General features: G+C 71.5%; 48 protein-coding genes and 4 pseudogenes (1 of these 52 only partly in view). 27 read left to right on the forward strand and 25 right to left on the reverse strand.

Annotated features, from left to right (window positions below):
* From manD to ACWC09_RS10015, 4 genes and pseudogenes are all read left to right on the forward strand, one after another.
* Window positions 1–720, forward strand: a pseudogene (gene manD, locus ACWC09_RS10000) (D-mannonate dehydratase ManD) (it extends 485 nt beyond the left edge of the window).
* Window positions 717–2,087, forward strand: a complete 1,371-nt coding sequence (locus ACWC09_RS10005; RefSeq protein WP_450850050.1) for a mannitol dehydrogenase family protein — start codon at window positions 717–719, stop codon at window positions 2,085–2,087. The pseudogene manD and the gene ACWC09_RS10005 overlap by 4 nt, the downstream one beginning before the upstream one ends.
* A gap of 441 nt (window positions 2,088–2,528) precedes the next feature.
* Window positions 2,529–3,794: a glycosyltransferase family 4 protein gene (locus ACWC09_RS10010; RefSeq protein ID WP_450850051.1), complete on the forward strand. Its 1,266-nt coding sequence runs from the start codon at window positions 2,529–2,531 to the stop codon at window positions 3,792–3,794.
* Window positions 3,791–4,597, forward strand: coding sequence for a hypothetical protein (locus ACWC09_RS10015; RefSeq protein WP_450850052.1), 807 nt, complete (start codon window positions 3,791–3,793; stop codon window positions 4,595–4,597). The genes ACWC09_RS10010 and ACWC09_RS10015 overlap by 4 nt, the downstream gene beginning before the upstream one ends.
* On the opposite strand, the gene ACWC09_RS10020 is transcribed toward ACWC09_RS10015, so the two are convergent.
* The gene (locus tag ACWC09_RS10020; protein ID WP_450850053.1) at window positions 4,585–7,773 is read right to left on the reverse strand and encodes an amidohydrolase family protein; all 3,189 of its coding nucleotides are present in this window, start codon (window positions 7,771–7,773) and stop codon (window positions 4,585–4,587) included. The genes ACWC09_RS10015 and ACWC09_RS10020 overlap by 13 nt on opposite strands.
* 196 nt (window positions 7,774–7,969) lie before the next feature.
* Here ACWC09_RS10020 and ACWC09_RS10025 point away from each other — a divergent pair, with 196 nt between their 5' ends.
* From ACWC09_RS10025 to ACWC09_RS10060, 8 genes are read left to right on the forward strand one after another with little or no spacing between them, the layout of a single operon-like run.
* Window positions 7,970–9,268: an extracellular solute-binding protein gene (locus tag ACWC09_RS10025; RefSeq protein WP_450850054.1), complete on the forward strand. Its 1,299-nt coding sequence runs from the start codon at window positions 7,970–7,972 to the stop codon at window positions 9,266–9,268.
* Window positions 9,265–10,137: a carbohydrate ABC transporter permease gene (locus ACWC09_RS10030; RefSeq protein ID WP_450850055.1), complete on the forward strand. Its 873-nt coding sequence runs from the start codon at window positions 9,265–9,267 to the stop codon at window positions 10,135–10,137. The genes ACWC09_RS10025 and ACWC09_RS10030 overlap by 4 nt, the downstream gene beginning before the upstream one ends.
* Entirely contained in the window at window positions 10,134–11,015 is an 882-nt protein-coding gene (locus ACWC09_RS10035; RefSeq protein WP_450850056.1) for a carbohydrate ABC transporter permease, read from the forward strand. The genes ACWC09_RS10030 and ACWC09_RS10035 overlap by 4 nt, the downstream gene beginning before the upstream one ends.
* Window positions 11,012–12,340 (forward strand): carboxylesterase family protein, encoded by a 1,329-nt coding sequence (locus ACWC09_RS10040; RefSeq protein WP_450850057.1) that lies wholly within the window; start codon window positions 11,012–11,014, stop codon window positions 12,338–12,340. The genes ACWC09_RS10035 and ACWC09_RS10040 overlap by 4 nt, the downstream gene beginning before the upstream one ends.
* An 8-nt stretch (window positions 12,341–12,348) precedes the next feature.
* Entirely contained in the window at window positions 12,349–13,500 is a 1,152-nt protein-coding gene (locus tag ACWC09_RS10045) for an ROK family transcriptional regulator (RefSeq protein WP_450850120.1), read from the forward strand.
* The gene (locus ACWC09_RS10050) at window positions 13,497–15,044 is read left to right on the forward strand and encodes a GMC oxidoreductase (RefSeq protein ID WP_450850058.1); all 1,548 of its coding nucleotides are present in this window, start codon (window positions 13,497–13,499) and stop codon (window positions 15,042–15,044) included. The genes ACWC09_RS10045 and ACWC09_RS10050 overlap by 4 nt, the downstream gene beginning before the upstream one ends.
* The gene (locus tag ACWC09_RS10055; RefSeq protein WP_450850059.1) at window positions 15,041–15,649 is read left to right on the forward strand and encodes a nucleoside deaminase; all 609 of its coding nucleotides are present in this window, start codon (window positions 15,041–15,043) and stop codon (window positions 15,647–15,649) included. The genes ACWC09_RS10050 and ACWC09_RS10055 overlap by 4 nt, the downstream gene beginning before the upstream one ends.
* Window positions 15,646–16,572, forward strand: a complete 927-nt coding sequence (locus ACWC09_RS10060) for a sugar phosphate isomerase/epimerase family protein (RefSeq protein WP_450850060.1) — start codon at window positions 15,646–15,648, stop codon at window positions 16,570–16,572. The genes ACWC09_RS10055 and ACWC09_RS10060 overlap by 4 nt, the downstream gene beginning before the upstream one ends.
* A gap of 38 nt (window positions 16,573–16,610) precedes the next feature.
* On the opposite strand, the gene ACWC09_RS10065 is transcribed toward ACWC09_RS10060, so the two are convergent.
* The 8 genes from ACWC09_RS10065 to ACWC09_RS10100 all read right to left on the reverse strand — a co-directional run bounded on the left by ACWC09_RS10065 (window position 16,611) and on the right by ACWC09_RS10100 (window position 25,986).
* Entirely contained in the window at window positions 16,611–17,816 is a 1,206-nt protein-coding gene (locus tag ACWC09_RS10065) for a cysteine desulfurase-like protein (RefSeq protein WP_450850061.1), read from the reverse strand.
* A gap of 82 nt (window positions 17,817–17,898) precedes the next feature.
* Window positions 17,899–19,059, reverse strand: coding sequence for a cytochrome P450 (locus ACWC09_RS10070; protein ID WP_450850062.1), 1,161 nt, complete (start codon window positions 19,057–19,059; stop codon window positions 17,899–17,901).
* A 176-nt stretch (window positions 19,060–19,235) separates the two neighbouring features.
* On the reverse strand, window positions 19,236–20,498 hold the full coding sequence (locus ACWC09_RS10075; RefSeq protein ID WP_450850063.1) for an MFS transporter: 1,263 nt from the start codon (window positions 20,496–20,498) through the stop codon (window positions 19,236–19,238).
* 204 nt (window positions 20,499–20,702) lie between these two features.
* Window positions 20,703–21,866, reverse strand: a complete 1,164-nt coding sequence (locus tag ACWC09_RS10080) for an MFS transporter (RefSeq protein ID WP_450850064.1) — start codon at window positions 21,864–21,866, stop codon at window positions 20,703–20,705.
* On the reverse strand, window positions 21,844–22,362 hold the full coding sequence (locus tag ACWC09_RS10085) for a GNAT family N-acetyltransferase (protein ID WP_450850121.1): 519 nt from the start codon (window positions 22,360–22,362) through the stop codon (window positions 21,844–21,846). The genes ACWC09_RS10080 and ACWC09_RS10085 overlap by 23 nt, the downstream gene beginning before the upstream one ends.
* Before the next feature lie 62 nt (window positions 22,363–22,424).
* A complete protein-coding gene (locus tag ACWC09_RS10090; protein ID WP_450850065.1) occupies window positions 22,425–23,603 on the reverse strand; it encodes a type III PLP-dependent enzyme in 1,179 nt (392 codons plus the stop codon).
* An 8-nt stretch (window positions 23,604–23,611) separates the two neighbouring features.
* A complete protein-coding gene (locus ACWC09_RS10095; protein WP_450850066.1) occupies window positions 23,612–24,931 on the reverse strand; it encodes a DUF6271 family protein in 1,320 nt (439 codons plus the stop codon).
* Window positions 24,913–25,986, reverse strand: coding sequence for a phytanoyl-CoA dioxygenase family protein (locus ACWC09_RS10100; RefSeq protein WP_450850067.1), 1,074 nt, complete (start codon window positions 25,984–25,986; stop codon window positions 24,913–24,915). Before ACWC09_RS10100 ends, ACWC09_RS10095 begins: the two co-directional genes overlap by 19 nt.
* A gap of 281 nt (window positions 25,987–26,267) precedes the next feature.
* Between ACWC09_RS10100 and ACWC09_RS10105 the strand changes: the two genes are divergently transcribed.
* Entirely contained in the window at window positions 26,268–27,779 is a 1,512-nt protein-coding gene (locus ACWC09_RS10105) for a glycoside hydrolase family 3 protein (RefSeq protein ID WP_450850068.1), read from the forward strand.
* A 10-nt stretch (window positions 27,780–27,789) separates the two neighbouring features.
* Here ACWC09_RS10105 and ACWC09_RS10110 read toward each other — a convergent pair whose 3' ends face one another.
* Window positions 27,790–28,218: a YjbQ family protein gene (locus tag ACWC09_RS10110; RefSeq protein ID WP_450850069.1), complete on the reverse strand. Its 429-nt coding sequence runs from the start codon at window positions 28,216–28,218 to the stop codon at window positions 27,790–27,792.
* Between the two features lie 227 nt (window positions 28,219–28,445).
* Here ACWC09_RS10110 and ACWC09_RS10115 point away from each other — a divergent pair.
* The 3 genes and pseudogenes from ACWC09_RS10115 to ACWC09_RS10125 form a co-directional block, all read left to right on the forward strand.
* Window positions 28,446–28,757: pseudogene (locus ACWC09_RS10115) on the forward strand (ABC transporter substrate-binding protein); the annotation flags it as partial.
* 4 nt (window positions 28,758–28,761) lie between these two features.
* Window positions 28,762–29,043: pseudogene (locus tag ACWC09_RS10120) on the forward strand (LLM class flavin-dependent oxidoreductase); the annotation flags it as partial.
* A 146-nt stretch (window positions 29,044–29,189) separates the two neighbouring features.
* The gene (locus tag ACWC09_RS10125; RefSeq protein ID WP_450850070.1) at window positions 29,190–30,266 is read left to right on the forward strand and encodes an NAD(P)-binding domain-containing protein; all 1,077 of its coding nucleotides are present in this window, start codon (window positions 29,190–29,192) and stop codon (window positions 30,264–30,266) included.
* Window positions 30,267–30,279: 13 nt separating this feature from the next.
* On the opposite strand, the gene mltG is transcribed toward ACWC09_RS10125, so the two are convergent.
* Both mltG and ACWC09_RS10135 read right to left on the reverse strand, forming a co-directional pair.
* On the reverse strand, window positions 30,280–31,128 hold the full coding sequence (gene mltG / locus ACWC09_RS10130; RefSeq protein WP_450850071.1) for an endolytic transglycosylase MltG: 849 nt from the start codon (window positions 31,126–31,128) through the stop codon (window positions 30,280–30,282).
* Between the two features lie 43 nt (window positions 31,129–31,171).
* Complete coding sequence (locus ACWC09_RS10135) at window positions 31,172–32,983, reverse strand: ABC transporter ATP-binding protein (RefSeq protein WP_450850072.1); 1,812 nt, start codon at window positions 32,981–32,983, stop codon at window positions 31,172–31,174.
* A 94-nt stretch (window positions 32,984–33,077) separates the two neighbouring features.
* Here ACWC09_RS10135 and ACWC09_RS10140 point away from each other — a divergent pair, with 94 nt between their 5' ends.
* The gene (locus tag ACWC09_RS10140; RefSeq protein ID WP_450850073.1) at window positions 33,078–33,530 is read left to right on the forward strand and encodes a MarR family winged helix-turn-helix transcriptional regulator; all 453 of its coding nucleotides are present in this window, start codon (window positions 33,078–33,080) and stop codon (window positions 33,528–33,530) included.
* Between the two features lie 81 nt (window positions 33,531–33,611).
* Here the strand turns inward: ACWC09_RS10140 and ACWC09_RS10145 are convergent, their stop codons facing one another.
* The gene (locus ACWC09_RS10145) at window positions 33,612–34,955 is read right to left on the reverse strand and encodes a cation:dicarboxylate symporter family transporter (protein WP_450850074.1); all 1,344 of its coding nucleotides are present in this window, start codon (window positions 34,953–34,955) and stop codon (window positions 33,612–33,614) included.
* Between the two features lie 133 nt (window positions 34,956–35,088).
* Window positions 35,089–35,546: pseudogene (locus ACWC09_RS10150) on the reverse strand (L,D-transpeptidase family protein); the annotation flags it as partial.
* A 146-nt stretch (window positions 35,547–35,692) separates the two neighbouring features.
* On the opposite strand from ACWC09_RS10150, the gene ACWC09_RS10155 reads away from it, so the two are divergent.
* From ACWC09_RS10155 to ACWC09_RS10170, 4 genes are all read left to right on the forward strand, one after another.
* Complete coding sequence (locus ACWC09_RS10155; protein WP_450850075.1) at window positions 35,693–37,483, forward strand: ABC transporter transmembrane domain-containing protein; 1,791 nt, start codon at window positions 35,693–35,695, stop codon at window positions 37,481–37,483.
* Window positions 37,480–39,261: an ABC transporter ATP-binding protein gene (locus ACWC09_RS10160; protein WP_450850076.1), complete on the forward strand. Its 1,782-nt coding sequence runs from the start codon at window positions 37,480–37,482 to the stop codon at window positions 39,259–39,261. The genes ACWC09_RS10155 and ACWC09_RS10160 overlap by 4 nt, the downstream gene beginning before the upstream one ends.
* Window positions 39,262–40,074: 813 nt before the next feature.
* Window positions 40,075–40,545: a DUF5709 domain-containing protein gene (locus ACWC09_RS10165; RefSeq protein ID WP_450850077.1), complete on the forward strand. Its 471-nt coding sequence runs from the start codon at window positions 40,075–40,077 to the stop codon at window positions 40,543–40,545.
* 33 nt (window positions 40,546–40,578) lie between these two features.
* Window positions 40,579–40,842 (forward strand): type B 50S ribosomal protein L31, encoded by a 264-nt coding sequence (locus tag ACWC09_RS10170; protein WP_450850078.1) that lies wholly within the window; start codon window positions 40,579–40,581, stop codon window positions 40,840–40,842.
* 39 nt (window positions 40,843–40,881) lie between these two features.
* On the opposite strand, the gene ACWC09_RS10175 is transcribed toward ACWC09_RS10170, so the two are convergent.
* Complete coding sequence (locus tag ACWC09_RS10175; protein WP_450850079.1) at window positions 40,882–41,676, reverse strand: metal-dependent hydrolase; 795 nt, start codon at window positions 41,674–41,676, stop codon at window positions 40,882–40,884.
* 145 nt (window positions 41,677–41,821) lie between these two features.
* Here ACWC09_RS10175 and ACWC09_RS10180 point away from each other — a divergent pair, with 145 nt between their 5' ends.
* Window positions 41,822–44,335, forward strand: coding sequence for a DEAD/DEAH box helicase (locus ACWC09_RS10180; RefSeq protein WP_450850080.1), 2,514 nt, complete (start codon window positions 41,822–41,824; stop codon window positions 44,333–44,335).
* 19 nt (window positions 44,336–44,354) lie between these two features.
* Window positions 44,355–45,221, forward strand: a complete 867-nt coding sequence (locus ACWC09_RS10185) for an acyl-CoA thioesterase (RefSeq protein ID WP_450850081.1) — start codon at window positions 44,355–44,357, stop codon at window positions 45,219–45,221.
* A gap of 1 nt (window position 45,222) precedes the next feature.
* Here ACWC09_RS10185 and ACWC09_RS10190 read toward each other — a convergent pair whose 3' ends face one another.
* Together ACWC09_RS10190 and ACWC09_RS10195 are read right to left on the reverse strand one after the other, a co-directional pair.
* Window positions 45,223–46,080, reverse strand: coding sequence for a DUF6397 family protein (locus ACWC09_RS10190; protein WP_450850082.1), 858 nt, complete (start codon window positions 46,078–46,080; stop codon window positions 45,223–45,225).
* A 125-nt stretch (window positions 46,081–46,205) separates the two neighbouring features.
* On the reverse strand, window positions 46,206–46,619 hold the full coding sequence (locus ACWC09_RS10195; protein ID WP_450850083.1) for a roadblock/LC7 domain-containing protein: 414 nt from the start codon (window positions 46,617–46,619) through the stop codon (window positions 46,206–46,208).
* Window positions 46,620–46,711: 92 nt separating this feature from the next.
* Here ACWC09_RS10195 and ACWC09_RS10200 point away from each other — a divergent pair, with 92 nt between their 5' ends.
* The gene (locus ACWC09_RS10200) at window positions 46,712–47,140 is read left to right on the forward strand and encodes a PPOX class F420-dependent oxidoreductase (RefSeq protein WP_450850084.1); all 429 of its coding nucleotides are present in this window, start codon (window positions 46,712–46,714) and stop codon (window positions 47,138–47,140) included.
* Window positions 47,141–47,149: 9 nt separating this feature from the next.
* Here the strand turns inward: ACWC09_RS10200 and ACWC09_RS10205 are convergent, their stop codons facing one another.
* From ACWC09_RS10205 to ACWC09_RS10225, 5 genes are all read right to left on the reverse strand, one after another.
* Window positions 47,150–47,755: a GTP-binding protein gene (locus ACWC09_RS10205; RefSeq protein WP_450850085.1), complete on the reverse strand. Its 606-nt coding sequence runs from the start codon at window positions 47,753–47,755 to the stop codon at window positions 47,150–47,152.
* A gap of 179 nt (window positions 47,756–47,934) precedes the next feature.
* The gene (locus tag ACWC09_RS10210) at window positions 47,935–48,348 is read right to left on the reverse strand and encodes a DUF742 domain-containing protein (protein ID WP_450850086.1); all 414 of its coding nucleotides are present in this window, start codon (window positions 48,346–48,348) and stop codon (window positions 47,935–47,937) included.
* Between the two features lie 22 nt (window positions 48,349–48,370).
* Window positions 48,371–48,808 carry a roadblock/LC7 domain-containing protein gene (locus tag ACWC09_RS10215; protein ID WP_450850087.1) on the reverse strand — a complete coding sequence of 146 codons (438 nt, stop codon included), beginning with the start codon at window positions 48,806–48,808 and terminating at the stop codon, window positions 48,371–48,373.
* Entirely contained in the window at window positions 48,805–51,327 is a 2,523-nt protein-coding gene (locus tag ACWC09_RS10220) for a sensor histidine kinase (protein WP_450850088.1), read from the reverse strand. The genes ACWC09_RS10215 and ACWC09_RS10220 overlap by 4 nt, the downstream gene beginning before the upstream one ends.
* Before the next feature lie 55 nt (window positions 51,328–51,382).
* Entirely contained in the window at window positions 51,383–52,156 is a 774-nt protein-coding gene (locus tag ACWC09_RS10225) for an MHYT domain-containing protein (RefSeq protein WP_450850089.1), read from the reverse strand.
* Between the two features lie 152 nt (window positions 52,157–52,308).
* Here ACWC09_RS10225 and ACWC09_RS10230 point away from each other — a divergent pair, with 152 nt between their 5' ends.
* Window positions 52,309–52,908: a class I SAM-dependent methyltransferase gene (locus tag ACWC09_RS10230; protein WP_450850090.1), complete on the forward strand. Its 600-nt coding sequence runs from the start codon at window positions 52,309–52,311 to the stop codon at window positions 52,906–52,908.
* 139 nt (window positions 52,909–53,047) lie between these two features.
* Here ACWC09_RS10230 and ACWC09_RS10235 read toward each other — a convergent pair whose 3' ends face one another.
* Window positions 53,048–53,944: an oxygenase MpaB family protein gene (locus tag ACWC09_RS10235; protein ID WP_450850091.1), complete on the reverse strand. Its 897-nt coding sequence runs from the start codon at window positions 53,942–53,944 to the stop codon at window positions 53,048–53,050.
* Between the two features lie 99 nt (window positions 53,945–54,043).
* Between ACWC09_RS10235 and ACWC09_RS10240 the strand changes: the two genes are divergently transcribed.
* Together ACWC09_RS10240 and ACWC09_RS10245 are read left to right on the forward strand one after the other, a co-directional pair.
* On the forward strand, window positions 54,044–54,340 hold the full coding sequence (locus ACWC09_RS10240; protein WP_450850092.1) for a hypothetical protein: 297 nt from the start codon (window positions 54,044–54,046) through the stop codon (window positions 54,338–54,340).
* A 136-nt stretch (window positions 54,341–54,476) separates the two neighbouring features.
* On the forward strand, window positions 54,477–55,355 hold the full coding sequence (locus ACWC09_RS10245; protein WP_450850093.1) for a hypothetical protein: 879 nt from the start codon (window positions 54,477–54,479) through the stop codon (window positions 55,353–55,355).
* A gap of 168 nt (window positions 55,356–55,523) precedes the next feature.
* Here the strand turns inward: ACWC09_RS10245 and ACWC09_RS10250 are convergent, their stop codons facing one another.
* Together ACWC09_RS10250 and ACWC09_RS10255 are read right to left on the reverse strand one after the other, a co-directional pair.
* Window positions 55,524–55,706 carry a hypothetical protein gene (locus ACWC09_RS10250; protein WP_450850094.1) on the reverse strand — a complete coding sequence of 61 codons (183 nt, stop codon included), beginning with the start codon at window positions 55,704–55,706 and terminating at the stop codon, window positions 55,524–55,526.
* Between the two features lie 134 nt (window positions 55,707–55,840).
* Window positions 55,841–56,893 carry a fatty acid desaturase family protein gene (locus ACWC09_RS10255; RefSeq protein ID WP_450850095.1) on the reverse strand — a complete coding sequence of 351 codons (1,053 nt, stop codon included), beginning with the start codon at window positions 56,891–56,893 and terminating at the stop codon, window positions 55,841–55,843.

Raw genomic sequence — 56,893 nt, forward strand, 5'->3', positions numbered from 1 at the left:
GGCCCAGGCCGCCGTGCCCGGGGTCGGGGGCACCTACGGAGTGCGCAAGGGCAAGGTCTACGAGCCCGCCGCGACCGACCTGCCGGACGAGCAGCCCTGGGACACGGAGGCCTACCTCGGCTTCGCGCCGACCTATCTGGAAGCGGTCCGCGAACGTTTCGGCTTCGGCTTCCACCTCCTCCACGACGTGCACAGAGCTGCCGGCTGTTCTGGATGGAGGACCCGACCCCGGCCGAGAACCAGGAGGCGTTCCTTCTCATCCGCGAGCACACGACCACGCCGATCGCGGTCGGCGAGGTCATGAACTCCATCTGGGACGTCCAGCACCTGATCACGCGGCAGCTCATCGACTACGTCCGGACGACCGTCGTGCACGCCGGCGGCATCACCCACCTGCGCCGGATCTTCGGCCTCGCCGCCCTCTACCAGGTCCGCACCGGCTCCCACGGGGCGACCGACCTCTCCCCCGTCAGCATGGCCGCCGCCGTCCACCTGGACCTCGCCGTGCCGAACTTCGGCATCCAGGAGTACATGGGCCACCCCGACGAGACCGCCGAGGTCTTCCACACGGGCGTCACCTTCGCCGACGGCATGCTGCATCCCTCGGACGAGCCCGGCCTGGGCGTCGAGTACGACGACACGGCGGCCGACCGCTTCCCCTACCAGCGGCGTTACCTCCCGGTCGCACGTCGCCTCGACGGCTCGGTGCACGACTGGTGAGCGCGCCGCTGAACCGTTTGACGGTCTCCCGACTCCCCGCCGAGCAGCGGCCGTTGGCCGATCCGGCCGACCTGCGCCCGCGCATCGTCCACTTCGGCCTCGGCGCCTTCCACCGGGCGCACCAGGCGGTCTACACCGAGCGCGCCGCCGCGCTCTCCGGCGAGGACTGGGGCATCACGGCGGTCGCGCCCCGGTCGACGGAGACCGTGCGGGCCCTGCGCGCGCAGGACGGTCTGTACTCGCTGACCGAGCGCCGACCGGAGGGCGACCGGACCCGTGTCGTGGGCTCGGTCGTGGACGCGCTGGCCATGGGGCCGGACGCCAAGGCCGTGGACGCCCTGCTCACCGACCCCGAGGTGACGGTCGTGACGCTGACCGTGACCGAGAAGGGGTATCAACGGTCGCCGCTGACGGGCGGGTTGGATACCGCCGCCGTCGCCGCCGACCTCACGGCGGACCCCGCCGGGCCCCTCACCACCGTCGTCGGCCGGCTGGCCGCCGGGCTGGCGGCCCGGATGCGTGCGGGGGCACCGCCGATCGCCGTGGTGTCCTGCGACAACATGGCGGACAACGGGGCCGTACTGGCCGGGGTGGTGCACGACTTCGTGCGGGCCTCCGCGTGGCCGGACCGCGACCGGATCCTGGAGCGGATGGCGGAGGCCGTCGCCTTCCCCGCGACGGTCGTGGACCGGATCGTGCCCGCGGCCGGCGAGGAGGACCGGGCCGCGGCTCTTGCGGCGCTCGGGACGCGTGACGCCCTGCCCGTGACGGCCGAGCCGTACCGGCAGTGGGTGCTGCAGGACTCCTTCGCCGCCGCACGGCCGCCATGGGAGCGCGACGGCGCCCTGTTCGTCCGGGATGTGACGCCCTATCAGCTCACCAAGCTGCGGCTGCTGAACGGCTCCCACTCGGCCCTCGCGTACCTCGGCATGGCGGCCGGGCTCACCACGATCGCCGAGACCCTGGCGGCCGACTGGGGCGAGCGGCTCGTGCGGGGGTGGTGCGCCGAGCTGGCACCCACGCTGCCCACAGGCGGCCCCGACCCGCTGTCGTACGCCGACGATCTCGTCGTACGGTTCCGCAACCCCGCCATGCGACACCTGCTCCGGCAGATCGGCACCGACGGACCGCTGAAGATCCCGGAGCGCTGGCTGCCGGCCCTGCGCGAGCTGCGAGCCCTGGGTGCCACGAGTACGCCGTTCCTCGAACTCGCCCTCGCCGCCTGGGTGTTGAGCACCGGGCCGGCCGACACGGTGCAGTCGCTGCTGCGTGGCCTCGGCGCCGCGGACCTGGCGAACGACGACGCGCTCACCACCGTGGTCGCGGACCGGCTGCCCGCCCTGCGCGCCGGTCGCGTCGAGATCTGACCCCCGTCCCCTGCACCTCTCGGGAGATCACCTGGATCGGCTCGTACCGTTTCGTCGAGGAGATCGACGAGGCGCTGTCGGCCCTTCGGGACGGTCTCGACGTACGTCCGCTGATCACCCATCGCTTTCCGCTGGAGCGGGCCGAGGAGGCCCTCGCGGTCGCCGCGGACCCGTCGAGCGGAAGCAGCAAGGTCATGCTGCGGCTGGCCGCAGAGGTACAGGAGTCCTGAGTGTCCGTTCCCTCGCGGCCTTCGCGTGCCGCCGACCTCGTCTTCGAACCGGTCGGTGCGGGCGATGCGTTCGCGGCGGTTACCTGGCCGGTGTGCTGGAGGGCCGCGACGAGATCGATCGCCTCCTCGCTCAGTCCGTGTACGGCCTCATGAACACTACGAACTGGTAACGCACAACAACTGCACAGGGGTCGGCATGGTCTGGGCCACCATGAAGATCTCTTTCCTGCTGCACAACGCCTACGGCATCGGAGGCACCATCACCACCACCTTCAACCTGGCCCACGCACTGGCCGAACGGCACGAGGTGGAGATCGTCTCCGTGCTGCGGCACCGGGAGCACCCGAATCTCGCGCTGGGCCCGAGGGTGTCCTTACGTCCGCTGGTGGACCTCAGGGAGGAGAGGGAGCACCCACTTCATCTGCGGCCGGCCAGGGTGTTCCCGAGCGCCGAGTACCGCTACCGGCAGTACAGCGAGTTGACCGACCGACGGATAGCCGAGTGCCTCGCCGCCACCGACGCCGACGTGGTGATCGGCACCCGGCCCGGGCTCAATGTGCATCTCGCGCTGCAGACCCCGCGGCACGTCGTGCGCATCGGACAGGAACACCTCACCCTGGACAACCATCCGCCGCGGCTGCGGCACACGCTGCGCCGGGCCTACCGCGGACTGCACGTACTGACCACCGTGACCGAGGCGGACGCCACCGCGTACCGCCGCAAGATGCGGCTTCCCGGCGTACGGGTGAAGGCCCTGCCGAACAGCGTTCCCGACCCCGTGCTCCCGGCCGCGGACGGCACCGCGAAGGTGGTCGTCGCGGCCGGCCGGCTGGTCCCGGTGAAACGCTACGACCTGCTCATCGAGGCGTTCGCGCTGGTGGCCGCCGAACACCCCGACTGGCAGCTGCGCATCTACGGCAAGGGCGAGCAGCACGACCGGCTGCGGCAGCTCGTCATGGACCTCGGCCTGTGGAACAACGTCTTCCTGATGGGCGCGGCCACCCCCATGGAGGCCGAGTGGGTCAAGGGCTCCATCGCCGTGGCCGCCTCCAACTTCGAACCGTTCGGCATGACCATCGTCGAGGCGATGCGCTGCGGCCTGCCGGTGGTCAGCACCGACTGCCCGCACGGCCCCGGCGAGATCATCGAGGACGGGGTGGACGGCCGACTGGTCCCGGTCGGGGACCGTGACGCGCTGGGCGCGGCCCTGCTCGAACTGGTCCGTGACGACGAGGGGCGCCGCCGCACGGGCCGGGCGGCCCTGGACAACGCCCGACGGTTCGCTCCCGGGCCGGTACTGGAACAGGCCGAGCGCCTGATCGAGGAGGCGCTCGCGGCGAGGAGCGCGGGACACTCCGTCGTACGGGAACGCCCGCCGGTGTTCCGGTCCCTGGCGAGCCGCGGTTTCGCCGTCCGCGACGCGGCGTTCACCGCGGCCGGCACCGCGCGCCGTGCGCTGCGCAGGGGGCAGCGATGACCGCGGGGCAGGGGGCGGAGCCGCGCCTCGACTGTGTGGTCGACGCCGACGGCGGGACGACCTTCGAGCTGCCGCCGGGACCGGACGAGGAGCAGCGGTTGCTGCTGCGCCTGCGCCCGAAGAAGGGGCAGCCCGAGAAGGTCCGCCACGTCCTCGACCTGCTGCCCGCCGACGAGGGGCGCCGACGGGCCGTCCTGAGTGAGGACCTCTTTCTCGCGGAGGGCCGCTGGGACGTGTACCTGCTGCGGGCGCCGGACTCCGGGCGACAGCGGCTGCGCCCCGGCCTGCGCGACCTGCGGGCCCTGGTCGAGGGCCACCTGCGTGACCGGCCGTCACCGCTGGCGGTCCGGATCCCCTACGTCACCAAGGACGGCTACCTCACGATCCGCACCTGGCTGCGCGCCGCCCACGCGGAGGTCGAGGCCGTCGACGTCACGGACCGGGCGGCGACGGTGACGGCCCGGCTGCACGGAGCGGGGCTCCTGCCGGGAGCGACCGTCCGTCTGCGCCTGCGGGGCCACCGCGAGACCGTACACACCGTCTCCCTGCGGGCCGGGGACGACGGCCGCGCCTTCTCGTTCGCCCTCGACTACGAGGAGTTGGCCACCAGGGCCGGTGTCTGGGACGCCTTCGTCCAGCCGTCGCCGGACGCCCCGCCCATCCGGATCGCCCGTCTCCTTGACGACGTGGCGAACCGCAAGGGGGTGTTCGTCTATCCGCCCGCCACGGTCGGCGACGCGGTCCTGCGCCCCTACTACACGGTCGACAACGACCTGTCCGTGGAAGTGGCTCAGGACGGCTGATGCACCGCGCAGCACCCGTCCCTCCGCATCAGCCGCCCCAGCTCCAGCCAGTCGTCCTCGGCCGCGACCGTTCGCCGGGCGGTCGGCTCGAAGGCCTTCACCAGTTCCTCGGTGGTGTACGGCACTCCACCCCGCAGCACGGCGACCGTACGGACGAGCGAGGCGAAGTCCGTGAAGGGATCGCCGTCGACCACGGTCAGGTCCGCCAGCTTGCCCTCCGCGACCGTGCCGAGGTCGCGGTCGAGGCCGAAGAGACGGGCCGGCAGAACGGTTGCCGTGCGCAGGGCCTGGGCCGGGGAGAGGCCCCCGCGGTGCAGGGCGCGCAGACCGAGGTGGAGGGAGAGGCCGACGGGGACGAGGGGCTGGTCCGTGCCGAGGGCGACGGTCCCGCCGGCGGCCAGGATGCGCCGGTAGATGTCGGTCTCCGTGCGGAGGGTGGCGAGTTGGGCCGGGGTGGGCGGGACGCCGGCCGACTGTGTGACGGCGGCGCTGTCCCACGGCGGCATCACCACCGTGACCCGGGGGTCGTCGGCGAGGGCGGGGTCCGCGCCGAGGAGGGGCGCGGCGGTGAAGGGCGTGGCGATCATCGAGAAGTTCACGCCGTACGCGGTGTAGATCTCCACGACGTCCTGGTAGGCGCGGCCTGTTGCCGTGACGGCGTGCCCGAACTCGGCCCGCTGGGTGGCCTGCAGATGGGTCGTCAGGTCCTGGCCGAGCTGGACGCCGGGCGAGAGCAGATGCCCTCCGCTGCGCACGCCGAGCCGCTCGTGTGCGAAACGTGCGGCCTCCTCCATCACCCAACCGGGCGCCCGCACATACGTCTTGACGAAATCCCAGTCCAGGGCCGCACCCCGCTCCAGCGAGCGGCGCAGCCCCGCCCGGGTCCGGTGGGCGCGGCCCATGCTGTAGGCGACACGGGCCCCGTCGAGGAGTTCGCCGGTGCTCAGCAGCCGGGGCCCGGCGAGCTGTCCGGCGGCCACCGCCTCGCGGATACGGGCCTGTTCATAGGCGAACCCACCGAGGGAGACGGCCGTGGTGATGCCGTAGGTGAGCTGGCCGACGGTCTGGCGGCCGCCGTAGGTGCTCTGCCAGGGGTGGGTGTGGGTGTCCCACAGGCCCGGCACCACGGTGCGCTCCGAGGCGTCGACCCGGCGGAGCGTCGCCCGGCGCCCGGACCGGTGCGGCTCGACTGCCGTGATACGTCCGCCGCTTGCGACGACGTCGACGTCGTCGCGGGTGGTCTCACCGGTGCCGTCCCACAGCCGTCCGGCGTGCACGACCACGTCGGCGGGGGTGGGTCTGTGCGCGTCGAGGGGAACACGGACGGTACGGGCGTTGCCGCCGTCCACGTCGATGAGCCGCAGTCGGCCGGCGGAGAGGTACAGCAGGGTCGTGGAGTCGGCGGACCAGGAGGGGTGGTCGGCCGGTTCGGCGACGAGGGTGCGCAGGGCGCCGCGCGGGGTGCCGTCGGGGTCGACGGGCAGCAGGCACAGGGCCGACTCGACGATCACGGCCATCCAGCGGCCGTCGGGCGACCAGACGGGCCCGGAGTCGTACCGGTCGGCGATCGAGGTGTGGGGTGCCACGGGGTGGAGGCGGTCGGTGCCGGTCGTCGTGTCGACGATCCGGACGAGGTTGTAGCCCTCCCGGAAGCGGGAGTTGAGGCGGTTGCGGTCGCAGAGGGCGACGTGGCGGCCGTCCGGTGACCAGCTGGGGCGGCCGGGCAGGCCGCCGCCACCGAGGGGCGCGGCCAGGACGCGTTCCTCGCCGGACACCAGGTCGCGGACGAGGAGCTTGCCGGTCAGGTCGAGACAGGCGAGCCGTCGCCCGTCGGGCGAGAGCGCCGGGTGCACCCGGCCGCCGGTCGCGAGCGCGGTCTCCTCGCCGGTCGCGAGGTCGTGCCGGTACACGCCGAGGAGTCCGTCGCGGTCGTCGGCGTGGACGAGCGACCGCCCGTCGGGTGCCCAGGCGGGGCCGAGCAGATAGCGGGTGGCGGGCGCCCTGTGCAGTCGCCGCGGCGGACGCCCGCCCGAACTCCCGGCCAGCCACAGCGAGTTGAGGGCCGCGAACGCGATCTGCCGACCGTCGGGCGAGAGCGTGGGCAGGTGGATGCCGCGCACCGGACGGGTGCGGGCCTCCCCGAGGTCGTACGCCTTGGTCCGATATCGCGGGCGTCGCACGGGGAGCGCTCCCTCGAAGGGGATGGTCTCCCGCTGCTCCGGCTCGTCCGGTCGTACGAGGGTGAAGGCGCCGTCGAGCGTCAGGAGCAGCTCGCCCTCGGGCGTCCAGCGCGGGGGCACCGGGGCGATGTCGCCGGTGATCGCGACGGGATGGCCGTCGACGACGAGGGTGCCGGCGGCGTTCGGCGCGGCCGTGGTGCGCAGGTGGGCCAGGCGGCCGTCGGGGGCGAGGGCGGGGGTCATGACCTGCGCGGCCTCGGTCTCGGTGTACCGGACGGTGACCGGGCCGCCGCCGTCGGCGGGGACGGCGGCGATCGTGCGGGCCTCCACGGTCAGTCCCAGGGCGGTGGTCACGGTCTTTGCGCGGACGAACAGGACGTGCCTGCCGTCCGGCGACCAGGTGGGGTCGTAGTCCTCCCACGGGTTGTCCTGCAGGGGGCCGTCCTGGCCGGTCAGGCCGGTGACGCGGATGATGCGGCCCGTGGCCAGGTCGAGGACGTGGATGCGGTACGGGCTGCCGGTGACGGGGTCGCCTCCGCGTTCGGAGGAGAAGGCGAGCCGGGTGCCGTCGGGCGACCAGGACGGGCCGCGGTCGTCCCAGCGGCCGTCGGTGCGTCTGCGCAGGTCGGAGCCGTCGGGGCGGACGGTCCAGAGGTGGAAGCCGCCGTCGCGGTACGCGCAGAAGGCGACGAGGTCGCCGTCCGGGGAGTGGGTGGGGCGGCCCGGTTCGAGGTCCGGCGGGGTCAGGGAGCGGGCGGAGCCGCCGGCCCGGGGCAGGGACCAGAGGGTGCCCTGCACCTCGGCGATCAGGCGGTCTCCGGTGGGGGCGAGGCTGGCCGAGCCGTTGGTGGCCCGGGTGAACGTCAGGGTCGACGCGCCGGTGCGTGGTCGTGCCACCGCCGCGGGAACGGCCGTACCCAGGAGGGGCACGGTGCCTGCGGCGGCGAGGAGTTGACGGCGGGTCGGACGGAAGGTGGGGCTCCAGTCACGGTCCATGGCAGTACACCCTGGTGCACCGACAGCCCCGGACGCAACAAGCCGTGCAGTTTCGAACACGCAGGGTGACCAGGGGATTTCGCTACAAGTTCCGAAATTATTCGTGACGGGCGGGCCACGCCCCCGCAACACGGCCTTCGTAGCTTCGCTGTCAGCAATATCGCTGCTTTCCCGCGAAATCCCCCAGGAGCCCCCGATGTCCCACCCCTCCAGACGCGGTGCCCTGAAGCTGACCGCCGGCCTGGCGCTCCTCGGCGCCTCGGCCCTGACCGGCTGCGGCCGTGGCACGGAGACCGCGTCCGCCAAGACCTCCGCCACGCCCATCGGCACCGCCCCGGCCACCGGCACCCTCGACGTCTGGGCCGCCCAGGGCGACGCCGACGTGCTGAACAAGGTGATCAAGCCCTTCCAGGCCGCGAACCCGAAACTGACCGTGAAGTTCACGCTGATCCCGAACGCCGAGTACTACACCAAGCTCCAGTCGGCGATCGCGGCGGGCAAGGGACCGGACGTCGCGCAGTTCTTCCCGGAGTCGCAGGCGCAGTTCCTGGACCCGTCGATCCTGCGGGCCGTGCCGGACGGGCTCGTCGACTCGGGGAGCTTCTTCAAGAGCCTGTGGGACGCCGGTGTGGTCGGCGACGTGGCCTACACCGTGCCCTGGTACGCGTACACGTACGCGCTCGTCTACCGCTCCGACCTCGCCAAGAAGGCGGGCGTGAAGGCGCCGACCACGTGGGACCAGATGGTGCCGTTCCTCAAGGCGCTCCAGGGCGCGGGCGCCGGGCACGGGCTCGGGGCCGACATCGGCTGGGACATCTTCAACGGCCAGGACGTCGCGATGTACGCCTGGCAGGCGGGCGGCTCGCTGCTGTCCGGCGGCAAGTGGACCCTGGACACTCCGGCGATGGCCGACGCGCTGAAGTACAACGCGTCGTTCTTCACCGCCAGGACGGCCGACACCAGCGGGCCGACCTTCCTCGACGCCCAGCCGTACTTCGTCTCCGGCAAGACGGCTTCGATGATCACCGGACCCTGGGTGATCGGTCAGCTCGACACCGCCGCGAAGAAGGACGGCTGGACGGCGTCCCATGTCGCCACCGCGCCGCTGCCGGCCGGCCCGTCGGGCAGCGTCTCCTTCTCCGCGGGCGGTACCTGGGGCGTGCTCGCCGACGGCGGGAACGCGGACGCGGCCTGGAAGTTCGTCCGGTACCTGGCCAAGCCGAGCACGCAGGTCGCGCAGTACAAGGCGTACAGCTCGCTGCCGGCCGTCGTGTCCGCCTGGGACGACCCGGCCATCAAGGGTCAGCCGCTGCTCGACGCGTTCCTCACCCAGCTCAAGAACACACGCGCCTTCCCTCAGGTGACCACCTGGCAGCAGGTCGCCACCCGGCTGGGCAAGGAGACGGAGGCCGTCGCCAAGGGCACGGAGAGTGCGGCGAAGGCGGCCGCGAACGTGCAGGCATACGCCGAGAGTCTCGGCACGGGAGCGAAGTGAGGACCCGCCGGACGGCCGTCGCCTGGCTGTTCCTCGCGCCCTTCACGGTGCTGTTCCTCCTCTTCACGGCGATCCCCACCGTCTCGGCGCTCGGCTTCAGCCTCACCGACCTGCGGGGCACGGACCTGCGCCATCCGTTCGCGGTGAACTTCACCGGCGTGGAGAACTACGTCCGCCTCTTCCAGGACGACGGCTTCCTGCGGGACATCCTCAACACGGCGGTGTTCGTGGCCGTGGGTGTACCGCTGACCATGGGCGTCGGCTTCGCGCTCGCCCTGGTGCTCGACTCCGGCATCCGGCGGCTGCGCGGCGCCTTCCGCACGGTGTTCTTCGCGCCGGTCGTCACCAACGTCGTGGCGGTGGCGCTGATCTGGCGGTACGCCTTCAACGAGAACGGCACCGTCAACAAGGTCCTCGGCGCCGTCGGCCTCGCCGGGCCGAACTGGCTGGACGACCAGCACCTGGCCATGCCCGTGGTCATCGCCCTCGGCGTCTGGCGCAACTTCGGCACCGCGATGGTGCTGTTCCTCGCCGGGCTGCAGGCGATCCCGCGGGACGTCCACGAGGCGGCATCCCTCGACGGGGCCGGCCCATGGCGGCAGTTGAGGCACATCACGCTGCCGATGCTGATGCCGACCACCCTGATGGTCTCCGTGCTGCTGACCGTCTTCTACCTCCAGGTGTTCGACGAGCCGTATCTGCTCACCAACGGCGGCCCGCTCGGCTCCACCGAGTCGGTCGCGCTGTACACCTACCACCAGTTCGGGGTGGGCGAGTTGGGCGTCTCCTCGGCCGCGTCCTTCGTGATGCTCGTCCTCGTCGCCCTGGTGAGTGTCGTCCAGTTCCGACTGCTGAGGCCCCGCTCATGACCGCCGTAGCCGCGTTGCAGAACGCCGAACCGACCACCGCGCGCAGGGCGCTACGCCGCCGCTCGCTCTCCCAACCCCTGCTGTACGGCGCACTGTTGCTGTGTGCGCTGCTCTCCCTGGTGCCGTTCGTCTGGGTGCTCAGCGGCTCGCTGCGCAGCCTGGACGAGATCCGCTCCGACCCCGGCGCGTGGCTGCCGCACCACATCACGTTCGACAACTTCACCCGACTGTTCCGGACGCAGGGTTTCGGCCGGTTCCTGGTCAACAGCGTCGTTGTCGCGGTGCTGGTGGTCGTGGGCAACGTGGTGGCCGCCTCGGCCGCCGGATACGCCCTGGCCAAGCTGGAGTTCGCGGGCAAGCGGCTCGCGTTCGCGGCGGTCATGGCGGCGATGATGGTGCCGGTCACCTCGGTGTTCATCACGCAGTTCGTGATCACCGTCGACCTGGGACTCGCGGACACCCTCACCGGTATCGCGCTGCCGTCCATGGCGCTGCCGCTCTCGGTCTTCATCATGCGGCAGTACGCGCAGTCGATCCCCGACGAGCTGCTGGAGGCGGCCCGGATCGACGGCGCGGGTGAGTTCCGGATCTTCTTCCGGATCTTCCTGCCGCTGGCCGGTCCCGCGGTCGCGACGATCACGATCATGTCGTTCCTGTACTCGTGGAACAACTTCATCTGGCCGCTCATCGTGGCCCAGAGCATGTCGAGTTACACGCTCCCGGTCGGCCTCGCCGCCACCAGTCAGGCGGCGGCCCATGTCACCGACTACGGCCTGATGCTGGCCGGTGCGATCGTCGTGATGCTGCCGGTGCTGGTGCTCTTCCTGTTCCTGCAGCGGTACTTCGTGCAGGGCGTCGCGGGGACGGGGATGCGGTGACGGGCACGGACGTGGTGCGGGCGCCCGCGGGCACGGTCGTCGGCCGTCGGTCCGGACGGGTGCGGCGCTTCCTCGGCATCCCCTACGCCCAACCGCCCACCGGGGCACGGCGGTTCGCGGCCCCGGTCCGGCGAGGCCGGTTCCCGGAGCCGTACGACGCGACACACCACGGCGCGACGTCGCAGGTCGTGCCGCTGTTCGAGACGACGACGATCCCGGAACCGTCCATGCCGGGCGAGGACGTGCTGAACCTGGGCGTCGTCGCCCCGGTCGGCCGGGAGGCCTGCCCGGTCCTGGTGTGGGTCCACGGCGGCGGCTTCCTCGGGGGAAGCCCGGCGAGCCCCTGGTACGACGGGCGCTCCTTCGCCCGTGACGGGGTCGTCACCGTGACGGTCGGATACCGACTGGGCGTGGACGGGTTCGCCCCGCTGGACGGCGTACCCACGAATCTGGGGCTGCGCGATCTGCTGCTCGCGCTCGACTGGGTGCGGGACAACATCGCCGCGTTCGGCGGTGATCCGGACCGGGTCACCCTCGCCGGACAGTCGGCCGGGGGCGCAGCGGTCCTGGCACTGCTCTCGTCACCGGCCGCCGAGGGGCGCTTCCGACGGGCGGTCAGCCTGTCCGGCGGGTTCTTCGAGGTGGCGCCGGCCACCGCCCGTGGTTTCCTCGAACGGCTCGGCGACAGACTCGCCGTGCCGCCGACGCGCGACGGGTTCGCGCGCCTCGGCGTGGAGCAACTGCAGTGGGGGGTCAGGGAGTCGCGCGACGACGAGGCCCTCGTGCTCGGGCCCTGCGTAGGCGACGACGTCCTGCCGGTGCCGATCGCCGACGGGCTCGCCGCGCACGGGCACGACATCCCCCTCCTCCTCGGCGCGACCGGCGACGAGTTCGACGGCCCCACCCCATCGCCCGCCGCCCGCGCCACCGGCACCCGCCTCACCGACACCCTCTTCCGCGCCGCCTGCCCCCGAGCGGCGGCAGCCCGCCGCTGCGCCCCCGCCGGCACCTGGCTGTACTCCTTCGAATGGCCCTCCCCCACCACCGGAGGCGCCACGCACTGCCTCGACATCCCGTTCTTCTACGACGTCCTCGACGCACCCGGCGTCCCCCCAGCCCTCGGCACCGCCCCACCCTCGGAGCTGGCCACGCTGATGCACGCCGATCTCGTCGGCTTCGTCCACGGCGAGGACCCGTCCTGGGCACGCGCGACCGGCGGCCTCGGGGACCCGGCCCGCGAGTACGGCCGCCCCGGTGCGCCGCCGGTGACCGACACCACCGGCGTGTTCGATCCCGTCGTACGGACGGCGGCGGAGGCGTGCTGATGTCCGGGATGAACCAGAGTGCGGTACGACGGGTCAACACCTCAGTGATATTGCGGGCGTTGGCGGTCTCCGCCGGACCGCTGAAGCTCACCGCGCTGGCCGAGCGGACGGGTCTCTCGCGCCGCACCATCGAGCTGATCCTCGACTCCCTCGTCGAGGCCGGCTGGGTGGCCGAGCTCGACCGCGTCCCCACCAGCGGCAGCGCGGGCCGCCCCGCCCGCCGCTATGAACTGCGCGCCGAGCACGCCCTGTTGGCAGCCGCGCAGATCAACACCGAGTACGCGTCGGCGGTCGTCGCCGACGTGCGCGGCCGGATCGTCGGCCGGGCCCAACGGCCCTTGCGGACCTACCAGGATCCGCAGGTCACGCTCGACGACGTGGCGGAACTCGTGGGCGAGGCGTTGAAGGAGGCGGGCGGGTCGCCGGAGCGGCTGCGTGCCGGTGCGGTCGCGAGCGGTGGTGCGATCGACGACGACGGGATGGTACGGCGCCTGGTGCACACCACGCGCTGGGAAGGCGTCCGGCTGCCGGAGGAGCTGGCCCGGCGGGTCCGGGTGCCGTGGTTCGCGGACAACGACTCCAACCTCGGTGCGCTGGCCGAACGCTGGCGGGGCGTGGCCGCAGACCACGACAACGTCGTATGGGCGGTCCTCGGCAACCGGACCGGCCTCGGCATCCTCATCCGGGGTGCCGTGCACCGAGGGCTCGACGGGGCCGCCGGTGAGATCGTCGAAGCGGTGTCGATGCCGACCGGTTCGGTGGAGCACCGCCCCGTGGCCTGGCTGACCTCGCCGGAGCCGGAGCGCCGCAGTGTCGCGCTCGGCCGTTTCGAGGCAGCGCGGGCCGGTGACGCGGTCGCGCTCGCGGAGGTCGACGAGTTCGTGGAGAACATCGCGTCCATCCTGACCACTCTGTCGTGGACCGTCGCACCCTCGCTCATCGTGCTCGGCGGCGGACTGGAAGCCGCGGCCGACGTCCTGCTGCCCCGCGTCCACGCCGCACTGCGCGCCGCCCGCACCCCCGCCGTCGAGCTGCGGGCCAGCGCTCTGGGCGCCGACGCCCCGCTCGTCGGCGCCGTCAAACTGGCCCTGGACCGCATGGACACCGAGCTGTTCGGCCCCCTGGGCCCGAGCCACCCCCACCTACGGAGTCTCACGTGACCCACACCTCCCACACCGACGTCCTCATCGTGGGCAGCGGCATCATGGGAGCCGCCGTGGCCCGGCTGCTGCGGGAGACCGATCCGGCGCTCACCCTCACCATGGTCGACGCCGGCGCCCCGATCGGCGCGGTCCCCGGACGGCATCTGCACGACCTCGACGACCCTGCCCTGTGGGCGCGCTACAACGAACAGGTCGCCACCGGCGTCCAGGGCATGTACACGGGCGCGGAGGTGGTGCGCGAGGTCCCCGACACACTCACCGGCCTGCCGCCCGGCATGTATCACGCGCTCGCCTTCGGCGAGGACGCCGAGTCGATGCCTCGGGCGGCGCTCGCGTGGAACACGGGAGGCATGGGAGTGCACTGGACGGCCGCGGCGCCCTGGCCGGCCGGGGACGAGGTGTTCGACTTCGGCGACCCGGAGCGCTGGGCGGCGGACCTGCACACGGCGCGCCGGCTGCTCGGGGTCACCCCCGCCGCGATCGGCCCAACCGCGGTCGGGCAGCGGGTACTTGACGTCCTACGGCGGCGCTACCACGGTGTCGGGCCGGACGACCGCCGGCCGCAGCCGATGCCCATGGCCGTCACCGCGACCGCGTCCGGCAGCATGCCGCGCACGGCGCCGGGGACGATCTTCCCGCCGATCGCCACGGGCGGGGACCCGGCGTTCACGCTCGTCACCGGCACCCTCACCACCTCGCTGCTCGTCTCCGAGAGCGGCCGGATCCATGGCGCCCGTCTGCGCCGGGTGGCCGACGGCGTCGAGTCGGAACTGCTCGCGGACACCGTCGTGGTGTGCGCGGACGCGCTGCGCACCCCGCAGCTGCTGTTCGCCTCGGGCATCCGCCCGCCCGCGCTGGGCAGGTACCTCAACGAGCACGCCTTCATCAGCGCCCGCGTCCTGCTCGACCTGGACCGGTTCGGCCTCGACCTGGAGGCGCTGCCGCTGCCGCGCCCCGGCGAGTTCAGCACCGACTCCCTCTGGCTGCCGCCCAACGGGACCGCGCAGCCGTTCCACGGCCAGATCATGAACCGGACGTACGTCGACGAGGACGGCCGCCCTCTCGCCCACTCCGTGGGCCTCTCGCTGTACGCGCCGGTCGAGTCCCGCCCCGAGAACCGGCTGGTCTTCTCGGAGTCGCGGACCGACCTGGCCGGGATGCCCCGCATCGGCGTGGAGTTCGGCCACTCCGACGCCGACCGTGCGCTGATCGGACGAGCGCTCGCCGAAGTCCGGTCGCTGGCCGAGGAGTTCGGCCCCTTCGACCCGGAGACGGAGAGCGCCCTGCTCCCGCCCGGCTCCTCGCTGCACCTGACCGGCACGGTCCGCACGGGTGCGGACGACGACGGCACCAGCGTCTGCGACCCCGACGGACGGGTGTGGGGCTACGACAATCTGTACCTCGCGGGCAACGGAGTGATCCCCACGGCGATGGCCGCCAATGTCACTCTGACCGGTACGGTGACGGCCGTCCGGGCCGCTCGTGCCGTCACCGCACGCAGGACGGCAACCGCCGTGCACCGACAGGAAGTTGGCACATGATCGACATAGCGAAGGAATACCGCGTCTCGCTGCCGGCGTGGATCGACGACGAGTTGGCCGACGTACCGGCCGTCATCGCCGACCGCGAGGACCGGATGCGCCTGGTCCACCGGCTGGCCGACCGCAACTGGCGCGAGGGCAACGGCGGTCCGTTCGCGGCGCTCGTCGCCGAGCAGGAGAGCGGGCGGATCGTCTCGGTCGGCGTGAACGTCGTGCTCGCCTCCGGCGTGTCCAGCGCGCACGCCGAGGTCCTCGCGCTCGGCCTGGCCCAGACGGCGACCGGCAGCTGGGACCTGGGGGGCGAGGGGATGCCGGGGCACGAGCTGGTCGTCAACTGGCGTCCGTGCGTGCAGTGTTACGGCGCGACCATGTGGTCCGGGGTGCGCGGTCTGGTGGTGGCCGGCGAGGGGCCGGAGCTGGAGGAGATCACCACGTTCGACGAGGGGCCGGTCCGCGAGGACTGGGCGGAGCAGTTCGAGGTACGCGGCATCCACGTCGTGGGGGATGTGCTGCGGGACGAGGCCCTCGCGGTGTTCCGCAACTACCGGGAGGCTGTCGACGCGGGCAAGGTCGACGTCTACAACGCCCGTGGAGGCTCCGAGTGACCCCGCGTTTCGCCACGGATGTCATCACCTTCTACCACCCGGAGTTCTGGGGGCTCGACTCCGCCGCCGCCCTGCGCTCGTGGGCCCGCGACCACCCCGGGACCTTCTGGGACCGGGTGATGGACGCGCTCGCCGAATCCGGTGTCACCGGGCTGGAGTTGACCTTCCCGCCGGGCGACATCGACTCGGTGCTGCGGGCGTTCGGCAGCGCGGACGCGTTCCGCCGGGAACTCGCGGGCCGTGGCCTGTCCTTGGTGAGCGCCTTCATCGCGGACAGCGACGCCCCCGACTGGCGACAGGGCGACAACGTGCCGGCGATCGTCGCCGACGCCGAGCGGCGCGCCGCGTTCCTCGCCGAGGCCGGGGCGGAACTCCTGGTCGCCGGACTCCCTATGCGGCAGACGTTCGGGACACGCCCGCCCTTCTTCGTCGACGCCGCCTACATGACCCGTATGGCCGACATCGCACACGTCGTCGGCGAGGCCGTGGCGCACCACGGGGTGAGGCTCACGCTCCACACCGAGTCCAACAGCACGCTCTGGTACGAGCGGGACATCGATCTGTTCATGGCGCTCACCGACCCGCGCTACGTCTGGTTCTGCCCCGACTCCTGCCACATCGCGCTCGGCGGCGGCGACCCCGTGGCCGTGGCCCGTCGCCACGCGCCGCGCATCGCCCTGGCGCACTGGAAGGACGCGGTCGGACCGATCGACGTGGAACTCACTGTCGACGAGACGGTCTTCGCTCAACAGCAACCCTACATGGCCGAGTTGGGCAAGGGCATCGTCGACTGGCAGGGCTGGGCGGACGCGATGTCGCGCACGCCCGGCACCGGCACCGTCCTCGTCGAACTGGACGAGGCGGTCGATCCCGTCGCCGCGCTGCGAGCCGGGACGGCGGTGGCGAGGGCAGCGCTGGGTTGACCGGGGCCCCGCTGCGAGCCGGCGGGAGGCCGGAAGGACTAGGAATCGAGAAACTCGCCCAGTCCGGTCAGGAACCGGTCGACGTCCTCCGCGTTGTTGTACGGCGCGAGACCGATCCGCAGGCCGCCGGTGTCGCCGAGACCGAGCCGGCGGGACGCCTCGATCGCGTAGAAGGACCCGGAGGGCGCGTGGACGCCGCGCCCGGCGAGGAAGCCGTAGGCGTCGACCGTGCTGTGCTCCCGGAAGGTCAGCAGCAGGGTGGGCGTGCGGTCGGCGGCCCTCGAGTGGACGGTGATGCCGTCGAGCGAGGACAGGCCCTTGTCGAGCTGTGTGCGCAGGGTCTGCTCATGCGCTTCGAGCGCCTCGAAGGAGGCGGCGAGCCGCCGGCGTCGGGTGCCCGTGGCGCTCGTGTCGAGGCCGGCGAGGAAGTCGACGGCGGCGCGGGTGCCGGCCAGGAACTCGTAGGGCAGTGTGCCGAGTTCGAAACGCTCCGGGACCACGTCGGTGGAGGGCAGCAGCTTGTCCGGCCACAGCGTCTCCAGCAACTCCGGCCGGGCGGCGAGGACTCCGTGGTGCGGGCCGAGGAACTTGTACGCCGAGCAGACGAAGAAGTCCGCCCCGAGCCGCTCCAGGTCGACCAGCGCGTGGGCGGCATGGTGGACACCGTCGACGTACACCAACGCGCCGACCTCGTGGGCGAGTCGGCAGATCCCGGGGATCGCGGGGCGCGTGCCGATCAGGTTGGAGGCGGCCGTGACGGCGACCAGCCGGGTGCGCTCGGAGAGCACGGAGCGGATGTCGTCGAGGGTCAACTCCCCCGTGGCCGGGTCGAAGTCGGCCCAGCGCACGGTGGCACCGGCCCGCTCGGCGGCCTGCACCCAGGGCCGGATGTTGGCGTCGTGGTCCAGCCGGGTCACGACCACCTCGTCGCCCGGCGACCAGGACGTGGCGAGGGTGCGGGAGAAGTCGTACGTGAGCTGGGTGGCACTGCGCCCGAAGACGATCCCGGACGGGTCGGCTCCGAGGAGGTCGGCCAGGGCCAGCCGGGTCCCGGTGACGATGGCCTCGGCGTTCCGCTCCCCCGGCGCGTTGTGCCCCCTGTTCGACAGCGGGTTCGCCAGTGCGTCGGCGATCGCCTCGATGACCGGTCGGGGCGTCTGGGTGCCACCGGGGCCGTCGAAGTGGGCGACTCCCGCGTCGAGGGCGGGGAACTGGGAGCGGAGAGCGTTGATGTCATACGTCACGAGCTGCTCCTCGGGGCCGTCCTTGTGGGTTCTCCAACGGGTCCAAGCCTGTCACGGGGCTGCGCGGACGCCTGCCCCGGACTCACCGGTCCCACAGCACGTGCAGCGTGGGCGGCTTGCGGAAGACCAGGCCCTGCGGCGTCGCGGGGTGCTCGGGGTCGAGCCGCAGGGCGGGGAGCCGGCCGAGGAGGCCGCGGAGGGCGACGCGGGTCTCCAGACGGGCCAGGTGGGCGGCGATGCAGTGGTGCGGGCCGTGGGCGAAGGCGAGTTGGAGGCGCGCGTTCGCGCGGCGGACGTCGAAGCGGTCCGGATCCGGGAAGACGGCGGGGTCGCGGTTGGCGCCCGCGAGGGAGACGGTGACCAGGTCGCCCCGGCGGATGGTGGCCGGGCCGAGATCGGTGTCGCGGGTGGCGTACCGGTCCACGACCATCGCGCCGGGTTCGAGGCGCAGCGACTCCTCGATCGCGCCGTCGAGCAGGTCGACGTCGGCCTGCACCAGGGCGAGTTGGTCGGGGTTCCGGAGCAGGTGGAGCAGGGCGTTGGTGATCATCGCCTCGGTGGTCTCGATACCGCCGAACATCATCACCGCGGCGTTGGAGGCCACCTCGGACGGCGTCAGCCGCTCGGCTGCCGAGACCAGGAGCGAGCGGGCACCCCGGTCGGCGAGGGTGGCCTCCACGGCGGCCCGCAGCTGCGCGTAGGCCGCGGCGCCCGCAGGGCCCGCCTCCTGTCCTGCGGTGATGTCCGAGACGGCCCGCACGATGGACTCGTACCAGTCGAGCACGGTGTCCGCGTCGGTGCCGACCAGCCCGAGCGCCTCCGTCACGACGGCGACCGCGAGCGGGGCGGCGAGGGTACGGCGCAGTTCGGCGGCGCCGGCCGGTTCCAGCGCGGTGACGAGCCGGTCGGTCTCCCGCTCGACGAAGGCCGCGAAGCCGTCGTGCACCGCGCGGGGCCGGAAGGGCGCGGCGAAGGGGTCGCGGTGACGGGCGTGCGCGTCGCCGTCCAGGGAGAGCATGCTCGGTCCGACGACCTGGGCGGTGGAGAAGCGGGGGTCGTCGACGGTGAAGGCCACGGCGTCCCGCATCACGCTCAGCGCCAGGTCGCGGCGGGTGACCAGCCAGCCGTCCAGCTCCGGCAGCCAGGACACGGGTTCGCGCGCCCGCAGCAGTGCCAGTCGCGGGTGCGGGTCACGGGCGAGTTCGTCGAGCGTGGTGGCGGCGCCGAGCGGGAATGCGTGCACGCCACAGGCTAACGCTCCCGGCCGGAGCCGCCCGCTGAGGGGCGCGCTCGCCCTCGGCCGAGGCGTACAGGTCGACCCGGGCGAACCCACGCTCCTGGAACCAGTCCAGCGAGCACTGAGCGCCGACCGGCGTACTTCACGGCAGCCGCTCGACGGTACGGGTCGCGCATCCCCCGTCAGGCCGTGTCCGCCGCCGCGGTGGTCGGCGCCTGTGCGCCCGTCGTGCCGAAGCGGATGCCCTTGGCCTCCTTGCCGACCGCGCTCAGGACGATCACCGCGACCATGGCGGGTACCACGGTCCAGGCGATCGCCGATGGGTAGCCGTGGCGTTCGGCGATGGCCTCCTGGATCGGGAGGTTGAGGGCGGCGATGAGGTTGCCGAGCTGGTAGGTGACGCCGGGATAGAAGCCGCGGATCGCGTCCGGGCTCATCTCGGTGAGGTGCGCGGGGATGACGCCCCAGGCGCCCTGGACGCACATCTGCATCAGGAAGGACGAGAGCATCAGCCAGCCCACCTGCGTGGACAGGACGAAGAAGGGCACCACGACCAGGCCCGCGGCCGCCGCGATCATGATCGTACGGCGGCGGCCCAGCCGTTCGGAGTAGGCGCCCAGCACCATGCCGCCGATGATGGCGCCGACGTTGTAGACCACGGCGATGGCGATCGAGGTGTCCGGGGAGAGGCCCAGGCCCTTCTTGACGAAGGTCGGGTAGACGTCCTGGGTGCCGTGGGACAACCAGTTGAAGGCGGTCATCAGCGCGACCAGGTACACGAAGCGCTTCAGCACCACCGGGTTCTTGAACACCTGGTAGGCAGGGGTGCGGTTGAGCCGGACGCTCTTCTCCCACACCTCGCTCTCCTCCACCCGGGTCCGCACCCAGAGGGCTACCAGAGCGGGCACCAGACTGAAGGCGAACAACCCGCGCCAGCCGAAGGCGGGTTCGACGCCGAAGAACGCCACGGCGGCGAGCAGGTACCCGAGCGAGTAGCCGCTCTGCAGCAGCCCGGACCAGAAGCCGCGCCGCTCGGCCGGGATCTTCTCCATGGCGAGCGCCGCGCCCAGGCCCCACTCGCCGCCCATGCCGATGCCGTACAGCAGGCGCAGTACCAGCAGCACGGCGTAGTTCGGGGCGAACGCACAGGCGAAGCCGACGATCGAGTAGAAGACGACGTCGACCATGAGCGGAACCCGGCGGCCTTTGCGGTCGGCCCACATCCCGAAGAGCAGAGCGCCGACCGGCCGCATCACCAGCGTGGCGGTGGTGAGGAAGGCCATGTCGGTGAGCGAGACGTCGAAGTCGTCGGCGATCTCGCTGTAGACGAGAACGACCAGGAAGTAGTCGAAGGCGTCCATCGCCCAGCCCAAGTAGGCGGCGACGAAGGCGTTGCGCTGGTCCTTGGTGAGTCCTGCTGCCTGTTCCCGGACGGTTTTCAGCATCCCAGCCCTCCCACGGTTCCGCGGGTGAGGCTAGGTGCGGTGGAAGGGCGGGGACAACGTGTGCACCGGCAAAGATCACACCAAAGCCGCCCGGGAACATCGAAGGCGGTACCGATCCAGGTCGGCACGGACATCCCGTCCTCACTCCACAAGCCTTCCGGGCCGGATCCCGCACCGCTGGAGGTCGGTCATGCGCAACGCGGTTCAGCCGGTCAACGGCGTCCACCGGATCCGCGTACTGCACAGGGAGACCACGGCCGCCGCTGCCGCGACCACCGCCAGGCCCCACACCAGGCTGCTCGCGTTGGCCACGAACCCGATGAGGGGTGGCCCGGCCAGCAGGCCCGTCGTGCCCATCGCGGCGACCAGGGCCAGCGCCTGCGAGCCCTGTTTCGCCGCGGCCACGTAGACACAGGGGGTCACGGCCGCACAACCGAGTCCGACACAGGCGAACCCGATGAGGGCCGCCACCACTCCCCCACTCACCAGGGCGAAGGCCAACCCGGCGGCGGCCAGTGCGCTGCCGAGCAGGACGACGCGTCCGTCGCCCCAGCGGCTGCGCCAGCCGTCCGCGAAGAGCCGGGCCACCACCATCATGCCGGACACCACGGCGATGCCCGTCGGCGCCAACTCCGCCGAGGCCTTGGCGACTTCGCGCAGATAGAGGGCGGACCAGTCGTTCATGGCTCCCTCGGTCACCGTGCCGAACGCCATCGCACAGCACATCCAGAGTGTGATCCGGGACGGGAGGCTCCATCCGGTGCGGCTCTTGTTCTGTCGCGCCTCCGCGGGAGCCTCGTCCTCGAGCAGACCGGTGCGTGCCACAGCGGCCAGCAGGACGAGGACCACGGCAGCCACGCCGAAATGGGCCGCGACGGAGGAGGTCGCCGCGGTCATGCCGGAGGCGAGCAGCGCCGCGAGCAGGGAACCGGCGCTGAAGGTGGCGTGCAGCCGGGCCATGGCGTTGCGTTCGTGCCGGGTCTCCAGCGCCGTTCCCTGCGCGTTCATGGCCACGTTCAGGCATCCCACGCACACCCCGTCGGCCACCATGACCAGCAGGGCGACCGGATAGTCCGGTGCCGCGGCGAGTGCCAGAAGCAGCAGGGTCAGGCAGAGGGCCGACAGCAGCGCCAGCCGCGCCGAGCCCAGCCGCTTCACGAGCACCGGCACCAGGGGGAAAGACGCCACCGCGCCGATGCCGGCCGCCATCAGCAGCACCCCCACCTCGGCCGCGGTCAGCCCGAGGTCCGCCTTGATGGCGGGGATGCGCGCGGCCCAGGTGGCGTACTGGAAGCCGAGGGAACAGAACAGCGCGGCGATGGCCAACTGGCCGCGGTGGAAGGGGTCATGGACAGGGAACACGTACATCAACTCGCTTCGTCGACTCGGCCATCGCCTTGGACATGTAGACGGCGTTCGCGCCGTAACCGTCCGGGGAGATCCCCGGATACGCGTGGAAACCGCGCGCCGACCAGAACGGCTCGGTGCGCCCGACCGCGATCAGCGAGATCCGCTCGAACCCGCGCGAACCGGCGGTCAGGGTCAGGTGGTTGAGGAGCCGCAGTCCCCATCCCCGGCCGCGCAGGCGCTCCTCGACGACGATGTCGTGCAGATGCAGATTCCGCGGAGTGCGGGCGGGGCGCGAGGGCATCGTCGGCTGCCCCGCCCGCGTAGGCACGGCCGGCTCCTCCGCCCGTTCGAGGTGCGGGTATCCGAAGGGCGGATACGGCAGTGCCAGCAGGTACCCGGCCGGCTGTGCGCCGACGTCCAGGACGAAACAGGTGTCCGGCGAGGCGTCCGCCCTGGACCGCAGGGCCGCGCGCCCCTCCGAGAGGCCGAGTTCCGCGTAGGTCCGGGATTCCATCGCCACGATGGCGTCCCAGTCGGTGTCGGTGATGTGGCGTATGTGTACGCCGTCGCCGCCGCTCACGGGCGTCCTCCGCCGACGCAGGTGTACGGGAGCGGGGCGAAGCCGTTGAAGCCCTGGGTCGTGTAGCTGATCGCGTAGGCGCCGCTGGCGAGCACCCAGACGGGATCGCCGGAGGCCAGGTTCCGGGGGACGTGCACGAGGCCGTGTCCCCGCGGGTAGGCGTCGTCGCTGTCGCAGGTGGGACCCGCGAGGACGGCGGGGACGTACTCGGCGTCGGGGTGGGTGGGGAAGACGAGCGGGTACTGCAGGGCGTCCATCTCGTAGAGGCCGTTGAACTTGCCGCAGCTCAGATAGAGCCAGTACTGGCGCTCGCCGTCGGGGCCACGCCGCTCGGCGAGCCGGGCCACATGGGCCCGGACGGCCCCGTGGTCGGCGACCAGGTGGCGCCCGGGTTCCATGACGAACCGGAGGTGTTCGCCGTGGACTTGCCTGAGGTGGCGCATGCCCTCGCGGATGACGGCGAAGATCTTGTCGAGGGGAGGGTCCAGCGGCATGCCGTGCCGGTCGAGGTATCCGAGGGCCGGCAGTCCGCCGCCGAGGTTGACGTGGTCCAGGACGATCCCGTGCCGCCCCAGGGCGGTCAGGACGTCCGCCAGGCACTCGACGGCGCTGTGCCAGGCGTCGGCCGTCATCTGCTGGGAGCCGACGTGCACGGACAGACCGGAGGGTGTGAGGCCCATGTCCGGCGCCGCCCGCAGGATGCGCACGGCGTCCTCGGGTGTGCAGCCGAACTTGTCGCTGAGGCCCCACAGTGCCCCTTCACCGCTGGTCGCCAGTCTGCAGAACACGCGGGCCCCCGGGGCGTGGGCCGCGATCGCCGCCAGGTCCTCCCTGCTGTCGGTCGCGAAGTCCCGCACGCCGAGGCGGTGGGCGTCGGCGATGTCCCGGTCCGACTTCACGGTGTTGCCGTAGTGCGTCCGGCCGACCGGCACGCCCGCGCGCAGCGCCTGCTCCAGTTCGCGGGGGCTCGCCCCGTCGACTCCGCCGCCCCTCCCGGCGAGGCAGGCGAGCACCTCGTCCACCGGGCACGCCTTCATGGCGAACCGCACGGCGACGCCCGGCAGTTCACGCTTCAGTGTGTCGTAGCGGTCTTCGATCCCGGTCAGATCGAGGACGATCCGGTCCGCGGTCGCGCCCTCCAGTGCGGCGAGCAGTGGCGCGGACCCGTGCGTCATGGGCGCCGTCACGGTCGCTGCCCGGACGTCGGGGCTACGGCGGTCAGCGCCGCCGACCGCACCAGCGGCTCCCAGGCCTCCACCAGCAGGGCGAAGTCCTCGATGTCGCCGCGCGCTTCGTCGAGGAGCCGTGCGCGACGCTGCCGCAGGAGGTCGGCGAACTCGGCGTATCTGCCGCCCAGTCGGCGGTACGCGGCGTCGAGGACGTCCAGCCGATGGACGTTCTCGCTCCGGTCGAGCCCCGCGCTCTCCCTCGCGAGCAGGGCCACGACCGACGCGCGCACCTGCCCCCGTTCGTCGAGCAACGAGCCACCGGATCCGGCCATTTGCTCGTAGACGAAGTTGAAGTAGAGCATCGACAGCAGGAACTTGACGAAGCGCAGCTGGTACGCCGTGAAGCCGGCCTCGGTGCGGCGTTCACCGGTGTAGAAGTTGACGATGTTCCGGTTGTGCAGGACGCCCGGCAGTGCGGCGTCGTGGACCAGGTGGATCAGGAAGTAGTCGCTGCCGATCGTGTCGGTGGCGGGCGGCAGGGGCACCTGTTCGTGCACGCCGTGGAAGGCGATGTTGCACATGTCCACGCGCATGGGGTCGACGACGGTGAGTGTGGAGTGGTCCCCGGTGAAGGGGTCCGTGCCCGCGCCCCGGAAGGACTCGTCGACGAGTTGCCTCTTCCGCTCGTCGGACCAGTGGACGGGCGCCCAGAGACCGACCATGTCGTGGTAGACCTCGGGGTCGATCCGGAGTATCTCGCCGATGTCCACGGACAGTTCACCGACGAAGGAGCTGCCGACCATCGCGACCCTCCGGCTCATGTGCTCGGCGGCCAGTGCGGTCTCGGTGACGTGGTGTGCGGCGTCGGCCGCGGGCCTGCCGAGCGACAGCAGCTCGTGGTGGACGGGGAAGACTGTCTCGCCGTTCACGACCTGGTAGCGGCTGTCGGAGTCCCGGCGGTGGACGGACTCGCAGCCGAGCGCGGCGGCGAGGAGGAAGGCGCGGTTGGTGCAGGCGCCGTAGGACACACCGGCCGGGAGCATCAGCTCCAGCAGGAGGTCGGGCTTCACCGCCCCGGCCCGGTCGATCACCCGCCGGAGGAAGTCCGACTGCCGTACCTCGTCGAGATGGTGGACGACGATGCGTGGATCGCGGGGTATGCGGCGCACGGCCTCGGCGTGCTCCGCGAACGCGGGCGCGGCGCAGGAGTCCAGGATCAGGAGGTGCACCTCGGTGTCGAAGTGCCCGGCGGCGTAGGCGGCTTCCTCCGCGACGGCCGCGATGGTCGCCGTGCAGGGCCTGTTGGTCGGCAGGGTCAGACAGATTCGGCGCATGTCTCTTCTCCCGCCGGCTCCTCAGTCTCGTCGAGGTCTGCCCCGCTCCAGGACGTGAGGCCCAGCAGCTTGGCGCCGAGTTCGTCGAGAGCGGCCCTGCCGTAGCGCAGGGACTCGTGTCGTACGGCGTCACCGAGCAGGGTCCCGTTCCAGTCCGGTGTGCTGAGCGTGCGCCATGAGTCGACGCGGGAACGCCGCAGGGTGTGGTGTGACTCCAGCGCCGGCATCATCGACAGGTACTGGACCGCGCGCACTTCGCCGTCCGAGGTGTTCGGCGCCACGCCGTGGGCGAGCAGGCCGTTGAAGATCAGCAGGTCGCCGGCCTCGAGTTGCGGTCGCACCACGGGGAACTCCGAGCGGTCGATCCTGGGCCGGATCGGGTCACGGTCGTCGGGCTGGAACGCCTTCCACTGGTCGAACCGCTTGAACAGTTCGGGGCAGCACTGGAAACCGCCGAGTTCGGGCCTGGTGTCGGTCAGGGCGATGATCCCCTGAACGCGCTGGGGCGGTATGCCGAGGGTGGTGTCGACGTCCCAGTGGAGCTCGATGTCGAAGCCCTCTTCCGTGCGCGGGATCAGGGCCCGGTCACGGTTCTTGATGTTGGGCGGGTTCAGGTTGAGCCGGTCGAGCGTCACCCACAGCTCTTCGCAGTCCCAGACGTCGACGAACGCGTCGTAGACCCGCCGCGTCTGGCGGCTGTCCCAGATGAGCTGGTGGTGGTAGGCCTCGACGAAGCCGTAGATGTGCAGTTCCCGGTCCAGGTCGGAGCGGTACTCGCGGTCCTCGTACCAGGTCTCCGGGCGCTCGGGGTCGAGCCCCTGGAACTCCCAGGCGAAGTCCAGCAGTTGTCGTGCGCGGGCGGCGGGGATCGCCTGCTTCACGACGACGTAGCCGTACGTCTGCCATAAGGCGAGGTCCTCCTCGGAGAGGACTCGCAGCGGGCGGGTCTTCTGCAGGTCCCGCAGGGGTGTCTGGGCGAGATAGGTCTCGCCGTCCGAGCTGAAGTAGGGGATGGCCGAAGGGGCTCGATGGAGATAACGGTCAGTCGTGGGCATAACGGTGCTCCACACCTCGTTCTCAGGTACCGGCGACCCGACCGGGTCACCAACTGCGCGGAGTGAGGGGCGGCGGCCGTTTCGGCAGGATCACTGCACCACGGGCCACACCAGCCCCTTCGAACTCGCGTGCCACCAACTTGGACTAGACCAACTCGATGTGTCAAACACCCCAGTTGAGGGCGTGTTTTCGCCAAGTGGGCGCGATTCGGCCCCACTTGACACGAGCAGTTAGCCTGAGCGGAGACACATTGGTCTGTACCAACAGAAGGGCGCATGGGATGGTCTCCAGCAAGCACGGCGCGGAGTTGCGACGGCTGGCGCGCTCCGTGCTGCAGCCGGGGTTCGTGGGTACCGAAGCGCCCGACTGGGTCCTGCGCGAGATCGCCGACGGGCTGGCGTCGGTGGTGCTCTTCTCCCGCAACATCGTCACGCCCGAGCAGGTCGCCCGACTGACCGGCCAACTGCGTGCGGAGAACCCCGAATTGATCATCGCGATCGACGAGGAGGCCGGCGACGTCACCCGGATCGAGTCCGCGACCGGCTCCACCCGGCCGGGCAACTTCGCTCTCGGCACGGTCGACGACGCCGAGCTGACCGAGGCCGTCGCCGCCGACCTGGGCCGCCAGCTGCGCGCGATCGGCGTGAGCCTCGACTACGCGCCCAGCGCGGACGTCAACTCCAACCCCGACAACCCGATCATCGGGGTCAGGTCCTTCGGCGTCGACGCCCAGGTGGTGTCACGGCACACCGGCGCCTGGATCCGGGGACTCCAGTCGGCCGGTGTCGCCGCCTGCGCCAAGCACTTCCCCGGCCACGGCGACGTGGCCGTCGACTCCCACCACGGCCTGCCCGTCTACGACGCCGACCGCGAGCGGATCGCCGAACAGGCGCTGCCGCCGTTCCGCGCCGCCCTCGACGCGGGCGTCCGTGCGGTGATGAGCGGCCATCTGCTGGTTCCCGCCTACGACCCCGACCTGCCCGCCACCCTGAGCCGGCGCATCCTGCACGAACTGCTGCGTCAGGAGCTCGGGTTCGATGGCGTCGTCGTCACCGACGCCATCGAGATGGGCGCCGTGGCCGACCTCTACGGGATCGGCGGCGCCGCGGTCCGAGCGGTCGCGGCCGGTGCCGACGCCGTCTGCGTCGGTGGTGAGAACGCGGAGGAGGCCACCGCCCGGCAGCTCGTGGACGCCCTGGCGAACGCCGTGGCGTCAGATGACCTTCCCGAGGAACGGCTCGCGGAAGCGGCCCGCCGGGTGCGGGAGTTCGCGTCCTGGTCGACCGGCCTGCGCCCGGCCCATGCCGGCGGCTGGGACGCCGGCCGCATCGGCTTCGCGGCCGCCCGCCGTGCCATCCGTCTGCACGGAGCCGTACAGCACGTCCTGCCCCTGGTCAACGCGCCGCACGTGGTGGAACTCGTGCCCACCACCAACCTGGCCATCGGCAAGGAGACCCCCTGGGGCGTGGCCACCCCCCTGGGCGAACGCCTGCCCGGAACGACCTCCGTCCGGGTCCGCCGCGAGGACCTGCGGTCACCGGCCACCGCCCTGGAAACCCACGCCCTGGAGCCGGCCGCGGGACGCCCCCTGGTCGTGGTCGTCCGCGACGCCTCCCGCCACACATGGATGGCCCGCACCCTCGCCCACCTCCTCGCGGCTCGCCCCGACACGATCGTCGTGGAGATGGGCCTGCCGGGCACCCCGCTCCCGGCGGCGGCCCAGATCTTCACCCACGGCGCGACCGCCGCCTCCGGGGTGGCCGCCGCGGAGGTCCTGGCAGGTGCCCTTTAGGGCAGACCGGTCAGGAACCCGCGAGGAAGCTGACTCGCACCTTCCGGTTCGGGTTGTCCCGGTTCGTATCCACCAGACACACGGACTGCCAGGTCCCCAACTCCAGTCCCCCACCCACCACCGGCAACGTCGCATGAGGCGGAACGAACGCCGGCAGCACATGGTCGCGCCCATGCCCCGGGCTGCCGTGCCGGTGCTGCCAGCGGTCGTCGGCCGGGAGGAGGGTGTGCAGGGCGGCCAGGAGGTCGCCGTCGCTGCCCGCGCCCGTCTCGATGATCGCGATGCCGGCCGTCGCGTGGGGGACGAAGATGTTCAACAGCCCGTCGCGGCCGGCGGCCACCTCGCGCAGGAAGGCCTCGCAGTCGCGGGTGAGGTCGAAGACCCGCTCCATGGAGCCGGTGGTGACGTTCAGTACTCGGGTGGTGAAGGCATCTGACATGCCCCCATCCTGACCCATACGTCGGGTTCCGCATGTCATCGGGTGCTCGCCGGCTGATACGAGGGGTCCAGTCCGCGAGACACCATTGACCGTGCACCGACGACCTGGCTACTGACGCGTGTCGTCCAGTGCGGCGGCAACGGGGCGTACTCCTCACGGCCGCTCTCCCCCCGGAGCATCATGAGCATCAGCCATGCCCCACCCGGCTTCCACGAACCCGATATTTCAAGGACTACCTGGAGCGGCTGCGCCGGGCCACGGCCTGGGTCTACAACCATCAGGAGGAGTGGGCCAAGGTGTGGGCCAAGGACACGGGGCTGCCCTACGAAGTCGCCCTGGCCTCGGTCAAGCGCACCAACGCCACCCGCGTCTCGGTCGCCGTCGACAAGCCGCTCATCGCCTCCGAGCAGCAGATAGCCGACGCCTTCACGGAGTTGAAGCTGATCCCGGGGAAGGTGGACTTCGGCGACTTCGTGGACACGCGCTACAACGGCGACCTGCCGGCCTCGACCACGCCGCCCCGCGCCTCCCAGGGCTGACGCCATGACCGTACGGCTCCAACCACTCGGGCCCCGTCCGTGGGTACGCCCGCCGGACATCGAGCACCTCGCCCAAATCCCGAAGTCGGCCGAGCAGTTGGGCTACGAGGCGGTGCTCACGCCGACCGGCACCTGGTGCGCGCACGGCTGGCTGACGACCGTCGCCCTCGCCCAGCACACCGAGCGGCTGAGGTTCCCGGTCGCGTTCCGGCCGGGGCTGATCTCGCCCACACTCGCGGCGCAGACGGCGGCGACCTGTCAGCGGGTGACGCGCGGCCGGCTGCTGGACGACCTCGACGCCGACACGATCGCGGCAGCACAGGCGGCGCTCGGGCACCGCGCTGGTCGGCAGCCATGCCGAGGTCGCCGGGAGCGGCCGCTGACCGCTGACCGCTCGGGAAGATCCATGACCTCGCCACGGTTGGTAGAAAGGTGAACAACACGCGCGAGGTCGAGGTAGTCGTCATAGGCGCCGGTCAGGCAGGTCTGTCCAGCGCCTATCACCTGCGCCGCACCGGTTTCGAGCCGGAGCGGGACTTCGTGGTCCTCGACCACTCCGCCGGCCCGGGCGGCGCCTGGCAGTTCCGGTGGCCGTCACTGACGTACGGCAAGGTCCACGGCATGCACGCACTGCCCGGCATGGAGCTGACGGACGCGGACCCGACGCGGCCGTCGTCCGAGGTGATCACCGAGTACTTCGCCGCGTACGAGCGCGCCTTCGATCTTCGCGTACGGCGCCCCGTCGACGTCCGTGCGGTGCGCGAGGGCCAGGGCGGGCGGCTGCTCGTGGAGACCACGGACGGCACCTGGTCGACGCGTGCGCTGATCAACGCCACCGGTACCTGGGACCGGCCGTTCTGGCCCCGCTATCCGGGCCAGGAGACCTTCCGGGGGCGGCAGTTGCACACCGCCCAGTACCCGGGACCCGAGGCGTTCGCCGGACAGCGGGTCGTCGTGGTGGGCGGCGGCGCGTCCGGCACCCAGCACCTGCTGGAGATCGCCGAGTACGCGGCGGCCACCACCTGGGTCACCCGGCGTCCGCCCGTCTTCCGCGAGGGCCCCTTCACGGAGGAGTTCGGCCGGGCGGCCGTCGCGCTCGTGGAGGAGCGGGTGCGACAGGGGCTGCCGCCGAAGAGCGTGGTGTCCGTGACCGGGCTGCCGCTCAACGACGCGATCCGGCAGGGCGTCGCGGACGGGGTGCTGGACCGGCAGCCCATGTTCGACCGGGTCACACCGGACGGCGTGGAGTGGAACGACGGACGGCACGTCGACGCGGACGTCATCCTGTGGGCCACCGGCTTCCGGGCGGCCATCGACCACCTCACCCCGCTGCGGCTGCGCGAGGCGGGCGGCGGCATCCGCGTCGACGGCACGCGCGCGGTCGCCGACCCGCGGATCCATCTCGTCGGCTACGGTCCCTCGGCGAGCACCATCGGCGCCAACCGGGCCGGGCGCGCGGCCGTACGGGACATCAGGCGACTGCCGGCCGTGGAGCCGGTCGCCGCCTGACGTCCCGCCGGCTTCACCTGGCCGGACTCGCGCTCTTCCGCCGGGCGTTGAACTCGGCCACGTTGCGCTGGTGTTCGGCGAAGTCGGCGGTGAAACGGGTGTCGCCCGGCTTGACGGTGACGAAGTACAGCCAGTCGCCCGGGGTGGGACTGATCGCGGCGCGCATCGCGTCCTCACCCGGGCTGTCGATCGGCGTGGGCGGCAGACCCATGCGCGTGTACGTGTTGTAGGGGCTGTCGATCCGGGTGTCGGCGGCGTTCGTCTTCAGTGTGGAGCGGTTCAGCGCGTAGTTGATGGTGGAGTCCATCTGCAGCGGCATCCCGCGCTCCAGCCGGTTGAAGACGACCCGCGCCACCTTGCCCATGTCCGCCTTCGATGCGGCCTCGGCCTGGACGATGCTCGCGATGGTGACGGCCTGGTAGACGTTCATCGCGTTGCGCTGGGCGCCGGCCGCGATCGGGGCGCCGTTGAACTTCTTGTTGGCGGTGTCGACCATGTACGCCAGCAGCGACTCGGGCGTCGCCTTCTTGCCGCCCTGTTCGAGGGGGTACGTCGCCGGGAAGAGGTAGCCCTCCGGGTTGCCCTCGGCGTCGTTCGGCAGCTTCAGACCGGCCTTGGCCATGGACTTCTTGGCGCTTCCCGCGGGCAGGGAGAGGGCCTTGTCGACGGCCTCGTAGACCTGCCCCGCGCGCCAGCCCTCGGGGATCACCAGGGACGTGGGCTTGACGTCCCCGTCGCTCTCCAGGCTCAGTAGCGGCACCGCCACGGCGGTGCCGGCCACGACGGCACCGGTCGCGATGAGCGCGAGCCGGCCTCTGCGCGTCAGTCGAATCGTTCTCCGTGGCGGAGTGTTCAGGTACATGCGGGCACGGTAACTCTCATACCGTCACAAACCCGGCATATCTTCAGCTTGTCGGTTCCAGTTGGGCATCCCGGCGTACGAGCGCCGCGTACCGCCCGTCCTGGTCGAGCAGTTCCTCGTGCGTGCCCCGCTCGGCCACCCGCCCGGAGTCGAGGACCACGATCTGGTCCGCGCTGCGGATGGTGGAGAGACGGTGGGCGATGGTGAGCGTGGTGCGGTTGGCCGACAGGGCGTCGATGGCGTCCTGGACGGCCGCTTCGGTGCGGTTGTCGAGGGCGCTGGTCGCCTCGTCGAGGATGAGCACCGGCGGATCGCGCAGGATGGTGCGGGCGATGGCCAGGCGCTGCTTCTCACCACCGGAGAAGCGGTGGCCGCGCTCGCCGACGACCGTGTCGTAGCCGTCGGGCAGGGACGCGATGTGCTCGTGGATCTGTGCCGCCTTCGCCGCCGCGTGGAGTTCCTCGTCGGTGGCGTCCGGCTTCGCGAAGCGCAGGTTCTCGGCGACCGAGGCGTGGAAGAGGTACGTCTCCTGGGAGACGACGCCGACCGCGCGGGCCAGGGTGTCGAAGTCGAGGTCCCGGACGTCGACGCCGTCGAGGGTGACCCGGCCGCCCGTCACGTCGTAGAGCCGCGGGACGAGATAGCCGAGGGTCGACTTTCCGGCGCCGGTCGGACCGACGACGGCGAGGCTGCTGCCGGCGGGGACCTTGACGTCGATGCCGTCGAGGATGGGGCCCGTCTTGTCGTCCTTGCTGTCGTAGCGGAACTCGACGTCCTCGAAGCGGACCTCGCCCTTGATCTGGTCGAGGTGGACCGGGTTCTCCCGCTCGGTGATGTCGATGGGCAGGTCGAGGTACTCGAAGATGCGCTGGAAGAGCGCGAGCGAGCTCTGGATCTGGACGCCGGTCGACAGCAGGCTGACGGCGGGGCGGAAAAGGCCCTGCTGGAGCGAGACGAAGGCGACGATCGTGCCGATGGAGATGTCGGGGCCACCCGCTTGGAGCGCGATGCCCGCGGTCCAGTAGATGACGGCCGGCATGGCGGCCATGACGATCGTGATGACGGCCATGCGCCAGCGACCCGCCATGTTGGACCTCACTTCGAGGTCGACGAGCCCCTCGGACTCCTCCGCGAAGGACCTGGTCAGCGAGTCGGAGCGGCCCATGGTGCGGCCGAGCAGGATGCCGCTGACGGAGAGCGACTCGGTGACCGTGGCGGCCATCGCGGCCATCTGCTTCTGGCGCTGGGTGGTGATCTTCTTGCGTTCGCTGCCGACACGGCGGCTGATCCAGACGAAGACCGGGAGCAGCAGGAGCGAGACCAGGGTCAGCCGCCAGTCGAGGGCGATCATCGCGACGATCGTGGCGACGACGCTGGTCACGTTGGAGACCAGGGAGGTGGCGGTGGAGGTGACGGTCGCCTGCATGCCGCCGATGTCGTTGGCGATCCGGGACTGGACCTCGCCGGTGCGCGTGCGGGTGAAGAACGCGAGGGACATGCGCTGCAGCCGGCCGTAGACCGCGGTGCGCAGATCGTGCATGACGCGCTGGCCGACCGTCGTGGAGATCAGGGTCTGCAGGACGCCGAAGATGCTGGTCAGCACGGCACTGACGATCATGCCGAGCGCGAGCAGACTGAGCAGCCCGGTGCGGCCCTGCGGAATCGCCACGTCGAGGGTCGCCTTCAACAGGAAGGGCGTGGCCACCGAGACCAGCGACGAGGCGCCGACCAGTAGGCCGACGACCGCGAGACGGCCGCGGTAGGGACGGAAGAGCTTCAGGATGCGGCGCACCTGCCGGGGCTGCTCGCCGGCGTCGGCCGGCGGCGTCCAGCGGGGTTCTCGATCGGGGTGCAATGGGCTCCTACGGAGATGAGGGAACGAAGACTGACGGAGCTTAGCTCACTGTTACCTATGCTCACAATGAATTAACTCCTGATATTGTTCCCGCATGACCACGCCCGATCCCGACGGCCTGCTCGCAGAGCAACTGCTGCGTTTCACCCGCCGGGTCCATCGCATCCAGAAGCGCCACATCGAGCAGTGCGGCCTGGGGGTCACCCCGGCCCAGTCCCGGCTGCTGCGCACCCTGGCGCACTACGGCTCGCCCCCGCGCATGGCCGATCTCGCCGAGCGGCTGGAGGTGGTACCGCGGGCGGTCACGTCACTGGTCGACGGACTGGAGGCGAGCGGCAAGGTGCGCCGGGTGCCCGATCCGACGAATCGCCGGGTGATCCGGATCGAGCTCACGGATGACGGGCGGAAGGCGTTGCAGGAGCTGCGGGGGGCACGGCGGTCGGCGGCCGAGGAGATGCTGGCGCCGCTGAGCGAGGAGCAGCGCGAGGTGTTGGGGGGGTTGTTGGACACCTTGGTGGATGGGGCGCCGGAGAGACGCTGCGGGTAGGGGGCGGAACGGTTCGCGGGCGGCCGCGGGTGCGTGGGCCACGAACCACCCGCAGCCGCCCGCGAAACATGACGCTCCGAGCTACGGGGCGACGGGCACCTTCTCCTCCGTCACCGATGTCTCCTCGTCGGCGACAGCCTCCCCGCCCAGCACCTTCTTCGCCCGGTCCAGATCCAGCGCCCCCTCCCAGCGGGACACCGCGAACACGGCGACGCAGTTGCCGAGCAGGTTCGTCACGACCCGCATCGAGTCCATGATGCGGTCCACGCCCAGCAGCAGCGCCACCGCTCCGGCCGGAATCGCGCCCAGCGAGGACGCGGTCGCGGACAGGGCGAGGAAGGCGGAACCGGGAATGCCCGCCATGCCCTTACTGGTCAGCATCAGCACGAGGACCACGGTGATCTGCTGGCTCAGGCTGAGGTCGACGCCCACGGCCTGGGCGATGAACAGGGTGCCGATGGAGAGGTACAGCGAGGCGCCGTCGAGGTTGAAGGAGTAGCCGGTCGGCAACACCAGACCGACCGCGTCGTCGCGTGCGCCGGCCTTGCGCAGCTTCTGCATCACGCGCGGCATGACGGACTCGGTGGACGCGGTGCCGAGCGCGAGCAGCATCTCCTCGCGGATGTAGCGCAGGAACTTCCAGAGGCTGAGCCCGGTGACGACGCGCAGGGCGACGGCCAGCAGCGCGACGAACAGCGCGGCGGCGACGTAGCAGAGGATGATCAGCTTGGCGTAGGTCTCGATGACACCGAGCCCGTACTGGCCGATCAGGACGGCCATCGCGCCGAACACCGCGATCGGGGCGAGGCGCATCACGAAGCCGACGATCGCGAAGATGATCTCCTGGGCCTGCTCGATGGCGGGCAGCACCTTCGGCACCTTGGTCTGGCCGAGGTGGAGCAGGGCGGCACCGACCAGGCAGGCCAGGATGAGCACCTGGAGGAGCTCGTTCTCGGCGAAGGCGCCCATGAAACTGGTCGGCAGGGCGTTCAGGATGAACTCGGTCGTCGAGGGCAGCGAGCCGCCGCCCGTCTTGGCGTCGACCGCCTTGGTGCTCAGCGTGGACGGGTCGACGTGCATCCCCGAGCCGGGCTGGACGACGTTGGCGGCGAGCAGCCCGATCAGCAGGGCGACCGTGCTCGCGACCTCGAACCAGATCAGGGCCTTGAGCCCGATCCGCCCGAACGCCTTGAGGTCACCGGCCTTGGCGATGCCGACGACGACCACACAGAACACGAGCGGCGAGATGATCGTCTTGATCAGCCGGGTGAACCCGTCGCCGAGCGGCTGGAGATCCGCGGCGAAGCCGGGCCACAACTTTCCGACGACGATTCCGAGCACAAGCGCGCAGAGGACCTGCGCGAACAGAGAGGTACGCAGTATGCGTGCGACGCGTCGCGGGACGGACGGGACGGACGGCGGCACGGGCACTCCTAGGGGGGACGTCGACACGACAGAAGCCGTGGGGACTTCTGCGATACGGAAAGCGGTTTCCGTGTCGATCACTTTCGAGGTGCCGTTGATCGCGCCCGCAACCTCCGTGTTGCTGATGTGTAAATCACGCGGCATGTGACAGACCGCACAGGTCGGCCGAGGAGACCAGGTCGTATTCGATCGGAGGCATCCTCCGTGAGTGCTGGGCCCTGAGGTCGGCCCTGTCCCCCATCACCACCACGGGATGCCGGTTCGGGTCGAGCGTGCGCAGCAGGTACTCCATCGCCGCCCTGGACAGACCGACGCAGGCGGACGTACCGCTGCCGTGGTCCATGTGCAGCCAGATGCCGCCCTTGTCGTCACCCTCCGGTCGGGACGGGTCGTTGGGCGGGGTGCCCTTGACGCGGTTGTAGTCGATGGCGATGACGTAGTCGAAGTCGTGCCCGTGCGACTGGGCCCACCAGCGCGGGGCAGCGAAGGACGCGTCGCGGGTGTACGGGAGCCTGGCGCCGGGTCGGCGAGCACACCGCCGGCGTCGGTGAGCGTGAACACGCCGACGGGGCTGTGTCGGTCGCCCTCGTGATCTTTCACACCGGGCCATTCTCTACGGCGCCGCGGAAAACCGTTTGCTTCCGACCACGCTGCGAAGCGAACCTGTCACGGTTTGCTGCCGCCGAACGCGGCTTCCCGCCACCCCCCTGACACAAGCCACTGGGACGTCAGTCGTCATGCAGATTCAAGATCTTCCGTATCCCGACCCGGGTGTGCCGGACGCGCGTTCGGGTCCCCGGTTCCTGTGGTGGCTGGGCCGCAATCAGCTGGGCGGGCAGTTCACGTCGCTGGCCTGGGGGCTGCTGCACTTCGTGGCGGTCTCCGCGCTGCCGTTCTGCGTGGGCTTCGCGGTGCAGGCCGTGGTGGACCGCTCCGGCACCCGGCTGGCGCTGACCGGCGGACTGCTGTTGCTGGTCGGTGTGTGCGTCGCGCTCGGCGACACCTTCCTGCACCGTGCCGCCGTCACCAACTGGATCACCGCCGCCGCCCGCGTCCAGCAACTCCTCGCCCGCAAGGCCGCGGTGCTGGGCTCGGCGCTGACGCGGCGGGTGGCGGCCGGTGAGGTCGTGGCCGTCTCCACCGGTGACGTCGAGAAGATCGGCTGGTTCGTGGAGGCCGTCTCCCGGTTCACCGCGGCGGCCCTGACCGTGGTCGTGGTCTGCGTCGCGCTGGTCGTCTACCAGCCGGCGCTCGGCATGGTCGTCGCCGTCGGTCTGCCGGTGGTGGCACTGGCCGCGCTGCCGCTGCTGCCCCGGGCCACCCGGCGGGCCGACGTCCAGCGCGAGAAGGCCGGGCGGGCCACCGAACTCGCCTCGGACACCGTCGCCGGCCTGCGCGTGCTGCGCGGCATCGGCGGCGAGGAACTCTTCCTCGACCGCTACCGCCGCGCCTCCCAGGAGGTCCGCCACGCGGCCGTGCGCAGCGCCCGCATGTGGTCCCTGATCTCCGCGATCCAGGTGCTGCTGCCGGGTCTGCTGATGATCGTGGTGGTCTGGTACGGCGTCCATCTGGCCCGGCAGGGCCGCATCACCATCGGCGAACTGGTCACCGTCTACAGCTCGGTGATGGTCCTGTCGTATCCGCTGCGGCACTTCGAGGAGATCGCGATGGCGTACTCGTTCTCGCGGCCCTCGGCCAAGCGGGCGGCGCGGGTGCTGTCGCTGGAGCGGGCCACGGACGTCGGAGACGCGCGATCGGGCGTCATCGTACCGACCGGCGATCTGTACGACCCCGCGACCGGTCTGCTGGCCCCCGCCGGCCGGCTCACCGCGGTGGTGTGCGGCGACCCGGACGCGGCGGGCCTGCTCGCCGAACGGCTGGGCGGGCACCCGGCCGAGCCGGGCTCGGCCGTCCTGCTGGGCGGTGTCCCGCTCGACGAACTGCCGTTGGACACAGCGCGCACGGCGGTGCTGGTCCAGGACAAGGACCCGGTACTGCTGTCCGGTTCGCTGCGCGAGCTGCTGGACGTGCCCGCGTCGGGTGCGGTGAGGGCACAGGACGCGCTGGCGGCGGCGCAGTGCGGGGACGTGCTGGAGGCCCTTGCCCAGGGGTCGTTGGACGCCGACGACCCGATGGACACGCGGATCACCGAGCGCGGGCGGTCGCTCTCCGGCGGGCAACGCCAGCGGCTCGCGCTGGCCCGGTCGCTGATCACCGACCCGGAGGTGCTGGTCCTGGACGAGCCGACCTCGGCCGTCGACTCGCACACCGAGGCGCGGATCGCCGAGGGCGTGCGTGGGCTGCGGGAGGGGCGGACGACGGTGGTCCTCACCTCCTCGCCGCTGCTGCTGGATCGCGCGGACCGGGTCGTGCTCGTGCACGAGGGCGAGGTCACGGCGGTCGGCGTGCACCGCGAACTGGTGCGTGCCGAGCCCCGGTACCGGGCGGTCGTGACCCGCGAGACCGAGGAAGAGGCCGCCCTGGACGGCGTGCTGAAAGAGTTCGAGGAAATCGAGGAGACAGCATGATCGGCGTGGCGCCACCGGCGTACGACCCGGCGGCCCCGACGACGGCGAACACCCTGCCCGTCGGCGCCCCGGCGACCGTACGCGCCTATGTGGCCGAACTGTTCCGCCGGCACCGCCGTGCCTTCCTGGCCCTGATGACCGTCAACACGGTGTCCGTCGTCGCCTCGCTGGTGGGCCCGTGGCTGCTGGGCGACCTCGTCGAGCGCGTCTCGGACCGCACGCGGGAACTCCATCTGTCGCTCACCGTCTCGCTGTTCGTCCTCGCGCTGGTCGTGCAGGCCGTGTTCGTACGGCAGGTGCGGCTGCGCGGGGCGATGCTCGGCGAGCGGATGCTGGCCGACCTGCGCGAGGACTTCCTCGTACGGTCGGTCGGGCTGCCGCCGGGCGTGTTGGAGCGGGCGGGCACGGGCGACCTGCTGTCCCGCATCACCACGGACATCGACCGGCTCGCCAACGCGATGCGCGAGGCCGTGCCGCAGCTGGCGATCGGTGTGGTGTGGGCGGTGCTGCTGCTCGGCGGACTGGTCGTCACGGTGCCGCCGCTGGCGCCCGCGGTGCTGGTCGCCGTGCCGCTGCTGGTGATCGGCTGCCGCTGGTACTACAAGCGGGCGCCCTCCGGCTACCGCTCGGAGGCGGCCGGGTACGCGGCCGTGGCCGCCGCACTCGCCGAGACGGTCGACGCCGGGCGCACCGTCGAGGCCCACCGGCTGGGCGACCGCCGTGTCGAGCTGTCGGAACGCCGTGTCCGGGAGTGGACGGCATGGGAGCGCTACACGCTCTATCTGCGGTCGGTGCTCTTCCCGGTCATCAACCTCACCCATGTGACGGTGCTCGCCTCGGTCCTGATGATCGGTGGTGTCTACGTCCTTCAGGGGTGGATCGGGGTGGGCCAGCTGACGACGGGCGCACTGATCGCACAGATGCTCGTCGACCCGGTGAACCTGATCCTGCGCTGGTACGACGAACTGCAGGTCGCCCAGGTGTCGCTGGCCCGTCTCGTCGGGGTCCGGGACATCGAGCCGGACGCCGGTGAGGAGTCCCTGGCGCCGGACGGGCGGGACGTCCACGCCGAGGGGGTGCACTTCGGCTACCGCGAAGGCGTGGACGTGCTGCGCAAGGTGTCCCTGGAGGTCGCCCCTGGCACCCGCCTGGCACTGGTCGGCCCCTCCGGTGCGGGCAAGTCCACACTGGGCAGGCTGCTCGCCGGGATCTACGCCCCGCGGACCGGCCAGGTCACCCTCGGCGGTGCGGAACTCTCCCGGATGCCTGCAGAGCGCGTCCGCTCCCATGTGGCCCTCGTCAACCAGGAGCACCACGTCTTCGTGGGCTCCCTGCGCGACAACCTCCTGCTCGCCCGGACGGCCGCGGTGGACGCCGAGCTGTGGGCGGCGCTGGGCGCGGTCGACGCCGACGGCTGGGCGCGTGCGCTGGACGACGGCCTGGACACCGAGGTCGGCTCGGGCGGGCTCGCGCTCACCCCGGCGCAGGCCCAGCAGATCGCGCTGGCCCGCCTGGTCCTGGCCGACCCGCACACCCTGGTCCTGGACGAGGCGACGTCCCTGCTGGACCCACGCGCGGCCCGGCACCTGGAACGCTCCCTCGCCCGCGTCCTCGACGGCCGCACCGTCGTCGCCATCGCCCACCGCCTGCACACCGCCCACGACGCGGACGTCATCGCCGTCGTGGAGAACGGCCGCATCAGCGAGCTGGGCAGCCATGACGAGCTGGTGGCGGCGGAGGGGGCGTATGCGGCGCTTTGGCGGTCGTGGCACGGGTGAGGTCGTGGCACGGGTGAGGTCGTGGCACGGGTGAGGTCGTGGCACGGCATAGGTGGGGGGGGCGTCGGTCGGGAGCGGGTGGGCAGGCCATAGGTGCTGGACCAATGGGCCGGAGGGCCGGAGCTGCTGGATCGCGAACCGGTGAGCCGCAGGGCCGCGAGCCGGTACGCCGTGGCCCAGGACATCGAGTCGGCCCGGTGGGAAGCCGCGTGACCACCGAGCCGGCACCTGTCCGCCCCGAGTCCTGAGCCACCGCACCGGCGGGGTGTCGGCGACCCGAGGGTCGCCATACCTCCGAGGCCGCCATACGCTCCGGCGCCCTGCGCCCTCCACGGCCGCCACACACTCCGGCGCCCCGCACGCTCCACGGCCGCCACACACTCCGGCGCCCCGCACGCTCCAGGACAGCCACGCCTCCGGCAACCCGCACCCTCCAGCACCGCCGCGCCCCGCACGCTCCAGGACAGCCACGCCCCCGGCAACCCGCACCCTCCAGCACCGCCGCGCCCCGCACGCTCCAGGACAGCCACGCCCCCGGCAACCCGCACCCTCCAGCACCGCCGCGCCCTCTGCCGGACTCCGGCGGACCTCGCCTGCGCAGGCGGTCCCCGCGGCCGTTCCTCCGCGGGTCCCGGCCTCCTCGGCCCGTGCCGTTGCGCGGTGGTGAAAGAGGGTGGAAGTCTGGATATCGGCACCGGCTCGGGGAGTGCCCGGGGACACGGGTTCCCACGGGTGCAGTCTGTGCTCCGCGCACCGGCGGCCCGCCGCCCGACGCGGTCGGAACGGGCCTGTCCCCACCACCTGGAGGTACCCGTGAACAGCGCCGACGGATGGGGAGACGACGTCTACCAGCCCGACGGATCCGAGATCCAGGAGGACTCGGGCCTGCTCGACGGGGAGGACACCCTGGTCGACGACGGCGTGGACGACCCCCTGGACCGGGGCTGGTCGCCGCCGGATCGGCCTTGGGCAGTGGAACGCGCCGATGTGACGGCGGCTGAGCGCCATCATGGGGAGACGCTCGACCAACGGCTCGCCGAGGAGACGCCGGACCTCGTGGTGCCCGACGGCGACGGTCTCGGCGATTGCGACGGCACCGACGGGGAACTCCTGGACAACGAGGTCGGCGCCGTTCGCTCCGGCCGCCTCGTCGCACCGGACGAGGGCGCGCACGAGGACGACGAGAGCGCCCTGATCGCCACGGACGTGGGCATCGACGGCGCGGCCGCCTCCGCCGAGGAGGCCGCGATGCACATCGTGGACGAGGACTCCCTGTACGGCTGACCCGCCCGTCCCCCCTCCGCACGAGGAGCACGTATGCAGCAGGACAAGCACCCCGACTACCACGCGGTCGTCTTCCGGGACCGCGCCGCCGGTTACGCCTTCCTCACCCGGTCCACCGCCGGCAGCGACCAGACCATCGAGTGGGACGACGGCGAGACCTACCCGGTGGTGGACGTGGAGATCTCCTCGGAGAGCCACCCCTTCTACACCGGCAAGGCCCGGACGGTGGACTCGGAGGGCCGCATCGCCCAGTTCGAGCGACGGTACGGCGGAGGCACGGGACCCGGTTCCGGCTGAGGAGCCCCGTGGCGCTCTCAGATGTAGTTCGTGGCGCTCTCAGATGTAGTTCAGCGCCGCCGCGCAGCCCACCCCGCCCAGGAGCATGAACACCGGCATCAGCACCTTGAGCTCGACCCAGCTGCCCGCCCGGAAGCGCATCACCTTCGGCGGGCCGATCGGGTACCAGCGCTTGCGGCCCACCGGGATCGGCCACAGGATCGGGCAGCCGGAGACCGTCAGTGCGTCCCCGATGTCGTGGACTATCGCGCCCAGCACGATCGGCAGGCCCAGCCACAGGTACTGCTGGCCCGGCTGGGTGAACAGCCAGTCCGAGCCGTTGCCCGGCTTGTCCAGGACACCGGCGAGGATCCACGAGCTGGTCGCGGCCAGCAGCCACACCAGGATGTCGGCGCTGGAGCCGCGGGTCGCCCGCCACAGCAGGCCCTCGATGGCCAGCACCATGTGGACGAAGAGGATGGCCAGCACCGCCCAACGGCCGCCGGTGATGGCGGCGACCGACGTACCCGCACCGATCAGGACCGCCCACAGCCAGGTGTGGGTGAGGGTGCGGTGGCCGCCGGAGCGGCGCGGGTCGCCCTGCTTCTTCGTGGCCTTGTAGACGGCGTAGGAGAGCTTGTCGACGATCTCGCACAGCCCGCGCGAGATCGGGCCGAAGGCCCTGGAGATGGTGGCCGCCTTGTGGTCCAGGTCCGGGGCGAGCGCCGCTCCGGCGCAGATCAGGGCGCCGACCAGGAGAACCGGCCAGGGCATCGGATGTCCGGTCGCCGCTGCCGCCGCGCCGACGCCGAGCCAGGCCGCGGCGCCCGACAGTGAGTGTGCTGGTCCCATCATGGCCGTTGTCCGCCCCATTCCTCGTGTGCCGCTGTCCAGTTGACCGGGTGCGCTGACGCTCCGTCGGCGTCACAGCGTACTGGTCGTGATCTTCGGACCTGCATCCGATTCCCCTATGAGGGAGGACGCCAGGCAAGATGGGTCCGTGACCCTCATCGATCAGCTCCCGCCGACCGCAGACCCCGACGCTCTCTACGAGGCCTTCGAGTCGTGGGCCCAGGAGCGCGGTCTGACGCTCTACCCCCATCAGGAGGAGGCGCTGATCGAGGTGGTCTCCGGCGCGAACGTGATCGTGTCGACACCCACCGGCTCCGGCAAGAGCATGATCGCGGCGGGCGCCCACTTCGCCGCCCTGGCCCGCGACGAGGTCACCTTCTACACGGCGCCGATCAAGGCGCTGGTCTCGGAGAAGTTCTTCGAGCTGTGCAAGCTCTTCGGCACCGAGAACGTGGGCATGCTCACCGGCGACGCCTCCGTCAACGCCGACGCGCCCGTCATCTGCTGCACCGCCGAGGTCCTCGCGTCGATCGCCCTGCGCGACGGCAAGCACGCGGACGTCGGCCAGGTCGTCATGGACGAGTTCCACTTCTACGCGGAGGGTGACCGCGGCTGGGCCTGGCAGATCCCGATCCTGGAGCTGCCGCAGGCGCAGTTCATCCTGATGTCGGCGACGCTCGGCGACGTCTCCTTCTTCGAGCAGGACCTCACCCGCCGCACCGGGCGCCCCACCTCGGTGGTCCGCTCGGCGACCCGTCCGGTGCCCCTGTCCTACGAGTACCGGTTCACTCCGCTCACCGAGACCCTCACCGACCTGCTGGAGACCAGGCAGGCGCCGGTCTACATCGTGCACTTCACACAGGCGCAGGCCGTGGAGCGGGCGCAGGCCCTGATGAGCATCAACATGTGCTCGAAGGCGGAGAAGGAGCAGATCGCCGAGCTGATCGGCAACTTCCGCTTCACCACCAAGTTCGGCCGCAACCTCTCCCGCTACGTCCGCCACGGCATCGGCGTCCACCACGCCGGCATGCTGCCCAAGTACCGGCGCCTGGTGGAGAAGCTCGCCCAGGCCGGTCTGCTGAAGGTCATCTGCGGCACGGACACCCTCGGCGTCGGCGTCAACGTGCCCATCCGCACAGTGCTGTTCACCGCCCTGACCAAGTACGACGGCAACCGCGTCCGCACCCTGCGCGCCCGTGAGTTCCACCAGATCGCCGGGCGCGCCGGACGGGCCGGCTTCGACACGGCGGGTTTCGTCGTCGCCCAGGCCCCCGAACACGTCATCGAGAACGAGAAGGCGCTCGCCAAGGCGGGCGACGACCCGAAGAAGCGGCGCAAGGTCGTCCGCAAGAAGGCACCGGAGGGCTTCGTCGGCTGGACGGAGAACACCTTCGAGAAGCTCATCGCCTCCGAGCCGGAGCCGCTGACGTCCCGCTTCCGGGTGACGCACACGATGCTGCTGTCGGTCATCGCCCGCCCGGGCAACGCCTTCGAGGCGATGCGGCACCTGCTGGAGGACAACCACGAGCCGCGCAAGCAGCAGCTCCGGCACATCCGGCGGGCGATCGCCATCTACCGCTCGCTGCTGGACGGCGGCATCGTCGAGAAGCTCGACGAGCCGGACGCCAGCGGCCGCATCGTCCGCCTCACCGTGGACCTCCAGCAGGACTTCGCCCTCAACCAGCCGCTGTCCACGTTCGCTCTCGCCGCCTTCGAGCTCCTCGACCCCGAATCCCCCTCCTACGCCCTGGACATGGTGTCGGTCGTCGAGTCGACCCTGGACGACCCCCGTCAGATCCTGGTCGCCCAGCTCAACAAGGCGAAGGGCGAGGCCGTGGCCGCGATGAAGGCGGACGGCGTCGAGTACGAGGAGCGCATGGAGCGCCTCCAGGACATCAGCTACCCGAAGCCCCTGGAGGAGTTGCTCTTCCACGCGTACGACACGTACCGCAAGAGCCATCCCTGGGTGGGCGACCATCCGCTGTCGCCGAAGTCCGTCATCCGTGACATGTACGAACGGGCCATGTCCTTCACGGAGTTGGTGTCCTTCTACGAGCTGGCCCGCACCGAGGGCATCGTGCTGCGCTACCTCGCCGGCGCCTACAAGACCCTCGACCACAACATCCCGGACGACCTCAAGTCCGAGGACCTGCAGGACCTGATCGAGTGGCTGGGCGAGATGGTCCGCCAGGTCGACTCCAGCCTCCTCGACGAGTGGGAGCAGCTCGCCAACCCCGAGGAGATGACGGCCGAGGAGGCCCAGGAGAAGGCCGACGAGGTCAAGCCGGTCACCGCCAACGCGCGCGCCTTCCGCGTCCTGGTCCGCAACGCCCTGTTCCGCCGCGTCGAGCTCGCCGCCCTCGACCAGGTCGAGGAGCTGGGCGAGATGGACGCTGACGCCGGCTGGGACGCCGAGGCCTGGGGCGAGGCGATGGACAAGTACTGGGACGAGTACGACGACCTCGGCACCGGCCCCGACGCCCGCGGCCCCAAGCTGCTGGTGATCGAGGAGGCCCCGCAGGACGGCGTCTGGCGCGTCCGGCAGATCTTCGACGACCCGAACGACGACCACGACTGGGGCATCAGCGCGGAGATCGACCTCGCGGCCTCCGACGCGGAAGGTCGTGCGGTCGTCCGCGTCACCGCCGTCGGCCAGCTGTGAGCCAAGGAGAGACCCACACATGACGAACCCGGCCGAGAGACTCGTCGACCTGCTCGACCTGGAGCAGATCGAGGTCAACATCTTCCGCGGCCTGAGCCCGCACGAGTCCCTGCAACGGGTCTTCGGCGGGCAGGTGGCGGGCCAGGCCCTGATCGCCGCCGCCCGCACCACGGACGGGGAGCGTCCGGTGCACTCGCTGCACGCGTACTTCCTGCGCCCGGGCCGGCCGGGCGTGCCGATCGTGTACCAGGTCGAACGGGTGCGGGACGGCAGGTCGTTCACGACCCGCCGGGTCACCGCCGTGCAGCAGGGCCGCACGATCTTCAATCTCACCGCCTCCTTCCACAAGCCTGAAGAGGGACCCTTCGAGCATCAGCTGGCGCCGGCCCGCGAGGTCCCGGACCCCGAGTCCCTGCCGTCGGTGGCCGAGGAGATCCGGAAGCATCACGGCACGCTGCCCGAGCACTTGGAGCGGATGGAGCGCCGTCAGCCCTTCGACATCCGCTATGTGGACCGGCTGCGCTGGACCCCGGAGGAGGTCAAGGACGCCGAGCCGCGCAGCGCCGTGTGGATGCGCGCGGTCGGGCCGCTCGGCGACGACCCGGTCGTGCACACCTGCGCGCTGACCTACGCCAGCGACATGACCCTCCTGGACGCCGTCCGCATCCCGGTCGAACCCCTGTGGGGTCCGCGCGGTTTCGACATCGCCTCGCTGGACCACGCCATGTGGTTCCACCGTCCGTTCCGTGCGGACGAGTGGTTCCTGTACGACCAGGAGTCGCCGGTCGCGATCGGTGGACGGGGGCTGGCCCGCGGGCGGATCTACGACGTGGAGGGACGCCTGCTCGTGTCCGTGGTCCAGGAGGGCCTGTTCCGCAAGCTGTAGCTCACGGGGTTCTGCGGCGCAGCCAGCCCATCAGGCCTCGGGGGCGTTCCGCTTCGGCCGACGGAGGCGCGGAACTCGGGCGCGGTGCCGGCTCCTTTTCGCGCGCCTTGCTCGCCGCGTCCGCGAGATCGGCGCGGATCCAGCCGATCTCGTCCGCATCGGTCGCTCGCACGATCCTCTCGGCCACCTGCGCCGCGGCCGAACCCGGTGCGCCGTACGTCACGGGCTTCGGCAGGAACCGGGTCAGATGGGCCCGCTCGTACGGGTCCCGCACGATCTCCGCGACCTGGACCGGATCGAGCAACGCGGCCACAGCGGCGGCCTGCGCCCAGGGATGCTCACCGGCCTGCCGCAACAGGAATCCGAGGTGCCGCACCCGCCAGTTGCGCGCCCGCAGATCCACGCCTTCTTTCAGTTGTTCCCGCAGTCCGGGTGGCGTACGACCGCTCAGCCAGGGCGCGTTGTTCTCGTCGGTGGCGAAATGCCTTAGTTCTTCGGCCAGATAGAGCCAGACCACGGCCCGATAGCGGTTGAGGTAGAAGTTCACGGGCACGACCGCGCCCAGCCGCGCGATACGCGTGAACCTGCCCACCGGCACGTCCAGTACTTTCGCGGCCTCCGTGGTGCCCACGGTCTCGACGCGTTCAAGCAGGGACTCGGGAAAGTCGTCCCGTTCACGCAGCCGGTCGATCTCGACCCGGGTGACCCGTCGGCCCCCGCCCCCTTCGTCGGGCACGGTCCGGATGCGGCCGAGGTTGACGGCGAGATCGAACTGGCCTCGCCTGAGCCCCAGCTCGCGCGCCGCGCGGCTCGGCGTCAGAGAAGTGCTGGGTGGTGCCGTGACGATGTTGCCTGACATGGCCGGTCTCCCCCGTGGAGTCGGTGGCCCGCGCCGTTCGCGCGGCCTCGGGAAAACCGTAGCCGCGGCGGCGGATCTTGTGGCGGGCCTGTGGATAACTCGGCGGGACAGGGGAAATCCGCAGGTCAGACGTCGTTGGACGAGGTTCGCTCGGGTTGGCGGGCCTCCACGCCGAGATGCTCGCCGACTCGGTTGACGAGCAGGGTCATCTCGTAGGCGATCTGACCGATGTCGGCCTCCGCACCGCTGAGCACACACAGACAGCTGCCGCTGCCGGCCGCCGTGACGAAGAGCACCGCGTCGTCGAACTCGACCATCGTCTGACGCACTCTGCCCGCGCCGAAGTGGCGTCCCGAGCCCTTGGCCAGGCTGTGCAGTCCGGACGAGACGGCGGCGAGGTGTTCGGCGTCCTCGCGCCGCAGTCCCGTGCTCGCGCCGGTGACCAGCCCGTCGTTGGACAGGACCAGAGCATGTCGCACCTGTTCCACACGCTCGGTCAGATCGTCCAGCAGCCAGTCAAGTCCCTGGTTCTGCGCCATGTTTCGGTCTCCCCGTGTGACAACTCCCCCTGGCCGGAGGAACTGCCGCAAGCCTTCCCCACGACCGGCCCGCGGGCAAGGAGGATAGGGGCATGGCACAGAAGATGACCGATGAGGAGTGGCGGGCGTTCGTCCTGCACGGCACTCGAACCGCGAAACTGTCGACGGTCCGGGCCGACGGCAGCCCGCATGTGACGCCGATCTGGTTCGTGCTGGACGGTGACGACGTGGTGTTCAACACCGCCAAGACGAGTGTGAAGGGGCGGAACCTGGCACGTGACGGGCGGGCAGCGCTCTGTGTGGACGACGATCGGCCGCCGTACCACTTCGTCGTGCTGCAGGGCCGGGCCCGGATCTCGGAGGACCTCGATGAGGTCCGGCACTGGGCCACCCGGATCGGGGCGCGGTACATGGGCGAGGAGCGGGCCGAGGAGTTCGGGGCCCGCAACGGCGTGCCGGGTGAACTCCTGGTGCGCCTGACGGTCGACAAGGTCCTGGCCCAGAAGGCCGTTTCGGACTGACCCGGCCTGTCAGCCGACCGAGTCGAGCAGCCGGGCGGTGTGCATCCGCCCGGCGTACTCGACGAGCCGGATCAGCACCTCCTTCCCGGAGTCGCGGTCCCGGGCGTCACAGAGCACCACTGGTGTGCCCCGGTCGAGGTCGAGGGCGCGCGAGACGTCCTGCCCCCCGTACCTGCGGGCGCCCGAGAAGCAGTTGACGGCCACCACGAACGGGATGTGCCGGTGCTCGAAGTAGTCCACCGCGGGGAAGCAGTCCTCGAGCCGCCGGGTGTCCGCGAGGACCACGGCACCGAGCGCCCCTTGCGACAGTTCGTCCCACAGGAACCAGAAGCGGTCCTGGCCGGGTGTGCCGAAGAGGTAGAGGGACAGGCCGGAGCGGATGGTGATGCGGCCGAAGTCCATGGCGACGGTCGTCGTGACCTTCTGGTCCACGCCGCCCGTGTCGTCCACCAACTGGCCCGCCTCGCTGAGCAGTTCCTCGGTGCGCAGCGGCCTGATCTCACTGACCGCGCCCACCAGGGTGGTCTTGCCCACGCCGAACCCGCCGGCGACCAGTATCTTCAACGCCAGTGCGGACGACTCGCCGCCCTGGGCGTCGGAGTGCTCGGAGACCATCGATCACTTCTCTCGGGAGTGCCGGAAACGCTCGACGTCCATACGCATCATCACCACTACGTCCCCTCTCCGGGGGATTGGACCGTTATTTGCCCGATGCGACCGCTTCGCGCCCTCTCGCTGTCCGGATGGGTGCACGAGTCGGGACCGTACGGGACCGGGTGGCTTCGAACTCTCATCTACAGCGCCCGCAGCCCCTCGATCACTTCGCGCAGAATCCGTTCGTCAGGAAGCTGCGCGGGCGGCACCGGACGGCTGACGACGACGCAGCCGAGCTCCAGCAGATCCCCGAGGAGCACCCGGACCACGCCCACGGGCAGGTCGGCGCCCGCGGCGAGCTCGGCGACCGACTGGGTCTCCGTGCGGCACAGGGCGATCAGGGCCCGGTGCTCGGGCCCGAGCGCGGTGTCGTCATCGACGCCGGGTGCGCCGGTGTCCAGGCTGACGAGGGCGATCAGGTCGAAGCGGACCCCGGTGGGGCCGGGTTTGGTGCGGCCGCCCGTCATGGCGTACGGCCGTACGAGGGGTCCGGCCTCGCCGTCGTACCACTGGCTGCCCGGCTCGTACGGGACGCCGGTCCTGTCCTCGTTCATGTGCGCGGACCGTCCTCGTGTCTCATCCGGCGGCGGGTGGCCGGGCGCCGACGCGCGGTGCCGTGTACAGATGCTCGCCGACGCGCTTGACCAGGCGTGCCATCTCGTAGGCGACCAGGCCGATGTCCGCGGTCACGGCGGTGAGCACGGCGAGGCAGGAGCCGTCGCCCGCGGCGGCCACGAACAGGAAGCCGTCGTCCATCTCCACCATGGTCTGGCGCACGCCGCCCGCGCCGAAGTGCCGGCCGGCCCCCTTGGCCAGGCTGTGGAAGCCGGAGGCGACCGCCGCGAGGTGTTCGGCGTCCTCGCGACGCAGATCGGTCGACGCGCCCACCGCGAGTCCGTCGTTCGACAGCACCACCGCGTGCCGCACCTCCGCCACGCGCAGCACCAAGTCGTCCAGCAGCCAGTCGAGTTCGCCCGCCCGCTGGGCGGCCCTCATGCTCGGATCCTGGATCATGCGCGGTCTCCTTCGCTGCTGTCGCTGCGCGCTGTCGAATCTGGGGTGGCACCACGACCGGGCTGCCTGCCGCCGCCACGCGTCCAGCCCTCGCGGTACGCCGCCATGCGATCCCGTACGACCTCGGGAGTGCGCCGCTCGTCGCGCGCCGGGCCGGACGGCTCGTGCGCCGGCTCCTCGGTGCGCCGCTCGCGCAACTGCGGGGCCAGGTTCGCCTGGCGTACCCGGCGGGGCAGGTCGTCCGACTCTTCGGCGTCGTCCTCGGGGCGGTGCAGGCGCAAGGTGGTGACTCCGGGGGGTGGGGTTTCGGCTGCCGCCTCCACCGCGACCGGTGCCGGAGTCGCCAGCGCGGGCCGCTGCTCGGTCAGAGCCGGTATGGACTCCTTGGGCGGGGTGGCACCGGACACACGCGCGTACTCGCGTCGTTCCGGGCGCTCGGTGTCCGCGGCCTTGCTGGGGGAACGTTCCGCCGCACCACCGTGCAGCAGTGCGGTCGGCAGCAGGACGACCGCGGTGGTGCCGCCGTAGGGCGAGGTGCGCAGGTGCACCTTGATGCCATGGCGGGCGGCGAGCCTGCTGACCACGAAGAGGCCGAGCCGGTCGCTGTCGAAGAGGTCGAGTGCCTCGGACTGCTCGATGCGGCGGTTGGCCTCGGCGAGGGTCTCGGTGCCCATGCCCAGGCCGCGGTCCTCGACCTCGACGGCGTAGCCGTTGCCGACCGGCTCCCCGGTGATGCGCACGCGCGTGTGGGGAGGCGAGAACTGGGCGGCGTTCTCGACGACTTCGGCCAGCAGGTGGGTGAGGTCGGCGACGGCCGCGCCGACGACCGACGCCTCGGGGAGCTGCCGTACCTCCACGCGCGCGTAGTCCTCGACTTCGGACACGGCCGCACGGACCACGTTCGTCAGCGAGACCGGCATGCGCCAGGCCCGGCCGGGTGCCGCCCCGGAGAGGATGATCAGGCTCTCGGCGTGGCGCCGCATGCGGGTGGTGAGGTGGTCGAGGCGGAACAGGTCGCTCAGTTCGTTCGGGTCGTCGGAGCGGCGTTCCATGCTGTCCAGGAGGCTCAGCTGACGGTGGACGAGGACCTGGCTGCGGCGGGCGAGGTTGACGAAGACCCCGGAGATGCCGCTGGCGAGTTCGGCGCGTTCGACGGCGGCCCGCAGGGCGGCGCGGTGCACGGTGCCCAGGGCCTCGGCGACCTGTCCGGCCTCGTCCTCGGCGGGCGGTCCGGGCGGGGCCTCGGCCTGGATGTCGATCTCCTCGCCGGCGCGCAGTTTGCGCATCGCCTCGGGGAGGTTGCGCCGGGCGATCTCCAGGGCGCTGTTGCGCAGACTCACCAGCTCGACGACCAGGCCTCGGCCGATGCGTACGGAGATCACGAGCGAGGCGACCACGGCCGCGAGGCCGAGGAGGACGGCGGCGCCGGCCGGGGTGAGCAGCCCACGGGTGAAGGGGTCGGCGCGGTCGGCGACCCTGCTGCCCGCGTTCCGCCCGATGGTCCGCATGCCGTCCTGCACGCGCGTGTGCGCCTTGCCCCAGGCGTTCTCCGGTGCCGCCTTCAGCGGACCCGGCGTGCCGGCCAGGACGCGATCCTCGGCTGCGCCGAGGGTGGTGTAGGCGTCGCTGTCGGCGAGGTCGCGCCAGGCGCTGCGCTCGGGGCCGCTCAGGTCGGCGACGGCCGCGTCGGTGAGGGTACGGCGGGTGGCGACGGCCCCGGTGAACAGCTGCAGTCGGTCACCGCTGAGGCCGCCGGCCAGGTGTACGCCGGCCAGCGCCGCGTCCTCCTGTGACAGGGCCTCGCCGGCGCGGGAGAATTCGAGCAGTACGCGCGCGTCGGAGCCGAGGTCGGCGTCCTGGATGCCGGTCAGTGCGCCGCCGACTCGGAAAGCGGTGGCGATGGCCCGGCTGTACTGCCCGTACGCCTGGGCCCAGTCGGCCCGGCGGTCGAGCACCGCGGTGCGCAGGGGGCGCAGTTGCTCGGCGCCGGCGACGAAGGTCTCCAGCCGCTGGGCGACTCCGGTGGGCAACTCCTCGCTGTCGGCGACGGTGTTGCCGTCGCCGAGCCGCAGCTTGGCGACGGCCCGGTCGGTGCGGTCCGCGAGCGTCTTGTAGTCGCCGCTGTGCCCGGCCGACGGGTCGGTGACGTAGCCCACCGCGGCGCTGCGCTCGGCCTGGAGGGCGGCGACGGCCTGCGCGACGGGCGTGCGGATCTCGGAGTCGACGCGCTGCAACTGGCGTAGCCGGGAAACGTCCTGGGCGGTGCTGACGGTCGCGTACGCCCACAGGGCCAGCAGCGAGACGACCGGCACCATCAGCAGGCAGACGATCTTGGCGCGCACGGTGCGCGGGCGTATCCGCCAGCGGCTCCCGCGCGCGGGCGGGTCCTCCGGCACCGGACCCGCGGGATCCTGCGGGCTCTCGTCGGCCGGCGGTCCCGCGTGGGCACGCCGGCCGCGCACGGCAGGCGCGGGTGGCGCCTCGGCGCCGGTGGTCGGGGGCCTACGGGGTGTACGCATGGACTCCTCGCTCGGGAGTGGTTCGGGGGGCATGCCGTCGAGGCCGGACCCGCACCTAGCCGACGGCCGTCTCGACCGGCCGCTGGGCCGAGGCGGACGCCTCGCGCTCCCCGCTCGTCGGCGACAGCGCGACGAAGGCCGAGGTCAGGAACAGGTAGGAGCCGAGGCCGACGGCGAGGGGGAAGATGAACTGCATCGCCGTGGCCCCGGGCAGGACCCGGCCGGAGGGCACGACCTGGACGCGCACCGCGAACATCGCCGTGTAGTGCATGCTGGTCACCGCCGCGCCCATGATCAGGGAGGCGACGGTGACGGCGATCGGCGACTTGATGTTGAGTCCGGCCCACAGGGCGGCCGTCGCCGCGACCACGGCGATCAGGACGGAGAGTGCGACGAGGGCCGGGTCGTAGCTGACGTGGCCGTGCAGTCGTACGGCGGCCATGCCCAGGTAGTGCATGCTCGCGACGCCTAGCCCGGTGGTGAGTCCGCCGAGGAAGAGCGCGCGGGTGCGGTCCTTGCTGTAGCCGACGGCGAAGACGCCACCGCAGACGACGAGCATGGCGACGAGCAGGCTCACGACGGTGAGCGGCACGTCGTAGCGGATGTCGGTGCCGCTCACGCCGAAGCCGAGCATGGCCACGAAGTGCATGGTCCAGATGCCGGTGCCGATCGCGGAGGCCGCGGTGACGAGCCAGTTGCGGCGCGAGCGGCCGGTGGCGCCGAGGGCGCGGACGGTGCAGCGGAGGCCGAGCGCGGCGCCTATGCAGGCCATCACGTACGACAGCACGGGGGTCAGCCAGCCGAAGGTGGCGTGGTCCAGGTGTCCCATGGCCCCGGGACGCTAGTCCGGACAGGGGCGTGCAAAGGGGGCGCGTTTCGAAAGGTGTTGGAATATGGCGCAGACGTGCGCCTGAACGATCGCGTCCCGCTCGAACGTGTGCGCTGCGGCGTCATCCGTGACGGTGAGGGATCATGCGGAGCATGAGCGACGACCACACGCATGTCCAGGAGTTCTTCGGCGCCCGCGCCGCCGACTGGGACAGCCGGTTCCCCGACGACGGACCCGCCTACGCGGCCGCGGTCGCGGACCTCGGGCTGCGCGAGGGCGACCGTGTGCTCGACGCCGGCTGCGGCACCGGTCGGGCCCTCACGCCGCTGCGCGCCGCCGTGGGGCCCTCCGGAGTGGTCGTCGGCGCCGATCTCACCCCGGCCATGCTCCAGGCCGCCGTACGGGCCGGGAGGGGCCGTGACGGGCAATTGCTGCTGGCCGACGTGGCCGCGCTGCCGCTGCGGTCGGAGTCGCTGGACGCCGTGTTCGCCGCCGGACTCGTCGCGCACCTCCCCCAGCCGGCCGAGAATCTGCGCGAGGTGGCCCGGGTGGTGCGCCCCGGCGGTGCACTCGCCCTGTTCCACCCCATCGGCCGGGCGGCACTCGCCGCACGCCAGGGCCGCGAGATCACCCCGGAGGACCTGCGCGCGGAGCCCAACCTCCGCCCGCTGCTGGCCGGTGCGGGCTGGCGCATGACGTCGTACGTCGACGAGGACGCCCGCTTCCTCGCCCTGGCCGTGCGCGAGGACTGAGTGGCAGCGGTCGCGGGCCGCCGGTTCCCGCCCGGCGCGACATCACCGACGAGAACCGGTGGTCGACTCTGCGCGGGTCGCCGACCAGTGCGCGCACCACGTCCCGGGCCGCACTCGGCCGGCTGCGGGAGACGATCGGCTACTCGGCCGCCGAGCCGCCCAGGTGCCGCACCGGGCAGCCCCGCACGCCGGGCGTGGGCCGAGTGCCCAGGTGGTCCAGGTCGTAGCCGTCCGGGTAGCCCTTGACCTCCCGGTTCTGGCGCGCGTGGTGCGGTGTCCGCCGCGGTGGCATCAACCGGACGGCGCGCCCACGCGCGCGTACCGCGCTGCGCACCAACGCGCGTGTGGCGGCGTTCGGCGGTGCGTAGCGGAAGGCCCGCAGGAGATGGTCGTCGAGCAGGGCGAGGGTCGTGGTGCGCAGGAGGGGCGCCAGCGGGCGGGGGTACCAGGAGGCCATGAGGGCGAGGGTGGCGTCGGAGACCCCGCGTGCGCCCTCGTCCCAGGCGAAGTGGGCCTCCTCGTAGGCGTCGAGACAGGTCTCGAACTCCTCGTAGGACGCGGGTATGGCGGGGATGCCCATGAGCCGGCCCAGCGTGCGGTAGTGCTCGACGGAGGCGACGGTCTCGTGCCGGGACAGCCTGCGCCACCCGTAGGTGTCGATCCACCGCTTGGGCATCACGACGAAGGTGCACAGGACGTAGCGCATGTCGTCGTCGCTGATGTCGTAGCTGTGGTGCATCCGGTTGATCCGGCGGACCGCCGTACGGCCCTGCTCGCTGTGGAATCCATGCTCCACGACCGCGTCGAGAAGCAGTGTCGTGTCGTCGTAGCGCTTCTGCGCGCGCTCCGTCAGTTCCGCCGTCTCGGCGAGCAGTCGCCCGATGCTGGGCACGGCGTATGTGCGGTAGAGGGCCAGTTCGAGGGAGCGGGTGAAGTCCCACGGGAACTCGTAGGCCGAGCTGAGGCGGTAGATCTCGGAGGCGTCCCGGTGCGGGTCCAGCCGCCGGATCTGTTCGAGCCGCTCAAAGCGCTTCACCGCACCTTCCCCCTTCTGTAGCCGCGGCTCCAACTCTACGTTGAGTAGCAGAAGATGAACGATCAGCCATGGCAGCCACACAGGGGGAAGGTGGTCAGCGTGTTGGGCAGGGTGCGCAAGTCCTGTGTCAGATTCCTCAACGCCGTCCGGGCGGACATGAACGACGGCCGGGACAAACGTACACACAATCTTTTCGAAGCCGCCGCCGCGTATGTCTCGGCCTGCGCGGAGGACGACCAGGAGCGGATCGAGGAGGCGGCCGGGTGGGTGTCCCCGGAGGCGCTGTCCTTCGGGGTCAACGAGCTGGCATGCCGTGCCGTGATCGCGCTCGCGCGGGAGCGCGACGAGTCCCCGCGGACCGTGGCGCGTACGCTGCTCGGACTCCCGGCGGCCTGACATGCGGGCCGGCCGGCGGTCGATTCGCCCCGTCCACCCGGAAAACTGCAGCTCCGGGTGTGCTTGCGAATCGTGACAAGCGCCTTCCGCTCGCACTAGGGTGCGCGCCGTTGGACAGAACGATGGGGAGGCTGGGATGGCCGGGACGGACGAGGACGCCGTCGCCGCCGCGGACGACGCGCTCTATGTGCTCACGGCGGTACTGCTGACGCCGGCGAAGTTTCCGAGCGTGCTGGGCGACGACTATCCGGAGGCCTGCGCGGCGCTCGGCCTCGCGCCGCTCGCCGACGGATACGGCCTGGTGATCGGCCAGGACGGCGAGGGCGCCCGGTGGACGGTCGTCGTCGACGACGTCTCGCTGGTCGCCGTCGCCATCGCGTCGTGGGACTGCGGGATGGAGTACGACCTCTCACCGGACGAGCGCTCCGTCGTGGCCGCCCTGCCGGGGTGGCCCCTCGCGGTCGCCGTCGCGGCTCCCGGCGTGCCCGCGCCGCACGATCCCGACCCCGAGGTCGCGGAGAGCCCCGCGCTGTCGCCGCCGGACACGACCATCTGGGGGCCTGCGCAACGGCGCCTGGGCGCCGACGAGATCGCGCTCCAGTGGGCGCTGTGGCGGGAGCAGATCAACGACGCGGACTTCCTCCCGAGCGCCAACGGGTCCTCGGCAGCCGCCGAGGGCGCTGAGGAGACAGGGAAGGCCGCTCCGAGCGGTCAGGACGAGAGCGACGAGAAGGCCGAGCGCCCCGGCCACAGCGGGATCCGGCGGGTGCTCGCCGAGGCGCGCGCGTACGTGGACTCGCCGCCGCCGCTCGGCCGCGTCCGGTCGTCCTTCGCCCCGGGCGACGCGCGCACCCTGCGTGCGGACGGTCCCGGTTGGTCGCTCGTGGCCAGGACCGACGACATCGCGTTCGTGCTGCTCGACGCCGAGCCCGGCGAAGTGCTCCCGGTGGGCCGGGGACCGGAGCTGCCGGGCCTCCTGGAGGCGCTCGACAAGATGGCGGTACGCCCCAGCTGAGCCGTCGACGGTCCTGGCGGGTGCGGCACACCGTGCTCGGCCCGCCGGGGTTCGTCACCGCACATCAAGCGCGGCCGTCCGCGGACCGCACCCTCGTGCGGTCCGCGGGTGGCGCCGTGGTCGGCTCGTGTGCGCCGGCCGGCCGGGACGCTTCCGCGCGGCGGTGCCTCAGCGACCGAGCTCCTTGCGGGTGATGCGGCGCAGCCTGCGCCGCTGTGAGGGGTCCAGCGTCAGGTATGCGGCGGTCGGGACTCCCACGACGATCAGGACCACTGCCCAGAAGGGCAGCCAAATCCACAGGAAGAGCCCGAGCGCCACACCCCCTATGGCGATCTTCGCGTTCTTCGACATCTATGTCGCCTCCTTCGCGGCCACTGCCGCTCTCTGTCCTGAAAACGGACCCGCGCTTCCCGCAGTTCCGCACCGCGACCCTGAGAGGACCCTGAGCCGCAACCCCGACTCGCCCCTGAGACCCCGCGTGGTCATCACGTCCTGAGGGGCTCGCCCACCTCGTGCAGGTGACTCAGGGCCTGCCGGTACGAGTCGACGAGCCCGGTCTCCGTGTAAGGAATACCCAACTCCCGACAGTGGGCCCGCACCAGGGGCCGTGCGGGTCGCAGATGCGGACGGGGCATGCTCGGGAACAGATGGTGCTCGATCTGGTAGTTGAGACCGCCGAGGAACCAGTCCACCAGAGGACCGCCTCGGATGTTGCGCGAGGTGAGCACCTGCCGCCGCAGATGGCCCCACCGCTCACCGTTCGGGTCCGGCATCTCCATGCCCTTGTGGTTGGGCGCGAAGGCCAGCCCCAGGTGCAGACCGAAGAGCGCCTGGTGCAGGGCGGCGAACGCCAGCGCCCTCGCCGGAGACATGCACGTGAGCAGCAAGGTCACGTACGCGGCCACGTGGGTCAGCAGGAGGGCGCCGTCCACCGCGCGCTCCCGTGCCGGCAGACGCCGCAGGTCCCGGAAGCCGTGGACCTTCAGGGCGACGCCTTCGAGGAGGGCGAGCGGGAAGAAGAGCCAGGCCTGGTTGCGGGTCAGCCAGCCCCGGAAGCCCGACCGGCGCGCGGCCTGCGCGCCGGTGAAGACGAGGATGTCGGCGACGACGTCCGGGTCCTTGTCGATGTGATTGGGGTTGGCGTGGTGGCGGTTGTGCTTGTCATTCCACCAGGCGTAGCTCATCCCCAGGAGCAGGTTGCCGTGGACCAGGCCGATGAGACGGGCGGCCGTCCTGTTGCCGGTGATCTGGGAATGTCCGGCGTCGTGGCCTATGAAGGCGGTGCGTGCGGAGAACACGGCGAGCAGCGGGGCCAGGAGCAGCGACCACCAGGATTCGCCGGTGAGGGCGATGCCCGTGACGACGCCGGCCAGGGCGAGCGCGTTGGCGGCGATGGTGAGCGCGTACCAGGTGGGGCGTCGCTCCAGGAGGCCCTGGCCTTTGACCGTGCGCAGGAGGGGCGCGAAGTCGCTTCCGGCGGGCGGTGCGTCCCGTGGTGCGCGGACCATTTCGGCGACGGCTGTGGTGGGCTCGGGCAT

The sequence above is a fragment of the Streptomyces sp. NPDC001617 genome (assembly GCF_053596855.1).

Bases quoted from the DNA above. Each gene is read 5' to 3' on its own strand.
- ACWC09_RS10010 (WP_450850051.1), top strand. From the start codon at position 2,529: ATGAAGATCTCTTTCCTGCTGCACAACGCCTACGGCATCGGAGGCACC.
- ACWC09_RS10015 (WP_450850052.1), top strand. From the start codon at position 3,791: ATGACCGCGGGGCAGGGGGCGGAGCCGCGCCTCGACTGTGTGGTCGAC.
- ACWC09_RS10020 (WP_450850053.1), bottom strand. From the start codon at position 7,773: ATGGACCGTGACTGGAGCCCCACCTTCCGTCCGACCCGCCGTCAACTC.
- ACWC09_RS10025 (WP_450850054.1), top strand. From the start codon at position 7,970: ATGTCCCACCCCTCCAGACGCGGTGCCCTGAAGCTGACCGCCGGCCTG.
- ACWC09_RS10035 (WP_450850056.1), top strand. From the start codon at position 10,134: ATGACCGCCGTAGCCGCGTTGCAGAACGCCGAACCGACCACCGCGCGC.
- ACWC09_RS10045 (WP_450850120.1), top strand. From the start codon at position 12,349: ATGAACCAGAGTGCGGTACGACGGGTCAACACCTCAGTGATATTGCGG.
- ACWC09_RS10055 (WP_450850059.1), top strand. From the start codon at position 15,041: ATGATCGACATAGCGAAGGAATACCGCGTCTCGCTGCCGGCGTGGATC.
- ACWC09_RS10075 (WP_450850063.1), bottom strand. From the start codon at position 20,498: ATGCTGAAAACCGTCCGGGAACAGGCAGCAGGACTCACCAAGGACCAG.
- ACWC09_RS10080 (WP_450850064.1), bottom strand. From the start codon at position 21,866: ATGTACGTGTTCCCTGTCCATGACCCCTTCCACCGCGGCCAGTTGGCC.
- ACWC09_RS10085 (WP_450850121.1), bottom strand. From the start codon at position 22,362: ATGGAATCCCGGACCTACGCGGAACTCGGCCTCTCGGAGGGGCGCGCG.
- ACWC09_RS10090 (WP_450850065.1), bottom strand. From the start codon at position 23,603: ATGACGCACGGGTCCGCGCCACTGCTCGCCGCACTGGAGGGCGCGACC.
- ACWC09_RS10095 (WP_450850066.1), bottom strand. From the start codon at position 24,931: ATGCGCCGAATCTGTCTGACCCTGCCGACCAACAGGCCCTGCACGGCG.
- ACWC09_RS10100 (WP_450850067.1), bottom strand. From the start codon at position 25,986: ATGCCCACGACTGACCGTTATCTCCATCGAGCCCCTTCGGCCATCCCC.
- ACWC09_RS10105 (WP_450850068.1), top strand. From the start codon at position 26,268: ATGGTCTCCAGCAAGCACGGCGCGGAGTTGCGACGGCTGGCGCGCTCC.
- ACWC09_RS10110 (WP_450850069.1), bottom strand. From the start codon at position 28,218: ATGTCAGATGCCTTCACCACCCGAGTACTGAACGTCACCACCGGCTCC.
- mltG (WP_450850071.1), bottom strand. From the start codon at position 31,128: ATGTACCTGAACACTCCGCCACGGAGAACGATTCGACTGACGCGCAGA.
- ACWC09_RS10140 (WP_450850073.1), top strand. From the start codon at position 33,078: ATGACCACGCCCGATCCCGACGGCCTGCTCGCAGAGCAACTGCTGCGT.
- ACWC09_RS10155 (WP_450850075.1), top strand. From the start codon at position 35,693: ATGCAGATTCAAGATCTTCCGTATCCCGACCCGGGTGTGCCGGACGCG.
- ACWC09_RS10160 (WP_450850076.1), top strand. From the start codon at position 37,480: ATGATCGGCGTGGCGCCACCGGCGTACGACCCGGCGGCCCCGACGACG.
- ACWC09_RS10170 (WP_450850078.1), top strand. From the start codon at position 40,579: ATGCAGCAGGACAAGCACCCCGACTACCACGCGGTCGTCTTCCGGGAC.
- ACWC09_RS10175 (WP_450850079.1), bottom strand. From the start codon at position 41,676: ATGATGGGACCAGCACACTCACTGTCGGGCGCCGCGGCCTGGCTCGGC.
- ACWC09_RS10185 (WP_450850081.1), top strand. From the start codon at position 44,355: ATGACGAACCCGGCCGAGAGACTCGTCGACCTGCTCGACCTGGAGCAG.
- ACWC09_RS10190 (WP_450850082.1), bottom strand. From the start codon at position 46,080: ATGTCAGGCAACATCGTCACGGCACCACCCAGCACTTCTCTGACGCCG.
- ACWC09_RS10195 (WP_450850083.1), bottom strand. From the start codon at position 46,619: ATGGCGCAGAACCAGGGACTTGACTGGCTGCTGGACGATCTGACCGAG.
- ACWC09_RS10200 (WP_450850084.1), top strand. From the start codon at position 46,712: ATGGCACAGAAGATGACCGATGAGGAGTGGCGGGCGTTCGTCCTGCAC.
- ACWC09_RS10205 (WP_450850085.1), bottom strand. From the start codon at position 47,755: ATGGTCTCCGAGCACTCCGACGCCCAGGGCGGCGAGTCGTCCGCACTG.
- ACWC09_RS10210 (WP_450850086.1), bottom strand. From the start codon at position 48,348: ATGAACGAGGACAGGACCGGCGTCCCGTACGAGCCGGGCAGCCAGTGG.
- ACWC09_RS10215 (WP_450850087.1), bottom strand. From the start codon at position 48,808: ATGATCCAGGATCCGAGCATGAGGGCCGCCCAGCGGGCGGGCGAACTC.
- ACWC09_RS10220 (WP_450850088.1), bottom strand. From the start codon at position 51,327: ATGCGTACACCCCGTAGGCCCCCGACCACCGGCGCCGAGGCGCCACCC.
- ACWC09_RS10225 (WP_450850089.1), bottom strand. From the start codon at position 52,156: ATGGGACACCTGGACCACGCCACCTTCGGCTGGCTGACCCCCGTGCTG.
- ACWC09_RS10230 (WP_450850090.1), top strand. From the start codon at position 52,309: ATGAGCGACGACCACACGCATGTCCAGGAGTTCTTCGGCGCCCGCGCC.
- ACWC09_RS10245 (WP_450850093.1), top strand. From the start codon at position 54,477: ATGGCCGGGACGGACGAGGACGCCGTCGCCGCCGCGGACGACGCGCTC.
- ACWC09_RS10250 (WP_450850094.1), bottom strand. From the start codon at position 55,706: ATGTCGAAGAACGCGAAGATCGCCATAGGGGGTGTGGCGCTCGGGCTC.
- ACWC09_RS10255 (WP_450850095.1), bottom strand. From the start codon at position 56,893: ATGCCCGAGCCCACCACAGCCGTCGCCGAAATGGTCCGCGCACCACGG.